Source organism: Pseudomonas yamanorum (genome assembly GCF_013386765.1).
In the GTDB taxonomy this organism is placed as follows: domain Bacteria; phylum Pseudomonadota; class Gammaproteobacteria; order Pseudomonadales; family Pseudomonadaceae; genus Aquipseudomonas; species Aquipseudomonas yamanorum_A.
Genome location: NZ_JACARE010000017.1, coordinates 339,717 through 396,744, shown reverse-complemented (window position 1 = coordinate 396,744; position 57,028 = coordinate 339,717). Strand labels below are relative to the sequence as shown.

The 57,028-nt window shown below is 61.6% G+C and carries 43 protein-coding genes and 3 pseudogenes (1 of these 46 running past the window's edge); 25 read left to right on the top strand and 21 right to left on the bottom strand.

Annotated elements, in window-relative coordinates; all coding sequences use genetic code 11:
• Positions 1 to 412 precede the first annotated feature (412 nt).
• The 13 genes from yaaA to HX875_RS13225 all read left to right on the top strand — a co-directional run bounded on the left by yaaA (position 413) and on the right by HX875_RS13225 (position 18,635).
• Positions 413 to 1,192, top strand: a complete 780-nt coding sequence (gene yaaA / locus HX875_RS13285) for a peroxide stress protein YaaA (protein WP_177043510.1) — start codon at positions 413 to 415, stop codon at positions 1,190 to 1,192.
• 889 nt (positions 1,193 to 2,081) lie between these two features.
• Entirely contained in the window at positions 2,082 to 3,398 is a 1,317-nt protein-coding gene (locus HX875_RS13280; RefSeq protein ID WP_177043509.1) for a nucleotide sugar dehydrogenase, read from the top strand.
• Between the two features lie 83 nt (positions 3,399 to 3,481).
• Positions 3,482 to 4,963: a mannuronan synthase gene (gene alg8 / locus HX875_RS13275; protein WP_177043508.1), complete on the top strand. Its 1,482-nt coding sequence runs from the start codon at positions 3,482 to 3,484 to the stop codon at positions 4,961 to 4,963.
• Between the two features lie 48 nt (positions 4,964 to 5,011).
• The gene (locus HX875_RS13270; RefSeq protein ID WP_177043507.1) at positions 5,012 to 6,181 is read left to right on the top strand and encodes an alginate biosynthesis protein Alg44; all 1,170 of its coding nucleotides are present in this window, start codon (positions 5,012 to 5,014) and stop codon (positions 6,179 to 6,181) included.
• A gap of 95 nt (positions 6,182 to 6,276) precedes the next feature.
• Entirely contained in the window at positions 6,277 to 7,698 is a 1,422-nt protein-coding gene (gene algK, locus HX875_RS13265) for an alginate biosynthesis TPR repeat lipoprotein AlgK (RefSeq protein ID WP_177043525.1), read from the top strand.
• Positions 7,695 to 9,182 (top strand): alginate export family protein, encoded by a 1,488-nt coding sequence (locus tag HX875_RS13260; RefSeq protein WP_177043506.1) that lies wholly within the window; start codon positions 7,695 to 7,697, stop codon positions 9,180 to 9,182. Before algK ends, HX875_RS13260 begins: the two co-directional genes overlap by 4 nt.
• On the top strand, positions 9,182 to 10,774 hold the full coding sequence (gene algG / locus HX875_RS13255; RefSeq protein WP_177043505.1) for a mannuronan 5-epimerase AlgG: 1,593 nt from the start codon (positions 9,182 to 9,184) through the stop codon (positions 10,772 to 10,774). Before HX875_RS13260 ends, algG begins: the two co-directional genes overlap by 1 nt.
• An 11-nt stretch (positions 10,775 to 10,785) precedes the next feature.
• A complete protein-coding gene (locus tag HX875_RS13250; RefSeq protein WP_177043524.1) occupies positions 10,786 to 12,234 on the top strand; it encodes an alginate O-acetyltransferase in 1,449 nt (482 codons plus the stop codon).
• A gap of 8 nt (positions 12,235 to 12,242) precedes the next feature.
• Positions 12,243 to 13,352: a mannuronate-specific alginate lyase gene (locus tag HX875_RS13245; protein WP_177043504.1), complete on the top strand. Its 1,110-nt coding sequence runs from the start codon at positions 12,243 to 12,245 to the stop codon at positions 13,350 to 13,352.
• Positions 13,353 to 13,586: 234 nt separating this feature from the next.
• Positions 13,587 to 15,152 carry an MBOAT family O-acyltransferase gene (locus tag HX875_RS13240; RefSeq protein ID WP_169386267.1) on the top strand — a complete coding sequence of 522 codons (1,566 nt, stop codon included), beginning with the start codon at positions 13,587 to 13,589 and terminating at the stop codon, positions 15,150 to 15,152.
• A gap of 11 nt (positions 15,153 to 15,163) precedes the next feature.
• Positions 15,164 to 16,336: an alginate O-acetyltransferase gene (locus HX875_RS13235; RefSeq protein ID WP_177043503.1), complete on the top strand. Its 1,173-nt coding sequence runs from the start codon at positions 15,164 to 15,166 to the stop codon at positions 16,334 to 16,336.
• A 16-nt stretch (positions 16,337 to 16,352) separates the two neighbouring features.
• Positions 16,353 to 17,000, top strand: a complete 648-nt coding sequence (locus HX875_RS13230) for an alginate O-acetyltransferase AlgF (protein ID WP_177043502.1) — start codon at positions 16,353 to 16,355, stop codon at positions 16,998 to 17,000.
• A gap of 183 nt (positions 17,001 to 17,183) precedes the next feature.
• Entirely contained in the window at positions 17,184 to 18,635 is a 1,452-nt protein-coding gene (locus HX875_RS13225) for a mannose-1-phosphate guanylyltransferase/mannose-6-phosphate isomerase (protein WP_177043501.1), read from the top strand.
• A gap of 82 nt (positions 18,636 to 18,717) precedes the next feature.
• Here the strand turns inward: HX875_RS13225 and HX875_RS13220 are convergent, their stop codons facing one another.
• Positions 18,718 to 22,092 carry a dermonecrotic toxin domain-containing protein gene (locus HX875_RS13220; protein WP_177043500.1) on the bottom strand — a complete coding sequence of 1,125 codons (3,375 nt, stop codon included), beginning with the start codon at positions 22,090 to 22,092 and terminating at the stop codon, positions 18,718 to 18,720.
• A 194-nt stretch (positions 22,093 to 22,286) separates the two neighbouring features.
• Between HX875_RS13220 and HX875_RS13215 the strand changes: the two genes are divergently transcribed.
• Both HX875_RS13215 and HX875_RS13210 read left to right on the top strand, forming a co-directional pair.
• Positions 22,287 to 22,751: a multidrug transporter gene (locus HX875_RS13215; RefSeq protein ID WP_177043523.1), complete on the top strand. Its 465-nt coding sequence runs from the start codon at positions 22,287 to 22,289 to the stop codon at positions 22,749 to 22,751.
• Positions 22,752 to 22,771: 20 nt separating this feature from the next.
• Positions 22,772 to 23,584, top strand: a complete 813-nt coding sequence (locus tag HX875_RS13210; RefSeq protein ID WP_177043499.1) for an SDR family oxidoreductase — start codon at positions 22,772 to 22,774, stop codon at positions 23,582 to 23,584.
• Positions 23,585 to 23,755: 171 nt separating this feature from the next.
• Here HX875_RS13210 and HX875_RS13205 read toward each other — a convergent pair whose 3' ends face one another.
• The gene (locus tag HX875_RS13205; RefSeq protein WP_177043498.1) at positions 23,756 to 24,619 is read right to left on the bottom strand and encodes a LysR family transcriptional regulator; all 864 of its coding nucleotides are present in this window, start codon (positions 24,617 to 24,619) and stop codon (positions 23,756 to 23,758) included.
• Between the two features lie 111 nt (positions 24,620 to 24,730).
• Between HX875_RS13205 and HX875_RS13200 the strand changes: the two genes are divergently transcribed.
• Complete coding sequence (locus tag HX875_RS13200) at positions 24,731 to 25,918, top strand: MFS transporter (RefSeq protein ID WP_177043497.1); 1,188 nt, start codon at positions 24,731 to 24,733, stop codon at positions 25,916 to 25,918.
• Entirely contained in the window at positions 25,918 to 26,316 is a 399-nt protein-coding gene (locus tag HX875_RS13195) for a DUF4440 domain-containing protein (RefSeq protein ID WP_177043522.1), read from the top strand. The genes HX875_RS13200 and HX875_RS13195 overlap by 1 nt, the downstream gene beginning before the upstream one ends.
• A gap of 113 nt (positions 26,317 to 26,429) precedes the next feature.
• Here HX875_RS13195 and HX875_RS13190 read toward each other — a convergent pair whose 3' ends face one another.
• Genes HX875_RS13190 through HX875_RS13175 form a run of 4 tightly spaced genes read right to left on the bottom strand, consistent with a single transcriptional unit; the run spans position 26,430 to position 31,196 of the window.
• Positions 26,430 to 27,290 (bottom strand): efflux RND transporter periplasmic adaptor subunit, encoded by an 861-nt coding sequence (locus HX875_RS13190; RefSeq protein ID WP_177043496.1) that lies wholly within the window; start codon positions 27,288 to 27,290, stop codon positions 26,430 to 26,432.
• Between the two features lie 10 nt (positions 27,291 to 27,300).
• Complete coding sequence (locus tag HX875_RS13185) at positions 27,301 to 27,501, bottom strand: DUF1656 domain-containing protein (protein WP_003216262.1); 201 nt, start codon at positions 27,499 to 27,501, stop codon at positions 27,301 to 27,303.
• Complete coding sequence (locus tag HX875_RS13180) at positions 27,491 to 29,674, bottom strand: FUSC family protein (RefSeq protein WP_177043495.1); 2,184 nt, start codon at positions 29,672 to 29,674, stop codon at positions 27,491 to 27,493. The genes HX875_RS13185 and HX875_RS13180 overlap by 11 nt, the downstream gene beginning before the upstream one ends.
• A gap of 10 nt (positions 29,675 to 29,684) precedes the next feature.
• The gene (locus HX875_RS13175) at positions 29,685 to 31,196 is read right to left on the bottom strand and encodes an efflux transporter outer membrane subunit (protein WP_177043494.1); all 1,512 of its coding nucleotides are present in this window, start codon (positions 31,194 to 31,196) and stop codon (positions 29,685 to 29,687) included.
• A 191-nt stretch (positions 31,197 to 31,387) separates the two neighbouring features.
• Between HX875_RS13175 and HX875_RS13170 the strand changes: the two genes are divergently transcribed.
• Complete coding sequence (locus HX875_RS13170) at positions 31,388 to 32,356, top strand: LysR family transcriptional regulator (RefSeq protein ID WP_003216257.1); 969 nt, start codon at positions 31,388 to 31,390, stop codon at positions 32,354 to 32,356.
• A gap of 13 nt (positions 32,357 to 32,369) precedes the next feature.
• On the opposite strand, the gene HX875_RS13165 is transcribed toward HX875_RS13170, so the two are convergent.
• Genes HX875_RS13165 through HX875_RS13150 form a run of 4 tightly spaced genes read right to left on the bottom strand, consistent with a single transcriptional unit; the run spans position 32,370 to position 38,691 of the window.
• A complete protein-coding gene (locus tag HX875_RS13165; RefSeq protein ID WP_177043493.1) occupies positions 32,370 to 33,734 on the bottom strand; it encodes a heavy metal sensor histidine kinase in 1,365 nt (454 codons plus the stop codon).
• Positions 33,724 to 34,401: a heavy metal response regulator transcription factor gene (locus HX875_RS13160; protein ID WP_003216255.1), complete on the bottom strand. Its 678-nt coding sequence runs from the start codon at positions 34,399 to 34,401 to the stop codon at positions 33,724 to 33,726. Before HX875_RS13160 ends, HX875_RS13165 begins: the two co-directional genes overlap by 11 nt.
• A 31-nt stretch (positions 34,402 to 34,432) precedes the next feature.
• Positions 34,433 to 37,528 (bottom strand): multidrug efflux RND transporter permease subunit, encoded by a 3,096-nt coding sequence (locus HX875_RS13155; RefSeq protein ID WP_177043492.1) that lies wholly within the window; start codon positions 37,526 to 37,528, stop codon positions 34,433 to 34,435.
• Positions 37,525 to 38,691: an efflux RND transporter periplasmic adaptor subunit gene (locus tag HX875_RS13150; RefSeq protein ID WP_177043491.1), complete on the bottom strand. Its 1,167-nt coding sequence runs from the start codon at positions 38,689 to 38,691 to the stop codon at positions 37,525 to 37,527. The genes HX875_RS13155 and HX875_RS13150 overlap by 4 nt, the downstream gene beginning before the upstream one ends.
• A gap of 214 nt (positions 38,692 to 38,905) precedes the next feature.
• On the opposite strand from HX875_RS13150, the gene HX875_RS13145 reads away from it, so the two are divergent.
• The 4 genes and pseudogenes from HX875_RS13145 to HX875_RS33140 form a co-directional block, all read left to right on the top strand.
• Positions 38,906 to 39,148, top strand: a complete 243-nt coding sequence (locus tag HX875_RS13145) for a hypothetical protein (protein WP_177043490.1) — start codon at positions 38,906 to 38,908, stop codon at positions 39,146 to 39,148.
• 168 nt (positions 39,149 to 39,316) lie between these two features.
• A complete protein-coding gene (locus HX875_RS13140; protein WP_177043489.1) occupies positions 39,317 to 40,108 on the top strand; it encodes a transporter substrate-binding domain-containing protein in 792 nt (263 codons plus the stop codon).
• Between the two features lie 107 nt (positions 40,109 to 40,215).
• Positions 40,216 to 40,497: pseudogene (locus HX875_RS33145) on the top strand (PAS domain-containing protein); the annotation flags it as partial.
• Positions 40,498 to 40,794: 297 nt separating this feature from the next.
• A pseudogene (locus HX875_RS33140) lies at positions 40,795 to 41,790 on the top strand (methyl-accepting chemotaxis protein); the annotation flags it as partial.
• Positions 41,791 to 42,028: 238 nt separating this feature from the next.
• Here HX875_RS33140 and HX875_RS13130 read toward each other — a convergent pair.
• The 5 genes and pseudogenes from HX875_RS13130 to HX875_RS13115 form a co-directional block, all read right to left on the bottom strand.
• A complete protein-coding gene (locus HX875_RS13130) occupies positions 42,029 to 42,772 on the bottom strand; it encodes a YkgJ family cysteine cluster protein (protein ID WP_177043487.1) in 744 nt (247 codons plus the stop codon).
• Between the two features lie 107 nt (positions 42,773 to 42,879).
• A complete protein-coding gene (locus HX875_RS13125; RefSeq protein WP_177043486.1) occupies positions 42,880 to 43,362 on the bottom strand; it encodes a GNAT family N-acetyltransferase in 483 nt (160 codons plus the stop codon).
• A gap of 3 nt (positions 43,363 to 43,365) precedes the next feature.
• Entirely contained in the window at positions 43,366 to 44,268 is a 903-nt protein-coding gene (locus HX875_RS13120; RefSeq protein ID WP_177043485.1) for a chemotaxis protein CheV, read from the bottom strand.
• A 51-nt stretch (positions 44,269 to 44,319) separates the two neighbouring features.
• Positions 44,320 to 44,418: pseudogene (locus HX875_RS32745) on the bottom strand (outer membrane lipoprotein carrier protein LolA); the annotation flags it as partial.
• Between the two features lie 24 nt (positions 44,419 to 44,442).
• Positions 44,443 to 45,417, bottom strand: coding sequence for a 2-hydroxyacid dehydrogenase (locus HX875_RS13115; protein ID WP_177043484.1), 975 nt, complete (start codon positions 45,415 to 45,417; stop codon positions 44,443 to 44,445).
• Between the two features lie 349 nt (positions 45,418 to 45,766).
• On the opposite strand from HX875_RS13115, the gene HX875_RS13110 reads away from it, so the two are divergent.
• From HX875_RS13110 to HX875_RS13100, 3 genes are all read left to right on the top strand, one after another.
• Positions 45,767 to 47,089 carry an OprD family porin gene (locus HX875_RS13110; protein ID WP_177043483.1) on the top strand — a complete coding sequence of 441 codons (1,323 nt, stop codon included), beginning with the start codon at positions 45,767 to 45,769 and terminating at the stop codon, positions 47,087 to 47,089.
• Between the two features lie 86 nt (positions 47,090 to 47,175).
• Positions 47,176 to 48,669 (top strand): sensor domain-containing diguanylate cyclase, encoded by a 1,494-nt coding sequence (locus HX875_RS13105; protein WP_177043482.1) that lies wholly within the window; start codon positions 47,176 to 47,178, stop codon positions 48,667 to 48,669.
• 51 nt (positions 48,670 to 48,720) lie between these two features.
• The gene (locus tag HX875_RS13100) at positions 48,721 to 50,223 is read left to right on the top strand and encodes a diguanylate cyclase (protein ID WP_177043481.1); all 1,503 of its coding nucleotides are present in this window, start codon (positions 48,721 to 48,723) and stop codon (positions 50,221 to 50,223) included.
• A gap of 53 nt (positions 50,224 to 50,276) precedes the next feature.
• Here HX875_RS13100 and lpxC read toward each other — a convergent pair whose 3' ends face one another.
• From lpxC to murC, 6 genes are all read right to left on the bottom strand, one after another.
• Positions 50,277 to 51,188, bottom strand: coding sequence for a UDP-3-O-acyl-N-acetylglucosamine deacetylase (lpxC, locus tag HX875_RS13095; protein ID WP_003216227.1), 912 nt, complete (start codon positions 51,186 to 51,188; stop codon positions 50,277 to 50,279).
• A 112-nt stretch (positions 51,189 to 51,300) separates the two neighbouring features.
• A complete protein-coding gene (gene ftsZ, locus HX875_RS13090) occupies positions 51,301 to 52,497 on the bottom strand; it encodes a cell division protein FtsZ (RefSeq protein WP_010170471.1) in 1,197 nt (398 codons plus the stop codon).
• A gap of 65 nt (positions 52,498 to 52,562) precedes the next feature.
• On the bottom strand, positions 52,563 to 53,825 hold the full coding sequence (gene ftsA / locus HX875_RS13085) for a cell division protein FtsA (RefSeq protein WP_003216224.1): 1,263 nt from the start codon (positions 53,823 to 53,825) through the stop codon (positions 52,563 to 52,565).
• A gap of 15 nt (positions 53,826 to 53,840) precedes the next feature.
• On the bottom strand, positions 53,841 to 54,707 hold the full coding sequence (locus HX875_RS13080) for a cell division protein FtsQ/DivIB (protein WP_029615882.1): 867 nt from the start codon (positions 54,705 to 54,707) through the stop codon (positions 53,841 to 53,843).
• A 3-nt stretch (positions 54,708 to 54,710) separates the two neighbouring features.
• Entirely contained in the window at positions 54,711 to 55,667 is a 957-nt protein-coding gene (locus HX875_RS13075) for a D-alanine--D-alanine ligase (RefSeq protein ID WP_003216220.1), read from the bottom strand.
• Positions 55,664 to 57,028 carry the 3' portion of a UDP-N-acetylmuramate--L-alanine ligase gene (murC, locus tag HX875_RS13070; RefSeq protein ID WP_177043480.1) on the bottom strand. 81 nt of this gene lie beyond the right edge of the window, so 1,365 of the gene's 1,446 nt are visible here — the last part of the coding sequence; its start codon lies off the right edge, out of view — the gene reads right to left on this strand; it ends in the stop codon at positions 55,664 to 55,666. The genes HX875_RS13075 and murC overlap by 4 nt, the downstream gene beginning before the upstream one ends.

Below are 57,028 nucleotides of genomic sequence, written 5' to 3'. Positions count from 1 at the left end.
TTCAGGCCGCCGTGCTCTTGCTTTTGCTTTTGATCTTGATCTGCGGGCCCCGTCAACCACGATGGCCGCAAGCAGGCACGGTGGAGCGGGTAAATCGGCAGGGATGCCGATTTAGCCGCGCCGGGCCATGGATGGCCCGTCGCGGCGGCCCGCGGAACTGGGCCTTCGTTCCGGCATGCCGAGCCTAGGCGAGGCACCGAGTGGTGGGGCAAAGACCTTTTGGTTACTTTTGGCTGGGCCGGCATTCCGGGCGTTTGCCAAAAGTGACCCGCTGTAAGAGCGGAACCATAAGTAGCCGTTACCGCAGTAACGGATATGTACACAGCATAAACCCACTCCCCTATCACCATCATAGGTGGAGTCAAACCTCCCTACCCCCTAGAATCCCCCCACGATTAAAGGAGACGACTTCATGCTGACGGTGATTTCCCCCGCCAAAACCCTCGATTTCGAGTCAAAGCCGGTCACCCCGCGCTTCACCCAGCCGCAATACCTCGACCACTCCCAGGAGCTGATCGAACAACTGCGCGAACTGAGCCCGGCGCAGATCAGCGAACTGATGCACGTCTCCGACAAGATCGGCGGCCTCAACGCCGCACGCTTCGGCAGCTGGACCCCAGCCTTCACCCAGGCCAACGCCAAACAAGCCCTGCTGGCCTTCAAGGGCGACGTCTACACCGGCCTCAACGCCGAAACCTTCACCGACGCCGACTTCACCTACGCCCAGGACCACCTGCGCATGCTCTCCGGCCTGTACGGCCTGCTGCGCCCCCTGGACCTGATGATGCCGTATCGCCTGGAGATGGGCACCAAGCTGCCCAACGCCCGTGGCAAGGACCTGTACGCCTTCTGGGGCACCCGCATCAGCGAGTGGCTCAACGAAGCCCTCGCCGAACAAGGCGACGACGTGCTGCTCAACCTCGCGTCCAACGAGTACTTCTCGGCAGTCAAACGCCCGGCGCTGAACGCGCGGATCATCAACACCGAGTTCAAGGACCTGAAAAACGGCCAGTACAAGATCATCAGCTTCTACGCCAAAAAGGCTCGAGGCATGATGAGCCGCTTTGTGATTGAAGAACGCATCAACGACCCGGCCAGGCTCAAGGAGTTTGACGTGCAGGGTTATCGCTTCAATGCAGAGCAGTCGAAGCCGGATAACCTGGTGTTCCTGCGAGATCACGCACCGGAATAACTCAGTCTTTCTGAAAACCGCAAACCCGTGGCCAGAGATTGCTCCCGCCAGGCTGCGCAGCGGCCCCAAAAAAGCCAGGGCCGCTTCGCGCCCCAGCGGGAGCAAGCTCTGGCCACAACAATTCCCCTCGAATAAACCCCTCTTCAGCCCATACAATCGTCATTTATTTGGCGTCAAAAATAATTCTTCAGATTCCATAACATTTATTTCACTCGACATTCGTCAATTTTTTTCGTAGTGGCACCACTTTTTTCAAACAGTAGTGGCACAAAACTATTTAACCCTCGCAACTCCCCGCAACTACTAGCCCAAGTAGCAAGTGCTATCACTATAGTACTAGTGCCATCTTTCCTAATATTTCAAGAAATTTCCGGAAACAGGATGAGCGGCCAGGAACTATGTCCTGAAGCACCGCTCATACCACCGGTAACGATTATCTCTGCAAATGTAAGAGATGACTTACGTGGCGACCAAAGGAAGTAGCAAAGTTGACATACAACTTTGACTCAATGGTCAAATCATCAACTGACTAGTTGAAGGCGGACGAAAAGGCTTCACTATTTTCTCCGACAAGGCCAAGGCTGAGCTCACCTGTATGGGTCAGTGAGACAACCCAAGCCGTTGATACATAAGGGCTAAATCCCTCTTTCAACGCCTTGCGGCACTGGCGCCAGGCCCTTCCCCAGGAAGGCTGGCTGCATTTCAGGGCAAGCCCCAACAATAAGGCCAAGTTGCGCACAACTTGAGTGCATTAGTTAGTCACTCGACTTTTAGTATGCCTGCACTGGATATATCGACGTTTACTCGTCGCACTTTCCAGTGCCTGGGTGACGCTTCAAAACATGAACTCCGGCCATCTAGTGGCACGATTAACAATGAGGTAAATGCGATGCGCATCAGCATATTTGGTTTGGGTTACGTCGGCGCCGTATGTGCCGGTTGCCTGTCTGCACGGGGCCATGAGGTCGTTGGCGTAGACATCTCCAAGGAAAAGATCGACCTGATCAACGCAGGCAAATCGCCCATCGTTGAACCGGGTCTGGGCGAGCTGTTGAGCCAGGGTATTCAGACCGGCCGACTGCGCGGCACCACCAATTTCGCCGAAGCAATCCGTGATACCGATCTGTCGATGATTTGCGTCGGTACGCCGAGCAAGAAGAACGGCGACCTGGAACTCAACTACATCGAATCGGTGTGCCGCGAGATCGGTTTTGTCCTGCGTGACAAGACCACCCGCCACACCATCGTCGTGCGCAGCACCGTGCTGCCAGGCACTGTGGCCAATGTGGTGATCCCGATTCTCGAAGACTGCTCCGGCAAGAAGGCCGGCGTCGACTTCGGCGTCGCGGTGAACCCTGAGTTCCTGCGTGAAAGCACCGCCATCGCCGACTACGACCTGCCGCCGATGACCGTCATCGGTGAATTCGACAAAGCCTCCGGCGATGTCCTGCAGTCGCTGTACGAAGAACTCGACGCCCCGATCATCCGCAAGGACATCGCCGTCGCCGAGATGATCAAGTACACCTGCAACGTCTGGCATGCGACCAAAGTCACCTTCGCCAACGAGATCGGCAACATCGCCAAGGCGGTGGGTGTCGACGGTCGCGAAGTGATGGAAGTGGTCTGCCAGGACAAGACCCTCAACCTGTCCCAGTACTACATGCGCCCAGGCTTCGCCTTCGGCGGCTCGTGCCTGCCCAAAGACGTGCGCGCCCTGACCTACCGCGCCAGCTCCCTGGACGTGGAAGCACCGCTGCTCAACTCGCTGATGCGCAGCAACGAGTCCCAGGTGCAGAACGCCTTTGACATCGTTTCCAGCCACGACAAGCGCAAAGTCGCCTTGCTGGGCCTGAGCTTCAAGGCCGGCACCGATGACCTGCGCGAAAGCCCGCTGGTGGAACTGGCAGAGATGCTGATCGGCAAGGGTTTCGACCTGAGCATCTACGACAGCAACGTCGAATACGCCCGTGTGCACGGCGCCAACAAGGACTACATCGAAGGCAAGATCCCGCACGTCTCGTCCCTGCTCAACTCGGACTTCGACGAAGTGATCAACAACTCCGACGTGATCATCCTGGGCAACCGCGATGAGAAGTTCCGTGCCCTGGCGCATAACGCACCCCACGGCAAGCAAGTGGTCGACCTGGTGGGCTTCATGTCCAAGGCCACCAGCGTGACCGGTCGTACCGAAGGCATTTGCTGGTAACAGCAACGGCAAGTTTCGAGCTGCAAGCGTCCTGACCCCCAGCGCTTGCAGCTTGAAGCCTCCTTCACCTGCGGATGACGCCTATGTCCAAGTTAAAACACGTACTGCTCCAATCTGCCGGCTGGTTGTTGTTCCTCAGCCTGCTGATGGGTCTCGCCCTGCTGTTGCCGGCGAGTACGTTCGACTCCGAGTCGAAGAATTTTATTTTCCTGATTGGCGCCGTCGGTATCTGGCGCTACTCGATGGGTGCTACGCATTTCTTTCGCGGCATGCTGTTTTTGTACGTGGTCTACCCGCACCTGCGGCGCAAAGTGCGCAAGCTGGGCAAGGCGGCAGACCCGTCCCACGTATTCCTGATGGTGACAAGCTTTCGGATCGACGCGCTGACCACGGCCCAGGTCTACAGCTCGGTGATCCGCGAAGCCATCGAATGTGGCTTCCCCACCACGGTGGTGTGCTCCCTGGTGGAAATGTCCGATGAGCTGCTGGTCAAGAGCCTGTGGGCCAGGATGAACCCGCCGGACCACGTCAAGCTGGACTTCGTGCGCATCGCCGGTACCGGCAAGCGTGACGGCCTGGCCTTCGGTTTTCGCGCCATCTCGCGCCACCTGCCGGACGACCGCGCCGTGGTGGCCGTGATCGATGGCGACACCGTGCTTGCCGAAGGCGTCGTGCGCAAGACCGTGCCGTGGTTCCAGCTGTTCGGCAACGTCGGCGGCTTGACCACCAACGAGTTCTGCGAAGTGCGCGGCGGCTACATCATGAGCGAATGGCACAAGCTGCGCTTCGCCCAGCGCCACATCAACATGTGCTCCATGGCCTTGTCCAAGCGCGTGCTGACCATGACCGGCCGCATGTCGGTGTTCCGCGCCAACGTCGTCACCGACCCGGGCTTTATCGCCGACGTTGAAAGCGACTCCCTGCAACACTGGCGCCTGGGCCGCTTCAAGTTTTTGACCGGCGATGACAAGTCCAGCTGGTTCAGCCTGATGCGCCTGGGCTACGACACCTTCTACGTGCCGGATGCCGCGATCCACACAGTGGAACACCCGCCGGAAAAGAGCTTCATCAAGGCCAGCCGCAAACTGATGTTCCGCTGGTACGGCAACAACCTGCGCCAGAACTCACGGGCCCTGGGCCTGGGTATGCGACGTCTGGGCCTGTTCACCAGCATCGTGCTGTTCGACCAGCGCGTGTCGATGTGGACCTCCCTGCTGGGCCTGACCGTGGCGATCATCGCCACCTTCAAATACGGCGGCGCGTTCATCCTCGCGTACCTGCTGTGGATCGGCATCACCCGCCTGATCCTGACCCTGCTGCTGTCGTGCTCCGGTCACCGGATCGGCCCGGCTTACCCGGTGATTCTCTATTACAACCAGATCATGGGCGCGCTGGTGAAGATCTACGTGTTCTTCCGCCTTGATCAACAGTCCTGGACACGCCAGGACACCAAACTGACCCGCGATTTGGCCAGCTTTCAACGTTGGTTCAACACCTGGTCGTCTCGGACCATGACCTTCTCCGCCGGCAGCATTTTCGTTGCCGTGTTGCTGATGATGGTTTGACCCTGCCAAGCCTGAATTAACTAGGAACTACACCTGATGAACAGCCCAATGAATGCTCCAGTAAATGCCAACGTCGTCCATGAATCCGAAGCCCAGCGCCAACATGCCCGGGTAAAAATCCCGGCCAAGCTGCGCTTCTTCGGCGCCGACCATACGCCGATGGAAGTGCGGGTCATCGACCTGTCTGCCGGCGGCCTGGCGTTCAACGCCCCGCAGCAGCCGCTGAAAGTCGGTGACGTGCACAAGGGTCGCCTGCAGTTCGTGATCGATAACCTGGGCCTGGCGATGGACGTGGAGCTGCAGATTCGCTCCTACGACCGCCAGACCGGCCGCACCGGTTGCCAGTTCCAGAACCTCGATGCACAAGACATCTCCACCCTGCGCCACCTGATCACCTCGCACCTGGCCGGCGACATCGTGACCATGGGCGACGTGCTGGCGACCCTGCAACGCGACAACTTCACCAAGGCGCGCAAGGTCAAGGACGGCGGCAGCAACATGAGCTTCGGCGGCCGCCTGCGGGCCGTGACCTTCAGCCTCGGGATCTTCGTGGTGGGCCTGGTCGCATTCGGCTTCGTGGTGAAATCGGTATACGGCATGTACTTCGTCAGCCACGCCACTTCCGCCCTGGTAAGCGTGCCCGGGATGAACGTGACCATGCCGCGCGACGGCACCGTGCAGAGCCTGATCAAAGGTGACGCGGTCGCTGCCAAAGGTGCACCACTGGCGACCTTCAGCACCAGCATGCTCGATGTGCTCAAGGGCCATCTGGACGAAGACCAGCTGCAACCGGCCAAGGTGGAAGAGCTGTTCGGCAAGCAAATGACCGGCACCCTCACCTCCCCGTGCGACTGCGTCGTGGCCCAGCAATTGGTCGCCGACGGTCAGTACGCCAGCAAGGGCGACGTGATCTTCCAACTGGTGCCACGCGGCAGCCAGGCCAACGTTGACGCACGCTTCTCCTATCGCCAGTTTGCCGATGTTCGCCCGGGCACCCGTGTGAACTTCCAGGTGGCGGACGAAGAGCAAGTGCGCACCGGCACCATCGTCAGCAGCACCAGCCTCAACAGCGCTGAAATGTCCTCCGACATCCGCGTGCAGATCAAACCCGACGCCCCGCTGGACAGCACCTACGCCGGTCGCCCGGTTGAAGTAACCAGCGACCGTGGCCCATCCCTGAACTGGCTGATCGACAAAGCCATGGCTCACGGTCTGTAAGCGAGGACATGCCTGTGAACCCTATTCTAAAAACAGCGCTGGCCAATGTGGGAGCCGGGCTTGCCCGCGATGACGGTGGTGAATCCAACCTCGGCATCGCAGGCAAGCCAGCTCCCACCCAAAGCAGGTCCCACTCTGCCTTGGCGTATTGTGCCCTGGCCCTGGCCGTGAGCCTCGCCGGTTGCGCCGGCCTGCCCGACCAACGCCTGGCCAACGAAGCCTTGAAGCGCGGCGACACCGTCACCGCGCAGCAGAACTACCAGCAACTGGCAGACCTGGGCTACAGCGAGGCCCAGGTGGGCCTGGCGGATATCCAGGTCGGTACCCGCGACCCCGAGCAGATCAAGCAGGCCGAAGCCACGTACCGCGCGGCCGCCGACACCTCGCCCCGCGCCCAGGCACGCCTGGGTCGCCTGCTGGTGGCCAAGCCCGGCGCCACCGAAGCCGAGCACCATGAAGCCGAAGGCCTGTTGAAAAAAGCCTTTGCCAATGGCGAAGGCAACACCCTGATTCCGCTGGCGATGCTGTACCTGCAATACCCCCACAGTTTCCCGAACATCAACGCCCAGCAGCAGATCAGCAAATGGCGCGCCTCGGGTTACCCGGAAGCCGGCCTGGCCCAGGTGCTGCTGTATCGCACCCAGGACACCTACGACCAGCATCTGGACGAAGTGGAAAGCATCTGCAAGGCCGCGCTGAACACCACCGATATCTGCTACGTCGAACTGGCCACGGTCTATCAGAAAAAAGCCGAGCCGGAAAAACAGGCCGAACTGCTCAAGCAGATGGAAGCAGGCTACAGCCGTGGCACCGTCACCGCCCAACGGGTCGACAGCGTCGCTCGCGTGCTGGGTGATGCCACCCTGGGCAAGACCGACGAAAAAACCGCCCAGGCCCTGCTGGAAAAAATCGCCCCGGGCTACCCGGCGTCCTGGGTCAGCCTGGCGCAACTGCTTTACGACTTCCCGGAACTGGGCGACGTCGACCAGATGATGAAGTACCTGGACAACGGCCGCGCCGCCGACCAGCCCCGCGCCGAACTGCTGCTGGGCAAGCTCTACTACGAAGGCAAGTGGGTCCCGGCTGACGCCAAGGCCGCCGAAGAACACTTCCAGAAAGCCGTCGGCCGCGAAGTCGCCGCCGATTACTACCTCGGCCAGATCTACCGCCGAGGCTACCTGGGCAAGGTCTATTCGCAAAAGGCCCTGGACCATTTGCTGACCGCTGCACGCAACGGCCAGAACAGCGCCGACTTTGCGATCGCCCAACTGTTTTCCCAAGGCAAGGGCACCAAGCCCGACCCGCTTAACGCCTATGTCTTCAGCCAGCTGGCCAAGGCCCAGGACACGCCGGAAGCCAACGACCTGGCGACCCAGCTCGAAGCCCCGCTGACCCCGGAGCAACGCGCCGAAGGCCAACGCCTGGTGCAACAGGAACTGGCCGTGCGCGGCACCCTGGCCCAAAGCACGCTGCAATTGCACGCCCTGCAAGAAGAAGACGGCGAGGAATCCCTATGAAGCTCAATCCATTCGTCAAGGCCGGCATCGGCCTGACCTTCGCCCTGCTGTGGTCGTGCCCGACCCTGGCCGCGCTGACCGAAGCCAAGAACTTCGGCCTGGAAGTGAAAGTCACCGGCCAGTCCGAAGATGACCGCGACCTGGGCACCCAGAAAGGCGGCGACGTCAACGGCATCGGCCTCGACCTGCGCCCGTGGATCTACGGCGAAAGCGGCAACTGGAGCGCCTACGCCATGGGCCAGGCGGTGACGTCCAGCGACATCATCGAGACCGACACCCTGCAACAGTCCTCCGATGACGCCACCCAACAGACCAGCAATGACGACCGCAAGAGCAAGAAGAACTACCTGGCGATGCGCGAGTTCTGGGTCGCCTACGGCGGCTTCACGCCCTACCCCGGCGAGATCCTCAAGCTGGGTCGCCAACGCCTGCGCAATGACGACGGCCAATGGCGCGACACCAATATCGAAGCGCTGAACTGGACCTTCGACACCACCTTGCTCAAGGCCAATGTCGGCGTCGCCGAGCGTTTCAGCGAATACCGCACCGACCTCAAGGAACTGTCGCCCAAGGACAAGGACCGTCAGCACCTGTACGCCGACGCCGCCTATCAGTGGACGCCAGGCCAGTGGATCGGCCTGCGCGCGCACCACACCCATGACGACGGCAAGCTCGACTACCCGCAACCAGGCGTGGCCACCGACTCGCTGGACAAACGCGAGAACGGCGACCTGACCTGGCTCGGCATCGAAGCCAACAGCGACGCCTATAACTGGCGCAACACCAACACCGTCAACTACTGGGCCAGCGTCACCGGCATGCAGGGCGACCGCGACACGGTCAACGCCTTGAACGCCGACGGCACCCGGCCGACCAACGCCAAGCGCAGCGATGACGTGAATGGCTGGGCCACCGACCTGGGTGTGCGCCTGCGCCTCGACCCACAGTGGCAAGTGGGCGCCGCCTACTCCCGCGCCAGCGCCGAATACGAGCAGAACGGCCTGCAAAGCAACCGTTCGAACTGGACCGGTACCCAGTCCCGCGTCCACCGTTTCGGCGAAGCGTTCCGTGGCGAAATGAACAACATGCAGTCCATGAGCCTGTTCGGTTCCTGGCAGCTGCGTGAGGACTATGACGCCAGCCTCGTGTACCACAAGTTCTGGCGCGTCGACGGCAACAAGCCGGTGGGCAGCAACGGCATCGATGCCGTGCAGAACAACACCGATGACGTGACCGGCGCGATCCTGTCCAGCACTTCCCTGCCGCTTGAAGACGGCAAGAAGGACCTGGGCCAGGAGATGGACCTGGTGGTCACCAAGTACTTCAAGAAAGGCCTGCTGCCGGCCGGGCTCAGCCAGTCGATCGACGAACCGTCGGCCCTGGTGCGCTTCCGTGCCGGTGTGTTCAAGCCGGGCGACGCCTACGGCAGCCAGGTCGACTCGTACATGCATCGCGCCTTTGTCGACGTGATCTGGAAGTTCTGATGGGAGCCTGCGCAATGAACCCTCAAGCCCTCAAAGGCTCGGTCAGCCTGCTGGTCGCAGCCATGCTGCTGGCCAGCACTTCGGCCTTCGCCGATGTCGCGCAGCAGGTCAAGGCGCCGACCATCGCCAAAGAGCTGCAACAGGCCAAGACCTACACCATCTCCAGCCCGCCGACCGCGCCGCTGGAGATGGCCAAGCCGGCGCTGCCGGATGTGTCCGGCTACACCGCAGCGAATATCGCGAAGAAAATCGTGCGTACGAAACCCGGCAAGATCAGCATCCGCCGGATGATGCAGGAAGACGCCCTGAAGGACTTCATCGGCGGCGACAACAAGATGGCCGAATGGGTGGTGCGCCAGCACGGCATTCCCCAGGCGATCTTCGTCGACGACGGCTACATGAACCTCAAGGATCTGCTGAAGAAAGTGCCCAAGCAGTACTTCAGCGAAACCTCGCCGGGGGTGTTCCTGGCCAAGTTGCCGATCGTGGTGGGCCGTAAAGGCATCCTCGAAATCGACAAGCAGACCCAGGAGTTGCGCCTGTCCCAGGAAGCCGGTTCGTTCCTGATCAACGACGGCCAGCTGTTTGTGCGCGACACCAGAATCACCGGCTGGCGCGAGAAGACCAACGGCCCGGCGACCTTCCAGTCGCCCAAGGAATTCCGCCCGTTCCTGCTGGCCTGGGGCGGTACCGAGACCTACATCGCCAACAGCAAGATGGCCAGCTTCGGCTACGCCAACAGTAAGTCTTACGGCGTGAGTATTTCCCAGTACACGCCGAACATGGCCAAGGTGCTCAAGCGCCCCGAGCCGACGGGCTGGATCGTCGACTCCGAATTCTCGGACATGTGGTACGGCTTCTACTGCTACGAAACCACCGGCTTTGTGCTCAAGGGCAATACCTACAAAGACAACATCGTCTACGGCATTGACCCCCACGACCGTTCCCACGGTTTGATCATCACCGACAACACCGTCTACGGCACGAAGAAGAAGCACGGCATCATCATTTCCCGGGAAGTGAACGACAGCTTCATCTTCAACAACCGCAGCTTCGACAACAAGCTCTCGGGCCTGGTGATCGACCGTAACAGCGTCAACAACCTGATCGCCGACAACGAGATCTACCGCAACCACACCGACGGCATCACCCTCTACGAGAGCGGCGATAACCTGCTGTGGGGCAACAAGGTGATCAGCAACCGTCGCCACGGCATCCGCGTGCGTAACAGCGTGAACATTCGCCTGTACGAGAACGTGGCCATGGCCAACGGGCTGACCGGCGTGTACGGCCACATCAAGGATCTGACCGACACCGACCGCGACATCGCCCTCGACCCGTTCGACACCAAGGTCTCGCTGATCGTGGTCGGCGGTGAGCTGGCCGCCAACGGCAGCGGGCCGCTGTCCATCGACTCTCCATTGAGTGTCGAGCTGTACCGCGTGTCGATGCTTGCGCCGACCAAATCCAGTGGCATCAGCTTCTCGGGCGTCCTCGGCGATCGCCAGGAAGAGATTCTCGACTTGCTGGTACGCCAGAAGAAAGCCGTGCTGATCGACCCTGTCGAACGCCAGACCGAAATGCAGGACTGAGGATGACCTTTATGCACCCACACATGATCAAACTGCTCAGCCTTTCGGGTTTGACCCTCGGCCTGCTCGCGGCCAGCCAGGGCGTGCGCGCCGACGAAGTCCAGGCGCCGAAATTCAGCGCCGAACCGTGCTGCAGCCTGTGCCCGGCCGCCCACGACGCGAAGAACTACACCACGCGCTACCAGCAGAACTTCACCACCCTGGTGCAAGCCCAGGGCGACTGGCTGTTCCGGACCCAGGAAGACCTGCGCACCGAATTCGACACCAGCCCCGCCGGCTACAAACGCATGCAGCAGTTGCACGATGCGTTCAAGAGCAAGGGCGTGGAACTGGTGGTGGTGTACCAGCCAACCCGTGGCCTGGTGAACCGCAACAAGCTCAACCCCGAAGAGAAAGCCAAGTTCGATTTCGACAAGGCCCTGGGCAATTACAAGACCATGCTCGGCCGCTTCGCCAAGATGGGCTACGTGGTGCCGGACCTGTCGCCTTTGACCAACGAGCAACTGCCCGACGAGTTGCCGGCCCACGATTTCTACTTCCGCGGCGACCAACACTGGACGCCGTACGGCGCCCAGCGCACCGCCAAAATCGTCGGCGCCAAAGTGCGCGCGATGCCGGAATTCGCCGGTATCCCGCAGCGTGAATTCGAGACCAAACGGTCCGGGCGCATGGGCAAGACCGGCACCCTGCACAACATGGCCGGGCAACTGTGCGGCACCAGCTACGCGATCCAGTACATGGACCAGTTCACCACCGAGCCCAAGGGTGAAGCGGGCGACGGCGACCTGTTCGGTGATTCCGGCAACCCGCAGATCACCCTCGTGGGCACCAGCCACAGCGGCAAGAACTACAACTTCGCCGGCTTCCTGGAACAGGAAATCGGTGCCGACATCCTCAACGTCGCCTTCCCCGGCGGTGGCCTGGAAGGTTCGATGATCCAGTACCTGGGCAGCGAAGAATTCCAGAAAACCCCGCCGAAGATTCTGATCTGGGAGTTCTCGCCGCTGTACCGCCTCGACCAGGAAACCATCTACCGCCAGATGATGGCGCTGCTGGACAACGGCTGCGAAGGCAAGACCGCGCAGATGAGTGCCAGCGCCACGTTGAAACCCGGCAAGAACGAATTGCTGGTTAACAGTTCGAACAAAGACCTGCGCAACTCCAGCCATCAGGTCGACATCCGCTTCGCCGACCCTTCGGTGAAAACCCTGCAAGCCACCCTCTGGTACATGAACGGGCGCCACGAGGACATCAAGATCGAGAAACCCGAAACATCCGATACAGACGGGCGTTTCGCCTTCGAACTGCGCACCGACGAAGACTGGGCCACGCAAAACCTGCTGGCCGTGGAAGTGCAGGGCCCCGAAGCGGGCCAGGCCGCGCAGAAGGTAGAAGCGAAAATTTGCACACGCAACGTATTCCCTGCCGGTGGTCAACAGACTGCTTCAACGGGGCAATGAGGTTACTTATGCAGAAGTTATTGATTCCAACGCTGCTGGGCCTGGCGATGTTTGCCGGTTCAGTCAACGCCGCCGCGCCACTGCGTCCACCCCAGGGTTATTTCGCCCCGGTGGAAGCGTTCAAGACCGGCGACTTCAAGAATGACTGCGACGCCATGCCGGCGCCGTACACCGGCTCGCTGCAATTTCGCAGCAAGTACGAAGGTTCGGACAAAGCCCGCTCGACCCTTAATGTGCAGTCCGAAAAAGCCTTTCGCGACAGCACCGCCGACATCACCAAGCTGGAAAAAGACACCAGCAAGCGCGTGATGCAGTTCATGCGCGACGGCCGCCCGGAGCAGCTGGAATGCACGCTGAACTGGCTCACCAGTTGGGCCAAGGCGGATGCGTTGATGTCCAAGGACTTCAACCACACCGGCAAGTCCATGCGCAAATGGGCCCTGGGCAGCATGGCTTCGGCCTATGTGCGCCTGAAGTTCTCCGACTCCCACCCGCTGGCCAACCACCAGCAGGAGTCGCAGTTGATCGAAGCCTGGTTCAGCAAGATGGCCGACCAGGTGGTAAGCGACTGGGACAACCTGCCGCTGGATAAAACCAACAACCACTCCTACTGGGCTGCCTGGTCGGTGATGGCGACGTCCATCGCCACCAACCGCCGCGACCTGTTTGACTGGGCCGTGAAGGAATACAAGGTCGGCGCCAATCAGGTGGATGCCCAAGGCTTCCTGCCCAACGAATTGAAGCGCCAGCAACGGGCCTTGTCGTACCACAACTACGCGCTGCCGCCGCTGGCGATGATCGCCAGTTTCGCCCTGGTCAACGGTGTTGACCTGCGCCAGGAAAACAACGGCGCGTTGAAACGCCTGGGTGACAACGTGCTGGCCGGGGTGAAAGACCCGGAAATCTTCGAGAAGAAGAACGGCAAGGAACAGGACATGAAGGACCTCAAGGAAGACATGAAATTTGCCTGGCTTGAGCCCTTCTGCACCCTCTACACCTGCGCGCCGGATGTGATCGAGCGCAAGCACGGGATGCAGCCGTTCAAGACGTTCCGCCTCGGGGGTGACCTGACCAAGGTCTACGACCCGACGCACGAAAAAGGCAACAAAGGCAGCTGATACAAAGCTCCCACACCTGGACTCGGTCCAAATGTGGGAGCTGGCTTTATGTGGGAGCTGGCTTGCCTGCGATGCAGACACCTCGGTAATTCAGACAAACCGAGTTGATCCCATCGCGGGCAAGCCCGGCTCCCACATGAGCCGACACACTGAACGCGTACACCCTCCCAGATTCGTGGGGGGTTTGGGGGGGCCGTTGGCCCTTGACTGTTGGTTAAACATGGAGAGATCGGGATGGTTTTCTCGTCCAATGTGTTCCTGTTTCTGTTCTTGCCGATCTTCCTCGGCTTGTACTACTTGAGCGGGCAACGCTATCGCAATCTGCTGCTGCTGATTGCCAGCTATGTGTTCTACGCCTGGTGGCGAGTGGACTTCCTGGCGCTGTTCGCCGCCGTGACACTGTGGAACTACTGGATCGGCCTCAAGGTCGGTGCGGCAGGCGTGCGCACCAAGCCGGCCCAGCGCTGGCTGCTGTTGGGCGTGGCGGTCGACCTGTGCATTCTCGGCTACTTCAAGTACGCCAACTTCGGCGTCGACAGCATCAACCTGATGATGAAGTCGGCGGGCTTGGAGCCCTTCATCCTCACCCACGTGCTGTTGCCGATCGGGATCTCGTTCTACATCTTCGAGTCCATCAGCTACATCATCGACGTGTATCGCGGCGACACGCCGGCCACCCGCAACCTGATCGACTTTGCGGCGTTCGTGGCGATCTTCCCGCACCTGATTGCCGGCCCCGTGTTGCGCTTTCGCGACCTGGCCGACCAGTTCAACAACCGCACCCACACCCTGGATAAATTCTCCGAGGGCTGCACGCGATTCATGCAGGGTTTCATCAAGAAGGTTTTCATCGCCGACACCCTGGCGGTGGTCGCCGACCATTGCTTCGCCCTGCAAAACCCGACAACGGGAGACGCCTGGCTCGGCGCGCTGGCCTACACCGCGCAGCTGTACTTCGACTTCTCCGGCTACAGCGACATGGCGATCGGTCTGGGCTTGATGATGGGTTTCCGCTTCATGGAAAACTTCAAGCAGCCGTACATCAGCCAGTCGATCACCGAGTTCTGGCGGCGCTGGCACATCAGCCTGTCCACCTGGCTGCGTGACTACCTGTACATCACCCTGGGCGGCAACCGTAAAGGCACGCTGACCACCTACCGCAACCTGTTCCTGACCATGCTCCTGGGTGGCCTGTGGCACGGGGCGAACATCACCTACATCGTGTGGGGCGCCTGGCACGGCATGTGGCTGGCGATTGAAAAAGCCATCGGCCTCAACACCGCACCGCGCAGTTTCAACGTCGTGCGCTGGGCCTTCACCTTCCTGCTGGTGGTGATGGGCTGGGTGATCTTCCGCTCGGAAAACCTGCACGTGGCCGGTCGCATGTACGGCGCGATGTTCAGCTTCGGCGAATGGTCGCTGTCGGAACTCAACCGCGCCAGCCTCACCGGCCTGCAAGTGGCAACCCTGGTGGTGGCGTACGCAACCCTGGCGTTCTTCGGTCTGCGGGACTTCTACAGCAACCGCCCACCGGAAAAAACCAAGCCTGCAGTCAATACCCAGGCCGATGGCCCGGCCACTGCCCAACCGGGCTTGATCAAGGCGGTACCCGGCGACAACCCGGGCAGCATCCATGAGCCCGGCTACACCGTGGGCACCGAGGCCACCGTGCAACCGGCCTACTGGAGCGCCACCTGGCCACGCTACGCCATGCGCGCTGCAGTGCTGCTGCTGTTCGTGGCATCGATTCTCAAACTTTCGGCGCAGAGCTTCTCGCCGTTCCTTTACTTCCAGTTCTGAGGGAGCCGACCATGACCCGTTCATTACGCGTCCTCTACATCGCCTTGTTCCTCGCCGTGCTGCTGGCGTTGGGCGCCTGGTCGATGCGCAGTTTCCTGGGCTTCAGCACCAACGCCGACGCCACCGTGCTCAACGGTCGCTGGACCAAGGCCGTCGAGACCCATTACGACGACCAGTTCCCGATCAAGCGCCTGGGCACCAACCTCTGGGCAGCGCTGGACTACAAGCTGTTCAATGAAGGCCGCCCCGGCGTGGTGATTGGCCGCGACCACTGGTTGTACAGCGACGAGGAATTCAACCCCATCGTCAACGAAGACCAGAACCTGCAGGGCAACTACGCCCTGGTGGAAGGCGTGCGCCAGAAGCTCAAGGCCCAGGGCATCCAACTGGTGATGGCGATCGTGCCGGCCAAGGTGCGCCTGTACCCGGAACACCTGGGTGAAGTGCAACCGGCCAGCATCCACGCCGGTCTCTACCAGGACTTCCATGCCCGCATGGCCGCCGACAAGATCGTCGCCCCCGACCTGATGGGCCCGCTGCAACAGGCCAAGCTGCACGGCCAGCAGGTGTTCCTGCGCACCGACACCCACTGGACCCCGGACGGCGCTGAAGTGGCGGCCAAAGAGCTGGCCAGGACGATTGCGAATAAAACGCCCCTGAGCGGCGAGCCTCAACGCTTTGTCACCGAAGCCGAGAAGACCGAACCGCACAAGGGCGACCTGCGCCTGTTCCTGCCCCTGGACCCACTGTTCGAAAACCTGATGCCGCCCAAGGAGCCGCTGCAAAAACGCGTGACTCACCTGGCTGAGACCAAGGGCGACGACGCGCTGTTCAGCGACAGCGAAACCCCGGTGGCCCTGGTGGGCACCAGCTACAGCGCCAACCCGAACTGGAACTTTGTCGGCGCGCTGAAGCAAGCCCTGGGCAGCGACGTCATCAACTACTCCGAAGACGGCCACGGCCCGATCCTGCCGATGCTCAGCTACCTGAAAAGCGACGACTTCAAGAACAGCCCGCCACAGGTGCTGATCTGGGAGTTTCCTGAACGTTATCTGCCCGTGAACAACGAAATCGGCGACGCCGACCCGCAGTGGGTTGCGCAGCTCAAACAAGCCGGTATGCGCCAACAGAACATGGCTATCAATACACCAAAATCCGAGACGCCCGACCGGGCGCAAAACTGAAAGAGAGGTAACTCACATGACTTTCACTACTAACCTCGCAAAAACTTTTGCTCTCGTCGCCGGCATGAGCGTTGTTTCGATGTCTGCCTTCGCCGGTGGCGATGCCGCCCTCTACGGCCCCGTCGCGCCAAAAGGCTCGAGCTTTGTGCGGGTGTACAACGCCAGCAACCAGGAAGTCAGCGCCACCGTCGGCAGCACCAACTTAAGCGAAGTTGCACCGCTGGCCAGCAGTGACTTCAGCTTCATGCCAGGCGGTGACTACAGCGCCAAGGTCGGCAGCCAGACCCTGCCGGTCAAGCTCGCCGCCGACCACTACTACACCCTGGTCAGCAGTGGCAGCGGCCAGCCGCAACTGATCGAAGAACCGCCGTTCAAGAACAAGCAGAAATCCCTGGTGCGCGTGCAGAACCTCAGTGACAAGTCGCTGACCCTGAAAACCGCCGACGGCAAGACCGACGTGGTCCAGGCCGTAGCCGCCAAAGGCCGTGGCGAGCGCGAGATCAACCCGGTGAAGGTCAGCCTGGCCTTGTATGAAGGCGACAAGAAAGTCGGCGACGTAAAACCAGTGGCCCTGGAGCGTGGCGAGGCCGCGGTGCTGTACGTCACCGGCACCGGCGCCAACCTGTCGCCAGTGTGGGTGAAACGCCCCGTGTCGACTCGCTAATGATTTATCTGAGTTGACACGCTCCTTGTGGGAGCTGGCTTGCCTGCGATGGCGGTCTTGAAGGTGCCATCGCAGGCAAGCCAGCTCCCACATTGTCAGCATTTCAACTCAGGCCCGGACAAAAACAAGAGTGAAACGACAAACCTTCGTAGCTCTGACCCATATCGATTCAAGGAGAAACACATGATCCCAGTAATCCTTTCCGGTGGTAGCGGCTCACGTCTTTGGCCGCTTTCCCGCAAACAGTTTCCCAAGCAGTTCCTGGCCTTAACCTCCGAGCACACCTTATTCCAGCAAACCCTGGAGCGCCTGGTATTCGAAGGCATGGATGCGCCCATCGTGGTCTGCAACAAGGACCACCGCTTTATCGTCAACGAGCAACTCGCCGCCCGCAAACTGGACACCCAGCGCATCCTGATGGAACCGTTCGGCCGCAACACCGCGCCGGCTGTGGCCCTGACCGCGATGATGCTGGTCAACGAAGGCCGTGATGAGCTGATGCTGGTACTGCCCGCCGACCACGTGCTGGACGACCAGAAAGCCCTGCAACGCGCCCTGGCCCTGGCCACCGTGGCCGCCGAGCGCGGCGAGATGGTGCTGTTCGGCGTACCGGCCACCCGTCCGGAAACCGGCTATGGCTATATCAAGTCGACCAACGATTCACTGCTGCCCGAAGGCGTCAGCCGCGTGCAGCAGTTCGTGGAAAAACCGGATGAAAAACGCGCCGCCGAGTTCGTCAAAAGCGGGGGTTATTTCTGGAACAGCGGCATGTTCCTGTTCCGCGCCAGCCGCTTCCTCGAGGAGCTGAAAAAGCACGACCCGGACATCTACGACACGTGCATGCTGACCCTGGAACGCAGCAACCACACCGCCGACACCATCGACATCGACGAGTCCACCTTCGCCTGCTGCCCGGACAATTCCATCGACTATGCCGTGATGGAAAAAACCCAGCTGGCCTGCGTGGTGCCATTGACCGCCGGCTGGAGCGACGTGGGTTGCTGGGCATCGCTGTGGGACGTGAATGAAAAAGACGCCAACGGCAACGTCAGCAAGGGCGACGTGGTGATCCAGGACAGCAAGAACTGCATGATCCACGGCAACGGCAAACTGGTGTCGGTGATCGGCCTGGAAAACATCGTGGTGGTGGAAACCAAGGACGCGATGATGATTGCCCACAAGGACAAGGTCCAGGGCGTCAAGCAGATGGTCAATACCCTCAACGAACAGGGCCGCAGCGAAACTCAGAACCACTGCGAGGTCTACCGTCCGTGGGGCTCGTATGACTCGGTGGACATGGGCGGCCGCTTCCAGGTCAAGCACATCTCGGTCAAGCCGGGCGCGTGCCTGTCGTTGCAGATGCACCACCACCGCGCCGAACACTGGATCGTGGTCAGCGGCACCGCCGAAGTCACCTGTGACGAGAACGTGTTCCTGCTCACCGAAAACCAGTCCACCTACATCCCGATCGCCTCGGTGCACCGCTTGCGCAACCCGGGCAAGATTCCCTTGGAGATTATCGAGGTGCAGTCCGGCAGCTACCTGGGTGAAGACGATATCGAGCGCTTTGAAGATATCTACGGTCGGTCTACGCCGATCGAGCGCGGCGTGTCGGTGAAAACCATCGCGCAGTAACACCGCGGAAAAACAAGCGCCCGTCACTGACTGCGTCCCCTATCCGCAGTCAGTGACGGGCTGCTTGCATACCGCCCTGACCTCAGCCGAACGGGCCCTTTTTAATGATTCGATTAACTGCGTTGCCATTGCCGTCCCGGTACTTCAAGGGAATGGCGAACTTTGTATCCACGTAAAAAATGTGCGGATTTTCAGTTGGCATTACCGTCAGGCCCGATGTATTGATCTCGTAGTATTGCGTCATTTTATCCTGGGTATTACCGCCGGGACGCCGACCAAAGATCGTCCGGGATATCTCAGCCTGGTTCGTATCTTCAGGCCTCAGGTCCGTAAAGTAATGCCGGCCCTGGCCACGGGGTAACGGTTGCCCTTTCAGATCTTTAGAGGACGACTGCAAATGCCAGTCGGCATTGATGGAAGCCGACGCGTTGTTCCCCGTGTAGTGGTAATACACGTTCTCGCCTTTGACGGGAGCCTCCAGCTCGGCTTTTTCACCTGGAAAGGCTTCGGGCGTTCTAGGTCTTTTTGAGGCATTGGAAGAGCCTGCCTGTATATCGAGAGTCGCTGGGCGCTTGACCCCTTGACTGCTTTCCCCTTTGGCGCCACCCAGCATCCTGTTCAACCGCCATTGCCCCTCACCTGCCGACTGCAGGAACGCCACGGTATTTTTGGTTTGCGGGTCAATGACTCGAACGTATCCGCTTTCGGTTTTGTAAACCGGGCTGATTTCATACGGCTTGCTGACGCCGGTACCGTCGGTGTAACGCACATAGAACTGCTCCCCGACTTGATAAGTACCATCGCCCCTCATCGTACGGCCGTCGAGCAAGCTCTCAGGTACGGAATAGGCACTGATGTCTGGCAACGTGCGTGCTACGGCGCTCCCCTGGCCCGTAAGCTCCAAGTGCGTCAGGGGCACAACCCTGGCTGGCAGCGACGGTTTCAGGACCGGGTGCCTAATCGGGCTGGCTATGTTGCCAGTCTTCGCCCCGCCGCCGTAACGGCTATAGATCATGGCAAGTCGGTTGGGTTTGTCGAGTACCCTTACGATGGATTGGCCAGGCGCCCTGATGACCCTCAGCCCGGATCTGGTGAGCCTGACGGCAGTCGAAATGCCCTTTCCAATCACCGGCAAGAGGTCCATGAACTGGGTGGCGATCTCGATACCGAACATCGTCTTGTTGTAGGCCGACTCCTTGGCCACCTCGGCGGAGCTGACAGAACCGAGATCCGCCTTATCGAGCAGTATCTCCGTCAGCTGTTTGTACAGTGCGTCCTGAAAGTCACCCTGAATAGGTTTGAGGTACGCATTGCTTGTCAGCTCGTTCGCCTTGCCCACACGCTTGAGGTTTTTGATGACGTCCCCGTCCCGGTAATCCTGGATCACAGCCGCCAGGCTGTCCGGATTGAGAGGCGACGTCTTGCTGCGGGCATAGGCTTTCCATTCCGGCTGCTCGAAAAGCGCCTCCAGGGCAGCCTGGTTGGCAACGTGTCGAAAGGACATGCCGTCAGGCGCATCAGGGGTATACAACACCAGCGGCCCGGCCTCGCCATTGCCAATGGCGATGACACCCTGGAGCGCCTGGCCATGGTGACTGACGGTGTTGGCAACGATGTTTTTTCCATCCACCTGGGGCCGGGTGGCCGGGTCCGGAAAATCGAGCACGGTCTGGACCCACTCGGATGCCGGGGATCCCTGTGGATAAGCCTGCGGGTTCAACTCCCCCAGAAACGCCTGCTTGTTCATCACATCGGACAGATTGGCTTTCCACGCGGAACGCAGTTTCCCCGGTTCTCCGGTCTGAGCGTCGGGCGCCATTCGCGTCTTGAGAAACTGGATGTAGTTGCCGCCCACGTCCAGCTCATTGACCAACGCCTTGAGCTCTGCAGTTCCCAAGACCACGGGATTTCCGTCTGCCCCCAGTACCGGCTTGCCCGAGGCGTCGGTCAAGGGTGCGGCGAATGCCACGGAAGAATACTGGTGACTGTCTGCGGCAGGCCAGGCAGTGGGGTTTTTCAAGGCCAACTCAGTCAGGGAACTTTGGTGGCTGCTGACATTGCGTGGAACGTAGGCGCCGGGCCGACCGGTATGCACTTTGAATTGCGTGGCGGTGGTCACCACGATCTTGTCCGGGTCAAAATTCGCCGTCGGGTATTTTTTCTGCAGCGCGGCGTTCAGTTGCTGATTGGCAAAACGCTGCAGCGAGGGAATTTCTTCCAGTAACGGCACCAGGTTCTGGAGGGATTGGTGCTCGTTCGTGTCCAGGTATTGATATTGCCCCGCGTCCATGGGGGACAGGTTTTTCAACCATGACGGCTGTTGTTTATCTTCGAGCTTTTCACCCCGGGCAAGCATGGCATTGCTGCTGTCCATTTGAGACGACCAATTGGCGGCATTGTTCATGGCCTGGGCGATTTGGGGGCCATCCATGTTGCTGGTGTCTGAGTGAGTCAAGGCGTTCAGTTCGGCTTTTTGCCGCTCCAAAAGCTGAGGAACTGCTTCTGCTATCACATCTCCTGAAGTGGGCGCGAAACTGAGCGTCAGGTCATCCCCGCGCAAAGGCTTGCGCAGGTTTTCCACCGATAGCGGCAAACTTTCAGACAGGAGCTTTGCGGGGATACCTCCCTGGTCAATGCGCTGTGCCAGCGCCGCTTGCAGTTGGGCCGGGGTCGCAAACTCCTCAAACCCTTCGCCGGGGGTGTAAAGCACCACAGGGCCGTTACCTTCGTCAGCCTTGATGTTTTTGTCACCGTTGGGCCAGTGAGGTTGTGTCTTCCAGGAACCATCTGTGGAGGTAATCATGAAGGCTCCGGCCAGCCGCGCGCCGTTTGGCGTGTTGTCATCCAACGTGATCGGGTAAACGCCAGGCCGCGCACCGTCGGGGAAAGCGCTTTCCCGGGCGGCCAACGTGGGATAGCGGAACGCCTTGTCGATCAGGGCCTTGCTCGCCGGGCTCAGGGTACCGTCCTCCAGGCGCAGAGCCGCCTGGGTGGAAAGCATTTCCCGGTGCAGGTTGATCAATTGATCTTGAGGTGGGCTCGGATCTTTTTCGTTGGGGCGGGGAGACGTCCAGAACCGAGTGACGGCGTTGGCAAACAGCTCCCCGATTTCTCCCACGGCGCCAGGCGTCCTGGCAACGTACTCTTGATACTCCTGCACAAATTGTTCGTAGCTGGGCTGCTGGCTGATCAACCGGTTTATTTTAATGTTGAGTGCATCGTGCTGGCCGAGGAAGCCCTGCTGAGCAGAAGCAGGCTTGCCAAAAACATACTCGGCGACCGTGGCCGGATGAATGCTCCGCACGACGGGTATGGCTGGCGTACCAATGGCAGGGAGGCCAGAAAATGGCGCCGGTGCTCCAGGGCCTGGCGCCTCGCTCCCAGAGGATGGCTGGTTGGATGAATCAGATGGAGGGGGAAGATCAGGATGATAGTGGGTATGACGCTTAACGATCATTGAATGGACCCTGTCATTAAGGGAGTCAGTCCGTTGCCCTTTTAAAAGTGATATCGCTCCGATGATGAATCAATCAGTGGGGTAAGAGAGTCCGCGGGTTCCTGTGGGAAAAATGCAATACGTTACGGTAGGTGAATAGGCTTGGCCCTCGAGCTCAGCTACGATGAACGCTCATGGCAAGCGAGGGTTTTATCGTGTTCATCGGTGTTCTGCTGGTCATTACCTGGCTAATCCTTCTGCTGCGCTACCCGGCCCGGGCCTTGCCGGTTTCGCTCGCGGCCGCCGTCGGCCTGGGCCTGGTAGCGATGTGGGTGGTGTGGCTGGACAACCGCGAGGCCCAGCAATTGGCACGCCTGGAGCTACGTACCGTGTACGCCCCTAAAGAGTGCCCGGCGGACCGCCCGCTCAAACTCACCTTGAACAACGGCAACAACGTGCCGCTGACCGAACTGCGCTGGCGCATCGCGGCCTATGCGCCGGGCGATACGGTCAACCTGGCGGACAACGTGTACGCTGCCCCGCGCTATCGCGGCCCCGGTGAACTGCAGGCCGGCGCCACCTGGGAAGACTGCCTGCCGGTGCCGCCGCTGCGCCCCGGCTACCGCCCGCAAACCCTGGAATTTCGCGCCGAGCATTTGCAAGGCAGCTTTTCCGACTAACCCTGACAAAGGATTGATCCATGCCCAACGTACTCATTACCGGGTGTTCCAGTGGCATTGGCCGTGCCCTGGCGGATGCCTTCAAACACGCGGGCTTTGACGTGTGGGCCAGTGCCCGGCGCACCGAGGATGTTGCAACACTCAGCGCCGCCGGCTTTAACGCCGTGCAACTGGACGTCAACGACGGCGCTGCACTGGCGCACTTGGCCGGGCAGATCGGCGCGCTGGACGTACTGATCAACAACGCCGGCTACGGCGCCATGGGCCCGTTGCTCGACGGCGGCACCCAGGCGATGCAGCAGCAGTTCCAGACCAATGTGTTTTCAGTGGTCGGGGTGACGCAGGCGCTGTTCCCGGCCCTGCGCCAGCGCAAAGGGTTGGTGGTGAATATCGGCAGTGTCTCGGGAGTGCTGGTCACGCCGTTTGCCGGTGCGTACTGTGCTTCAAAAGCGGCGGTGCATGCCTTGAGCGATGCGTTGCGCATGGAGCTGGCACCGTTTGGCGTGCGCGTGATGGAAGTGCAACCGGGGGCCATCGATACCAGCTTTGCGAAAAACGCCGGTACCCAGGCCGAGTTGTTGATCAATGAGCAATCGCCCTGGTGGCCACTGCGCGAAAGCATCCGCGCCCGGGCCAAGGCCTCTCAGGATCGGCCTACGCCCGCCAGCAAGTTCGCCGCCGATGTGCTCAAGGCCGTACAACAGAGCACACCGCCGCGCCTGTTGCGCTCGGGTAATGGCTGCCAGGCACTGCCGTGGATGGCGGCGTTGTTGCCCAAGGGGTTGCTGGAGACCATCCTGAAAAAACGCTTTGGCCTAAGCGGAACCTTGTAATAACAGCACCGCTAACGTGTGGCGAGGGAGCTTGCTCCCGTTGGGCTGCGCAGCAGCCCCAAAACCATCCACCCACGCTCTCCTGAAAGAATGCGCTGACCTTTTCAGGGGCGCTTCGCACCCCAGCGGGAGCAAGCTCCCTCGCCACAAGGTTTGCGACTCCTCGACGGATCAGCCTTTCATGAAATCAATGAAGGCCCGTACCTTCAGCGGCAGGTGCCGGGTGTCCGGGTACAGCGCATACACCCCCTGCGGCGCAAACCGATAGCCCGGCAGCAGCCGCACCAAACGCCCTGCATCGAGGTCGTCCTGCACCAGCCATTGGGGCAGGATCGCCACGCCATGCCCGCGCACGGCGAACGCCTGCAGGATCGCGGCGCTGTCGGCAACCAGTGAGGCCTTGCCAGGCCCCGGGCGATACAGGTGCTCCAGGCCCGCCGGGTCGACCACCGCCAATTCCGTCAACCGTCCATGCCCGAGCTTGGGCAGTTGCTCCAGTTCATCCAGAGTGGTGACCCCGGCGAAACCCGGCGCGGCCACGGCAAAAATCTCATAGCTCGACAGCTGCACCGCCCGATGATTGGAATCGAGCATGCGCCCCAGCCGGATAGCCACATCGAACCGCTCGGAGATCAGATCGGCATGACTGGAGGAGGTGGATAACTGAACGTTCAATTCCGGGTGCAGGCCGCGAAAGGTTTCCAGCGCCGGCACCACCACGGCCAATCCGTACTCGACAGTGGTGGTGATCCGCAGCGTGCCCTTGAGCTGGCTGTGTTCCGAACGGGCTTCCTCCACCGCCAGCCGCGCCTCTTCCAGCATCCGCGTGCAGCGCAGGTAAAAGCGCTCACCGGCATCGGTCAGCGCCAGTTGGCGCGTACTGCGGGTCAGCAGGGTGACACCCAGCTCGGCCTCCAGGCGCTTGAGGTTGAAGCTCACCACGGCCCGCGTCTGCCCCAGGAAATCAGCGGCTGCGGTCAACGACCCGGCCTCGACCACGGCCTTGAAGGTGTCGAATCGATCCAGGCTGACCATCGTCCACGCCCTCCATTGTCAAAATATTTTTGACAAGCTAACAGTCAAACCGCTGTTTCCCAAGTGCCCGCACGCGCCTACCCTGCCGCCATCCAACGCAGGAACCGCGCCATGACCTACCGCTCGAAAGTCACCTGGATCTTTCTACTGGGCTTCGCCCTGGACCTGGTGAACATGTTTGTCGCCACCATCGCCTACCCGGACATCGCCCGGGAATTGCAGGCCTCGGTCACCCAACTGGCGTGGATCGGCAACGCCTATATGCTCGGCCTGACCGTGGTGATTCCCCTGAGCGTGTGGCTGGCGGCACTGCTGGGTGAGCGGCGCTTGATTGCCGTCAGCCTGTTGTTGTTCGGCCTCGCCTCGGTGCTGGTGAGCCAGGCCGCATCGATTGAAGCGCTGATCGGCTGGCGCCTGCTGCAAGGCCTGGGCGGCGGCTTGTTGATCCCGGTGGGCCAGGCCCTGGCCTATCGGCATTTTCCGCCGGCACAACGCAGCCAACTGACGGCCAAGGTGATGTTCGTGGCACTGCTGATTCCAGCACTGTCGCCAGCACTGGGCGGTTTGGTGGTGGACAGCGTGTCGTGGCGCTGGATCTTTTTCGCCAACCTGCCGCTGGCACTGATCACCCTGATGCTCACCGTGCGCTGGCTGGAGGCAGACACACCCTCTTCCACCCGCCCGCCCGTGGACCTCGGCGCGGTGCTGGGGCAGATTCGTCGTCCGCTGCTGCGGGTGGCGATGCTGGTGTACCTGTTCATCCCGGGTGTCTTTATCGGCACCAGCCTGGTGGCGATTCTTTACCTGCACGGCCTGGGATTTACCGCCAGCCACATCGGCGCGCTGATGCTGCCTTGGGCGCTGGCCTCGGGGGTGGCCATTGCCCTGAGCAAAAAACTGTTCAATCGTTGCGGGCCCCGGCCGTTGCTGCTGGCGGGCATGGTGCTGCAATCCATCGGCATCCTGTTGCTGATCGAACCCCACCCGCCTGTCGTGGTGCTCGCCTACACCCTGATGGGCCTGGGCGGCAGCCTGTGCAGCAGCACCGCGCAAACCCTGGCCTTTCTCGATATTCCGGCCGAACGCATGGGCCACGCCAGCGCCTTGTGGAACATCAATCGGCAGCTGAGTTTTTGCCTCGGGGCAGCGTTGCTCAGTGCCGTGCTGGCCGCGCTGGACTCCTTCACCGCGACCTTTGCGATTGCCGCAGCGTTGACCCTGTTTCCCCTGATTGCAGTACTGTGCCTGGATGCGTCCAAGGTAAGCACACTGCTTCACCCTGCCAGCGAGCCCACATGATGATTGATTACCGCGACTTTTTTGATGAAGTGATCCAGGCCCACGTCGAGATCGAACAATGGTTTGCCGGGACCGCACCCGAGGGCACACTGGAGACTTTGCTTGCGCGCTTTTCCCCGGACTTTTCCATGATCACCCCGGCGGGCAAGCAGCTGGATTTTGCGCTGCTCAACCAGCTGTTCAGCCAGGCCGGTGGCAAGCGGCCCGGGTTCAGGATCAGCCTCAGCGAATTTGCCGGGATTGACCGACACGCCCGTGGTGCGACGTTAAGTTATCGCGAGCAGCAGGTGGACGGCAGCGGCGCACAAACCGATCGGCGTTCGACCGTGGTGTTTGAAAAGCAGGCCAGCGGCGCCCTGCTGTGGCGCCACCTGCACGAGACGTTTTTACAAACCTGATTTCACCAACGATGAAGATCAACGGTAGGAGCTGGCTTGCCTGCGATAGCGGAGTATCAGCCAATACTTCTCTGACTGATGCACCGCCATCGCAGGCAAGCCAGCTCCCACAATTAGTTCTGTGTTTGGTTGACGATCACGGTGCAGGTGATACCCGCCGCCAACAGCACACCCTCCGGCACTTCATCGATGTGAATCCGCACCGGCACCCGCTGGGCCAGGCGCACCCAGTTGAACGTCGGGTTCACATCGGCGATCAGCTCGCGGCTCTCCGGGTTGTCGCGGTCGTAGATCCCGCGCGAGATGCTTTCCACGTGGCCCTTGAGGGTTTCGCCGCTCATCAGTTGCATGTCGGCTGTATCACCGACTTTGACGTGGGGCAGCTTGGTCTCCTCAAAGAAGCCGTACACCCAGAACGAGTTCATATCCACCACCGCCATCTTGGCCTCGCCGATGCGCGCGTAGTCGCCTCGGTGCACGTTGAGGTTGGTGACGTAGCCGTCCACCGCCGCCAGCACCTGGGTGCGTTTGAGGTTCAGCTCGGCCGCTTCCAGTTGCGCCAGCGCATGTTGGTAATCCGCCAGGGCCGAGTCGGCGATGTTGCTGGCGTCGTCACGGTTTTCCTTGGAGATCACCAGGGCATCGAGGTCGGCGCGGCGGTGGGCGTTGACCTTGCGCATTTCCCAGGTGGCCTTGCGGGACGCCACCAGCGATTGCGCCTGCTTGACGGCTATCTGGTAGTGCTCGGGGTCGATCTGCATCAGCAGGTCACCCTTCTTCACCAGTTGGTTGTCACGCACCGGGACATTGACCACCTCGCCGGTGACGTCAGCGGCGACGTTGATGATGTCGGCGCGCACCCGGCCATCGCGGGTCCAGGGAGTTTCCATGTAATGCACCCACAACGTGCGGCCAATCCAGATCGCCAGGGCCAGTACCAGCAAGGTCGCGAGCAGGCTGAAAAACTTTTTCATCGGGGCATTCTCAACGGTAGACGGTCAACGCCAGGGCGCCGAACAAGCAAGCGAACAGGCTCAGGCGCAGCAACGCCGGGTGCCAGAAAAAACGGTACAGGTCGAAGCCGGCCAGGAACCGGTCCAGGGCCCAGGCCAACCCCGCCGCGATCAGAAACATCAGGGTCATGGTGGGCATGTACACGCCGTGGAAGGCGATTTCACGAGGCATGAGCGGGTCCTTCAGGCTTGAGGGCAGCCAGGGGTGATTGCGGGTCCAGCAATGAGGTGCGGATAAAGTGCAGGTAGCTTTTCACCCGGCGCAGGGCCGAGGTGTCGAAGTGCGGGGCGAAGGGTTCGTCGGTGGCCTGCACCCGGCTGATGGCATGGTCCACGGCGACCAGGCTGCGTTCCAGATTGCTGGCGCTGGGTTGCAGGAACAGCCGCACCAATGAGCGGCCCATCACCCGGATCGCCTGGCGCCACGGCTGGGATTCGGCATACGCCGGGTGCACCGGCAGGATTGCCTGCTCCTTGCGCAACTCGATGATCGCGTGGCCGACTTCCAGCACCACGAACATCCAGCGCAGCAGATTGCGTTGCACCTGCGGCTGCCCGGCGGCGAAGCCGTAGGCCTGGTGCAGCAGGTCGCGGGTGCGGCTTTCGAAACCCGACGCCAGGCCCTTGAGCTTGCCGCTGATGGCGAACACTACTTGCTCGCGCAAATCCTGCTCCAGCCGTCGCCACAACCAGCGGCTGTTGGGCGGCAGGATGATTGCCCCCGCCGCCGCACACACCAGCATGCCGATGACCATCGCGATGTAGTCGTTGATGAAGGTGTAGGGGTTGTAGATCGTGAGGTTGTCCGGCACCGAGCCGGTGCTGAAGAAGATCAGCAACCCGACGCCGACTCCCGCGTATTGTGGGCGCGAGGCCAGGAACGAGCCGAAGATGATCACCGGCGCGAGCATCACGCACAGCAGCGGGAACCCATCGATCCAGGGGAACACGAAGAACATCTCGACAAAGCCCACCAGCGCCCCGATCAAGGTGCCGCAGGCCATTTGAAACGCCATGCGCTTGGGGTTCGGCGTGGCGGCGGACAAGCCCACCGTCGCGGCGGCAATCAGGGTCATGGTGGCGCCGCTGGGCCAGGCGGTGGCCACCCAGTAACTGCCGAGCACGATCAGGATAAATGACGCACGAATCCCCGAGGCGGCGCAGGCCAGCCAGTTGGTTTTCGGGGTGTAGGGCTCGTCCCAGTGTTCGCGCTCGTGGCTGTGGTCGGCCAGGGACGCATGGGTTTGCGCGTAGCTGTGCAACTCGTCGACGAAGCGGTACAGCAGCTCGTAGGCGGTGTGAAAATCCAGCTGCTCGGCGTCACTGGGCGCGCTTTCCTGAAAGCTCGCCCGCAGGCTGCGCACCTTGGCGGGCAGGCCTTCCTTGTAGGCGGTGAGTTGGCTGACCAGGCGCGCCGCGTCGGGGCTGGTGAGCGCCCGGCCTGAGAAGCCGTCGAGCAATTCCGCGAGGTCTTGCAGGCCTGGCTTGATAGCGGCCACCACGTGATCGGCCTCTTGGCTGCGCAGGCGTTCCAGCAGTTGGTGCAAGGCATTGAAGCGGGTAGTGATGCCCATGAACTCGCTGTTCAACCGCGTCAGCCGGCCATTGCGCCGACGCATGTGCGGGTCTTCGAACACGGTGATGCTGCGCAGCCCTTCCAGGCCCACGGCTTCGGCGATAAAACGCACGTTGCTGCGTTCAAACCCTTCGCGCTCGCTGCGACCGCGCAGGCCGTCGGTGACAAATAACGCGAACACACCGAAGCGTTGGTACAGGGCGTTGCGCATCGCAGCGCTGGCGGTTTGCGGCAGGATCGCGGCACTGACCAGCGTGGAGCAGACAATCCCCAACGAGATTTCCAGGACCCGCCACACCGCCGCCATAAAGGCGCCATCCGGATGGGCCAGGGCCGGCAAGCCAACCATCGCCGCGGTGTAGCCGGCCAGCACAAACCCGTAGGCGCGAAAGTTGCGGTTCCGGGTCGCGCCAGCAGTGCAGATGCCGACCCAGATCGCCAGCGAACCGAGGAACAGTTCTGTGTTCTGCGCGAACAACGCGATCAGAAACACCATCACCGCCGAGCCCGCCAGGGTGCCGAGGAAGCGGTAGAAACTCTTGGCGAATACCTGCCCGCTTTGCGGCTGCATCACAATAAATACGGTGATCATCGCGGTGCGCGGCTGCGGCAACTCCAGGCGCATGGCCAGCCACAGCGTCAGGAAGGCCGCGATCAGTACCTTGAAGATATACACCCAGGTCACGCCATCACTGCGTGCCCAGTCGAAAAAACCACGGCGCCACTCAAGGGCGTGCAACCAGCGCAGCGGTGCAGGCAAGGGAGTCATTGCGTCCTACTCAGTGATCAAACACGGCGAGGGCCGCCGGGGTCTTGCTCGGGAGAGTCTTGCTGTCTTGCGGCACATCGCTGCCGGCGCCGAGGCCACCGCCCAACGCGGTCACCAGTTCGGCGTGGGCACTCAGGCGCGCGGCCTGGACCTGTTGCTGCACCTGCTGCTGGCGGAACAACAGGCTCTGGGCGTTCAGCACGTTGAGGTAGTCGGTGAGGCCGCGCTGGTAGGCGATCATCGCGATGTCATAGGTTTTCTGCGCCGAGGCTACGGATTCGGCGGCGAACGCCTGCTGCTTGTCCATCGACTCGCGGCGGATCAACTGGTCGCTGATGCCCTTGAGCGCATTGACCAGGGTCTGGTTGTAGTGCGCGACGGCGATGTCGTAGCCGGCGCTGGCTTCACCCAACTGTGAGCGCAGTCGGCCACCGTCGAAGATCGGCAGGCTGATGGCCGGGCCGGCGGTGTAGTTGAGCTTTTTGCCCGTGAGGAAACTGAGCATCCCGCCGCCGGTGGCGACGTAGCCGAGGCTGCCCACCAGGTCGACGTTGGGGTAGAAACCGGCGTGGGCCACATCAATGCCACGGGCCTGGGCCGCCACCTGCCAGCGGCTGGCAACCACGTCCGGGCGCTGGCCGAGCAGTTCGGCGGGCAAGCTCGACGGCAATTTCAGGGGTGCCGCGAGGGACAAGGTCGGCCGCTGCAATTGCGCGCCCGCCCCCGGCCCCTTGCCCGCCAGCGCAGCCAACTGGTTGCGGCTCAGGGCGATGGCTTCATCCAGGGCGTCCAGTTGCCGGTGGGTTTCCGGCAACGGCGTCTCGGCCTGGCTGACTTCGAAGTGGGTGCCGATCCCGCCATTCAGGCGCTTTTGCGCAAGGTCGAGGATCTGTTGCTGCTGGGCCAGGGTCGCGGCCACGATGTCGCGCTGGGCGAAGTGCAACGACAACTGGATATAGGCGCGCACCACGTTGCTCTGCAATTCAAGCTGTGCCTGGCGGGCTTCGGCGGCGCTCATGTGGGCCATGTCCACGGCACGCTCGGTGGCATTGCTTTCGCGGCCCCAGAGGTCGAGGGCGTAGCTCAAGCCCAGGGACGCGTTGTTGTCCCAGGTGGTGGAATTGTCCAGCGCGCCCGGGCCATAGAATTGGTCGCTGGGCCAGTTGTGCCGCTTGAGCGTGGCGTCGCCATTGACCTGCAACGACTCGGCCGACTCGGCGATGCCGGCCATGGCCCGGGCTTCCCGCACGCGAGCGGCGGCCATGGCCATGCTCGGGCTGCCTTGCACGGCGAGGTCGATCCAGTGGTTGAGTTGCGGGTCGTCGTAGGCTTGCCACCATTGCGCGGTGGGCCAGTGAGCGTCCTGGGCAGCGGTTTTGATCGCTTCGTCGGTGGCCAATGTGTTGGCGGCGAGTGCCTGCCCTTTGGGGGCAATTCCTCCGGTTCCGATGCAGCCGCTGATTGCTAACGATAAGGCCCAAACACTGAGAGTCTTCAGCTCTCTGCTGATGCGACGCGGCACTGCTGCGAATTCCTGAGAGGGTGTTGCGGGGAAGGTGGCGCAATTCTAAGGGGCGGGCCGGATGGCGATAAGGTGGGATTCTTGTGAATCTTTATTACCGTTCAGGCGATAATCCGTTCGTAGGTTCATTATTCGCTCTGCAAAAAAAAGAAACTTCGTGTCACAATTTGCCATCTCCCAGAGAGCACCCCATGGACACTTTGCAAAACATGCGCGCCTTCAGTTGTGTGGCCGAAGCCGGCAGCTTCACCGCCGCCGCCGTGCAACTGGACACCACCACTGCCAACGTCTCGCGCGCGGTCTCCAACCTTGAGGCCCATCTGCAAACCCGTTTGCTCAACCGCACCACCCGCCGCATCGCCCTGACCGAGGCCGGCAAGCGCTATTTGCTGCGTTGCGAGCAGATCCTGGCCTACGTCGAAGAAGCCGAGGCCGAAGCCAGCGACGCCCACGCCCGCCCCGCCGGCCAGCTGAAAGTGCACACCATGACCGGCATCGGCCAGCACTTTGTGATCGATGCGATTGCCCGCTACCGCCGCACCCACCCGGACGTGACCTTTGACCTGACCATGGCCAACCGCGTGCCAGACTTGCTGGACGAGGGCTACGACGTGTCCATCGTGCTCGCCAGCGAGCTGCCGGATTCGGGGTTTGTCTCGCAACGCCTGGGGATAACTTACAGCATCGCCTGTGCCTCGCCGGCTTACGTCAAGGCCAACGGCTGCGCGCAACGGCCCAGCGACCTGCTCAACCACGCGTGCCTGCGCCTGGTCAGCCCGGTGATCCAGCTGGATAAATGGTCGTTCAACGGGCCCGAAGGTCAGGAAAGTGTGGCGATCAACAGCTCACCGTTCCTGGTGAACTCGGCGGATGCGATGAAAACCGCGATCACCAGCGGCATGGGTGTTGGCCTGTTGCCGGTGTATGCGGCGATTGAAGGGCTGCGCAACGGCACGCTGGTGCGGGTGATGCCCAACTATCGCTCCCAGGAACTCAACCTGTACGCCATCTACCCGTCGCGCCAGTACCTGGATGCAAAGATCAAGACGTGGGTGGAATACCTGCGCAGCTCCTTGCCGGAGATCATGGCCGCGCATCAGGCGGAACTGGCAGCTTATGAGCTAAGTGGCAGTTTGGGCGGGGTACGCCTGAGTAACTGAGGGTGGTCAGCCGCTACACCGGCAGCGTAATGCCAAAGGTGTTGCCGCCGGCCTCGCTGCGCACAAACACATCCCCGCCGTGCATCAGCGCGATCGCCTTGACGATCGCCAGCCCCAATCCGTGATTCGCCCCGCTATTGCTGCGGGACGCGTCCACCCGATAGAACCGTTCGAACAACCGAGGCAGATGCTCGCTGGCAATCTCATCGCCCGGGTTGGTCACCCCGATCGCCACGTGATCCTCCAGCACTTCGATCTTCACCTCGATCACCTGCCCCGGGGCCGTGTGCTGCACCGCATTGCTCAACAGGTTGATCAGCGCCCGGCGCAGATGCGCCTTCTCGATCTGCACCTGGGCATCGCCGCTCACCCGCACCTGCACCTGGGCGTCTTCGAGGATGAAGTCCAGGTAATCCAGGGTGGTTGCCACTTCATCCGCCAGTGAACTGGTGATCAGCTTGGTGGCCTTGCTGCCCTGGTCGGCGCTGGCCAGAAACAGCATGTCGTTGATGATCGAACGCAGCCGCTCCAGCTCTTCGAGGTTCGATTGCAGCACCTCGAAATAATGCTCGGCCGAACGCCCGCGGGTCAGCGCCACCTGGGTCTGGCCAATCAGGTTGGTCAACGGCGAGCGCAGCTCATGGGCCACGTCGGCGTTGAACGACTCCAGGCGCGAGTACGCTTGCTCCACCCGGTCGAGGGTCGAGTTGAAGGAATTGACGAACTGCTTCAGCTCCGGCGGCAACGGTGACAATTGCAGGCGCCCGGAGAGTTTCGGCGGTGCGAGTTTTTGCGCTTCATCCGACAGTTTGATCAGCGGCTTGAGGCCAATACGCGCCACCCAGAACCCCAGCAGCGAGGCCAATACCACGCCGACAAATGCCAGGCCGATCAGCGCCACCAGCAGTTGATGCTGGGTGGCGCGGAAATTCTCGGTGTCGACGGCGATCATGAAGCGCAGCGGCGGGCGCTGGTCCTTGGCCGGGAACTGGCTGACCAGCACTTTGAACGGATGATGATGGCCTGGCAGGTGCAAATCACGCTTGCCGGTCGGGCCTTCGGCGAAGGCACGAATCTGCGCGTCCGGGTTGCCATATTCGTAGGTGGGGTCGCTACTCACCACCCAGAAACGGATGCGCTTGTCTTCCTCACCCAACAGCTTGAGCTTGGCGGTGATCTTGGCCCAATGGTCCGGCGTACCAAAGCGATTCACCGAGGACTCCAGCACGCTGTAACGCGCATCCAGCTCGGCACCGGGCAGCAAGCCCAGGCCTTTGTCCACCTGCTGGTACAGCGCGCCGCCGATCAACAGGAAGATCAGCAGCGCCACCAGGGTGAACATGCCGCTCAGGCGCAGGGCGATCGAGTTAGCCGACACTGCGGTTCTCCAGCACGTAACCCATGCCGCGAATGGTGTGCAGCAGTTTCTGTTCGAACGGCCCGTCGAGCTTGGCCCGCAGGCGTTTGATCGCCACTTCCACCACGTTGGCGTCGCTGTCGAAATTGATGTCCCAGACCATTTCCGCAATCGAGGTCTTGGACAGGATTTCACCCTGGCGCCGGGCCAAAACGCTGAGCAGCGAGAACTCCTTGGCGGTCAGGTCCAGGCGAACCCCGTTGCGACTGGCCTTGCGGCTGATCAGGTCGATCCACAGGTCGGCGATGGTCACCTGCACCGGCTCGTGCCCGCCGCTGCGGCGGGTCAGGGCCTGCAGGCGTGCCACCAGTTCGAGGAACGAGAACGGCTTGCCGAGGTAATCGTCCGCCCCTTCGCGCAGGCCGCGGATGCGGTCTTCCACGCGCTCGCGGGCGGTGAGCATGATCACCGGCGTCTGCTTGCGCGCTCGCAGCGCGCGCAATACGCCAAAGCCATCCAGGCCGGGCAGCATCACGTCGAGCACGATCACCGCGTAATCGTTCTCCAGGGCCAGGTGCAAACCTTCGACGCCTTCACGGGCGACGTCGACGGTGTAGCCCTGCTCCGTCAGCCCGCGGTGCAGGTAGTCGGCGGTTTTTTCTTCGTCTTCAATAATCAGTACACGCATGAGCCTTTTGTTCCAGGACGGGGCCTCAGCCTCAGTGTGTGGTTGCCAGCTGGGGAGCTGGTTTGGGTCTGTGGAAAAACTTCTCGAGGTACAAGTATATGACCGGCGTGGTGAACAGCGTCAGCGCCTGGCTCACCAGCAACCCGCCCACCACCGCGATACCCAGCGGCTGGCGCATTTCCGCACCCGGCCCGGAGCCCAGCATCAGCGGCACCGCACCCAGCAGCGCGGCCAGGGTAGTCATGATGATCGGCCGGAACCGCGTGACACACGCCTCATAAATCGCCTCCTCGGGCGGCAGCCCGCGCACGCGCTGGGCGTCCAGGGCGAAGTCGATCATCAGGATACCGTTCTTCTTCACGATACCGATCAGCAGCACCAGGCCGATCAGGGCCATGATCGAAAAGTCCTGGCCCATCAATGACAACATGATCAGCGCCCCCAACCCCGCCGACGGCAAGGTGGAGATGATCGTCAGCGGGTGCACGAAGCTCTCGTACAGCACGCCCAGGATAATGTAGACCGCTACCAGTGCCGCGAGGATCAGCCAGGGCTGGCTGGCCAACGAACTCTGGAATGCCTGGGCCGCGCCCTGGAAGTTGCCGATGATGGTGGTCGGCATGCCGATTTCATTCTTGGCCTGGTTGAGCATGATCACCGCATCCCCCAACGCGACGCCCGGCGCCAGGTTGAACGACAGGTTGGCCGCCGGGAACATGCCGTCATGGCTGATGGACAACGGCCCGACCGTAGGCGGGTCGACCTTGGCCAGGGCCGACAGCGGCACCATCTCGTTGGTCAGCGGCGAGCGCAGGTAGAAGTAGTTCAGGCTTTCGGCCTTGCCGCGTTGCTGGGTGTCCAGTTCCAGCACCACCTGGTACTGGTTGATCTCGGTCTGGAATTCGTTGATCTGGCGCTGGCCGAAGGCGTCGTACAGCGCCTGGTCCACATCGGTGGCGGTGAGGCCAAACCGCGCGGCGGCCTGACGGTCGATGCTGATGTGGGTGATGCTGCCACCCAGCTGCAAGTCGTTGGACAGGTCGCGGAACGCCGGGTTGGCCCGCAGTTTTTCGGTGAGGCGCTGGGTCCAGGTATTCAGCGTGGGGCCGTCATTGCTCTTGAGCACGTACTGGTACTGGGCGCGGCTGGGGCCGGAGCTTAAGTTGATGTCCTGGCCGGCACGCAGGTACAGGACGATGCCCGGCACTTTCGCCAGTTTCGGCCGGATGCGGTCGATAAACTGGCTGGCCGACACGTCGCGATCCCCGCGATCTTTCAAGGCGATCCAGAACCGGCCGTTGGCGATGGTCTGGTTGCTGCCGGTCACGCCCACCGAATGGGAAAACGCTTCCACCGCCGGGTCGTCCTTGACGATCTCGGCGAGGGCCTTGTGCTTGGCGACCATGTCCGGGAACGACACGTCGGCCGCCGCTTCACTGGTGCCAAGGACGAAGCCGGTGTCTTGTACGGGGAAAAAGCCCTTGGGGATAAACACGTAGCCGACCACGGCCAGGGCCAGGGTCACCATGAAGATCGCAGCCATGGTGCGTTGGTGGGCCAGGGCGCGGCGCAGATTGCGCGCATAACCGGCCAGCAGGCGTTCACTGAAGCCGGGCTTGTCGTGGGCGTGATGGGTCGGGGCGCGCATGAACAACGCGGCCAGGGTCGGCGCCAGGGTCAGCGAGACCACCACCGAAATCAGGATGGTCGAGGTGGCCGTCAGCGCAAACTCCTTGAACAACCGCCCCACCACACCGCCCATGAACAGCAGCGGGATAAATGCCGCCACCAGCGAGAAGCTGATGGACACCACGGTAAAGCCGATTTCTCCTGCGCCCTTGATCGCGGCCTCGCGTTTGTCGAGGCCCGCCTCCAGGTGGCGGTGAATGTTCTCCACCACCACGATGGCATCGTCCACCACAAACCCCACGGCGATCACGATCGCCACCAGGGTCAGGTTGTTCAAGCTGAAACCCATCAGGTACATCAAGGCAAAACTGGCTACCAACGACACGCCGAGCACGCTGGACACAATCAACGTGGCGGACAACTGGCGCAGGAACAACGCCATCACCGCCACCACCAGCAGGATCGCGATCAGCAGGGTCACTTCCACTTCATGCAGGGACGCGCGGATGGTCTTGGTGCGGTCGGTCAACACGCTGACCTGCACCGAGGCCGGCAGCATGGCTTGCAGGCGTGGCAGCTCGGATTGAATGCGGTCCACGGTCTCGACGATGTTCGCACCGGGCTGGCGGGAGATCACCAGGTTGACCCCGGGCGTGTCGCCGGACCAGGCCTGCACGTAGGCGTTTTCCGAACCGTTGATAACTTTGGCGATGTCGCGCAGTTGCACCGGTGCCCCGTTCTTGTAGGACACGATCAACTGGGCGTAGTCATCAGGATGAAACAGCTGGTCGTTGGTCGACAGGGTCGACACGCTGTTCTCGCCGTAGATCGCACCCTTGGCCAGGTTGAGGCTCGATTGCTGGATCGCCAGGCGCACGTCCGCCAGGGTCAGGCCGATGGCCGCGAGCTTGTCGGGCGATGCCTGCACCCGGATGGCCGGGCGTTGCTGGCCGGTGATGTTGATCTGGCCGACGCCGTCGATCTGGCTGATCTGACGGGCCAGCAGGGTTTCCACGTAGTCGCTCAGCTCGGTGCTGGGCATGCTGTCGGAGCTGACGCTGAGGATCAGTACCGGGCTGTCCGCCGGGTTGACCTTCTTCCAGGTCGGCAGGCTGGGCATGTCACTGGGCAGCTTGCCGGACGCGGTGTTGATCGCCGCCTGCACCTCTTGCGCGGCGGTGTCGATGCTCTTGTTGAGGGTGAACTGCAGGGTCAGGAGGCTGGAGCCCAAGGCACTGCTGGAGGTCATCTGGGTCATGCCGGGGATGGCGCTGAATTGCACCTCCAGCGGGGTGGCCACGGATGAAGCCATGGTGTCCGGGCTGGCGCCGGGCAACGTGGCGCTGACCTGGATCGTCGGAAATTCCGCTTCCGGCAGTGGGGCGATGGCCAGACGCGGGAAGGCAATCATCCCGAGCAACACCAGGGCGAAGGTCAACAGCAAGGTGGCGACCGGGTGGTCGACGCACCAGGCCGACGGCGAACGACTGCCACTCATGGCTGCACCTTGGCATCAACGGTCTGGATCACCTGCGGCGGTTCCTTGAGCACATCCACCTGAGCGCCGGCCTTGAGCCGCGACTGGCCGTCGCTAACCAGTACATCACCGGCCTGCACGCCTTCGAGGATGTTCACGTCGCTGTCCTGATACACCACCTGCACCGGCACGATGTCGACCTTGTCACCGTTGACCCGGTACACAAAGTGCGAGTCCAGGCCGCGCTGCACCACGGTGACCGGCACCACCAGCGCGTTCTTGTGCAGGGCGGTCTGGATGCGGATCGTCACCAGTTGCCCCGGCCAGAGTTTTTGCGCGCCGTTGCTGAACTCGGCCTTGGCGCGGATGGTGCCGGTGGTGCTGCGGATCTGGTTGTCGATCAGGCTGAGGCGGCCTTCACCGAGCAGGTCGCCGGTCTGGCCGTCGGTGTCGGCGCCCATGTAGGCGTTGACGTCGGCGGGCAGTTGCGCGGCGATCAGGCCTTGCAGGGTCGGCAGCATTTGTTGCGGCAGGGAGAATTCCACGGCAATCGGGTCGATCTGGGTCACGGAGAACAAGCCCTGGGTGTCGCTCATGCGCAGGAAGTTGCCTTCATCCACGGTGCGAATCCCGACACGGCCGGTCACCGGCGAACGAATCTGGGTGTACGAAAGCTGCACCTGGGCCGAGTCGATGGCGGCCTGGTTGCCTTGGGCCGTGGCCTTGAGCTGGTTGACCAGGGCTTGCTGCTGGTCATAAGTCTGCTTGGACACGCCGTCGTCGATGCTCAGTTCCTTGTAGCGCTTGAGGTTGACCAGCGCGACCTGCAGTTGCGCCTGGCTTTCCCCCAGTTGCGCCTTGGCCTGGTCCAGGCTGGCGCGGATCGAGCGGTCGTCAATGGTCGCGAGCAGGTCGCCGGCCTTCACCAGTTGACCTTCCTTGACCAGCAATTTGGTGAGAATGCCGTCGATCTGCGGGCGAATCACCACACTGTGCAACGACAGCACCGAGCCGATGCCGCTGACAAAACGCGGGATGTCCTGCTCCTTGACGCTGATCACCCGCACCGGGATCGCCGTGGGCGCGGTCAGTTTGGTCTTGGCCGGGCGGGTCACCACCCAGGCGACAACGGCCAGTACCACGAGGACGCCCACGATCAAGGCAGGTTTTCGTTGAATGTGCATGGGGTGAGGCGCCAGGGCAAAGGATCGGAAGAATGAAGGTTCTTTATAGCCCGCCAACCGGGTCAGCAAAGTGACTGCTAACTGACAGCGCCGTCAGTAAAGTCCGACCATTCGTACGAGCAGTGGTTAAAGATCCGAGGCGCGCAGGTATACTGCGCAGCGGTGTGGCCTGCAAGTCGGGCCCGCGTCATTTTCAGTACTCCCCGGAGCCACCATGAATTCCCCGACACAACCCGCTGTTGAAGCGGTCGACATCGACCCACAGGCCAACCCTGACAGCGTCGAAGGCGAAACCAAGGCCGAGATCCCGGCATTCAAGTTTCCGTTCAAGCCGGGCGAACTGGCCGGAGCGAAAAACGCCGGCCAGCCGTGGTACAAAAACGGCGCCAAGAACGGCCACACCAAGAGCCCGGGCATGGCGCCTCCCGGCACCCGTCGTTCGATGGGCAAGCGCTGAGCGGTAATAATTCCCTCGCAATGGCGAGCCGTGCCTACAACATTTACTGAAGTTTCGCCTTGTAGGCCTGCGTCCAATTCTTGAAAGCTTGCACGACCCTACCTTGCCCCGGTTCTTTCTCACGGGGCTGGGCGTGGTGACGCTGGTTTTCCGGAAAAGGACGTTCCCGTGGTTCCTATACGTACCTGTATTGCGCTGTGCTTGTCGCTGATAGGCGGTGTGTTCTCCATCGACGCGGCCGGCGATCAACCACGGCGTGAAATTCGCTTCGCCGTCGCTGCGCAATTCCCCCCCTTCCAAAGCCGCAATCAGCACGGCCAGCTTGTCGGACTCAACATCGAATTGGGCAACGCCCTGTGCATACAGCTCAATGTGCGGTGTATCTGGGTCGACCAAGTGCTGGTGGAAGACTTTCCCGCCCTTGAAGCCCGGCAATTCGACGCGATCATGGGCATGGCCCCTACGTCCAGACGGCGCCAGCAGGTGAACTTCACCGCTGACCTGTATCCGATCAACACGCGCCTGGTGGCCCACAGAACATCCGGTTTGAAGCCCACTGCACGGTCGCTGAAGGGCAAGCGCGTGGGAGTATTGGTGGGCAGCAACCGCGAAGCCTTTGCCCTGTCGAAGTGGGCGCCGAAGGGCGTAATCATCAAGGGGTTCTGGCGCAATGACGAACTGGTCCACAGCCTGCTGGCACGTGACATCGATGCCACATTGCAAGGCATGGTGGAAATCCGCGAGGCGCTGCTCGACACCGCCGAGGGCCAGGACTTCGACTTCCTCGGCCCCGCCGTCTCCGCCGAACTGCTGGGCAGCGGCGTGGCGATTGCGCTGCGCAAGCCCGACATCAGCTTGCGCAATGAACTCAACGATGCCCTTGAACAGCTGATGCAGAATGGCGAATACCAGCGCATCGTCCGCCCCTACCGTCTTGACGCACTGCCCGCCAGGCCGTAATGGCCAATTAATTGCTCAGAACGTGAGCTGGATCAGTATTTGCCCAACCGGTGCGCTTAGAGTCGACGCCCTGCCGACTCCACCAACAATCACGAGCGCGCGTTTCCATGAAGATCAATCTGCCGGTCACCGGTCGAAATGTGGACTTTGCCCCCGACGCCAACATCCTCTCGACCACCGACCTGACCAGCGCAATTACCTACGCCAACCAGGACTTCATCGACATCAGCGGCTACACCCGTGAGGAGTTGCTGGGCGCGCCCCATAACCTGCTGCGCCACCCGGACATGCCACCGGCTGCGTTTACCCACATGTGGCAGGTGTTGAGGAGCGGCCGCTCGTGGATGGGCATGGTGAAGAATCGCTGCAGGAACGGTGATCATTACTGGGTGAGTGCCTATGCCACGCCGGTCACCCGGGACGGCGTGACGGTGGAGTATCAGTCGGTACGCACCAAGCCCGATGCGCGGCGGGTGCAACGGGCTGAACGCGCCTATACCCGCCTGCGCGACGGCACCCGCCGGGTGCTGCCCGTGGTGGGTGTGACGTTCAAATTGTCGGCCTGGGTGCTGGGAGCCTGCGCCGCCACCTGGGCATTGGGCTTTGGCCTGGCAACTTATCCGGTGATCTGGCAACTGCTGGCGGTCACGGCGGGATGCGCCGCAGGAGTGGCGGGTGTACACGGTTTATTGCGGCCCTTGGCACAGTTGAGCCAACGATCCCGGTTGATTGCCGACAACCCGCTGAGCCAGGCGATCTACACCGGACGCGAGGATGAGTTCGGGCGCATCGAGTTTGCCATGCAGATGCTGGAAGCCCAGGTGGGCGCAGTGGTGGGCCGTATTGGCGACGCCTCGCAACGCTTGTCCGGGCATGCCGCCGCCTTGGTGCAGCAACTGGACAGCAGCCACACCAGCAGCCTCGGCCAACAGACCCAGACGGATCAGGTCGCGGCCGCGATCAATCAAATGGCCGCCAGCGTGGCGCAAGTCGCCGAACACGCGTTGCAGGCCTCGAAAGCCGCCGACCAGGCCGGCAACGAGACCCGGGAAGGCCACCAACGGGTGGATGAAAGCCGCGACGCGGTGCTGCGCTTGTCCCAGGAACTGGCGCGGGCCACCGAAGTGATCCATCAACTGGAGAGCCACAGTGGCGACATCTCCGGGGTGCTGGAGGTGATCCGCGCGATTGCCGAACAGACCAACCTGCTGGCGCTCAATGCCGCCATCGAAGCCGCACGGGCCGGGGAACAGGGACGCGGGTTTGCCGTGGTGGCCGACGAAGTGCGCGGGCTGGCCCAGCGTACCCAGCAATCGACCAATGAGATCCAGCGCATGATCAGCACCCTGCAAGGCGGCGCCCGGGATGCGGTGCAAGCGATGGCGCAAAGCAGCCAGCATGTAGAGGCCAGTGTCGACCAGGCCCAGCGCGCCGCTGCCGCGCTGGACGGGATCAGCCAGCGGGTGACCCGGATTACCGCCATGAGCCAGCAGATTGCGGCGGCGGTGGAAGAGCAGAGCGCGGTGAGCGAAGACATCAACCGCAACATCATTGGCATTCGCAATGCCGGGGAAGTGACGGTGAGTGCAGGTCAGCAGAGCCAGCTCAGTTCAGGGGATGTAGCGGGGCTGGCGGATGACTTGCGGCGGTTGGCGGAGGAGTTCTGGGGCAAGCGGCGCTAGGCGCGGCATGAGCTGTTTTTGTGGTGAGGGAGCTTGCTGTGGTGAAGGAGCTTGCTGTGGCCAAGGAGCTTGCTGTGGCCAGGGGGCTTGCTGTGGCGAGGGAGCTTGCTCCCGCTGGAGTGCGTAGCGCTCCCAAGATTTTGGGGCCGCTGCGCAGCCCAGCGGGAGCAAGCTCCCTCGCCACAGCAAGCTCCCTGGCCACAGCAAGCTCCTTCACCACAACGCACATCGTTCCAACTCAAGCCGCGCGCAACGAGATAAACGCATAGTTGGCCGGCACCTCGGTAGCAATCCGGGCACCGGCATCCAGCAGCTGCTCGGCGATATCCATCCCGGACACATGGAACACCCACTCATTGGCCTGCACGGTCTCTTGCATGGCCAACTCGATCGCCTGGGCAAACAGCCCCATGTCCGGCAGGTACGCGGTAAAACCGTCGCCCTTGAGCGCCGTGGTATGAATGCCCAGTAACCCACACACCGCTTCCTTGGCCTGAATATCGTCGCGGTCGGCCTGGCGTGAACGGCTGATCAACTCGGCCAGTTCCTTGTCCATCAACTCGCCGCCGACGATCAGTGCCGGCCCCTGCTCCCAGGATTCCGGCGGGCAGTCCTTGGCGCCCGGGTTCAACGGGATATGCGGGTTGATCTCCATCGGGTAGATACGGCACACCAGCGGCCGCCTCTCATAGATGCGGCAGCGGTTGTCTTCGTCAAGATTCCGGCAGCGCCCGGCGTTATAGGCAGCAAAGGTGATTGCCACATACGCCTCGGTATTGCCGCTGGGCACGATGGCGGAACGGCGCTGTGCGTGCTCGCGCTGCAACTCGGGCAGCCCCAGGCCACTGCCCAGGAAACCTTCCACCAGCACGATGACATTACCGCCGTCAGCCGCCCAGCTGCGGGCTTCTTCAAGGGTCAGGGGGACGTGGTGGTCGGTGCAGCACTTGCCGCAACCAACGCAGGAAAAGTGGGTATTCATGGAGGATCTGTCACCAGGCAAGGTCAGAAGGCACTCATGAACGGTGGCGGGTTTTTGCCTCTGCTCACCGTTCGCCTTCGTACGAAGCAAGTTATGCGCCAGCGCCCTCAGTCCTCGGGGACAAGATCGCGCAGCACAAACACCATGCCCGCACGTTCATACAGGTGCCGGGCCCGCAGGTTGGACTCCAGCACCTTGAGGTCGACGAACGCCTCGCCGCGCTGTTTGAACACCTGGAAGGTGTGCAGCAGCAAGGCCCGGCCCAGCCCCATGCCTTGGGCGCACGGGTGAATGGCCAGGTTCTTGATGTAGGCGCTGGTCCAGCATTGCGACACCCCGAGGATGCCGCTGGCATTGCTGGCCACCAGGCACAACTTGGGGTCGAACTCGGCGTCGGTGACAAACTGCTGGCGCCAGTGCTCAAGGGAGCCGACACGTCCGCCGCCCTGTTCCTGGGCCAGGCTCAATACCGCGTGGATCGCCGGGGCCAGGGCCTCGTGGTAATGATCCAGCTGAATATCCGCCGGCCATTGCGGGGCGGGCAAACTGCCGGTGAGGTCCCGGCGTAGCAACTGGAAGTATTCACCCACCGGTCAGATGCCCTGTTGCGCCACAGTCTGGGCGGCGATCACCAGGCACTTGGTCAACTCCGGGGAGGAAAATTTGGTCAACACCGCATTGGCCCCGGCCAGGCGGGCTTTTTCGCTGTTCATCGCACTGTCCAGGGAGGTGTGCAGCAGCACGTAGAGGTCCTGGAAGTCCGGGGTTTCCCGCAGGGTACGGGTAAAGGCGTAACCGTCCATTTCGGACATCTCGATGTCTGAGACCACCACGTTGATCTGCTCGACAGTGCCTTGCAGCTCCAGCAACCGGTCGATCGCTTCCTTGGCGCTGCGGGCGGTGTGGCAGGTGAGGCCGAGGTTGCGCAGGGTGTGCACCGATTGCTGCAGGGCGACCTGGCTGTCGTCCACCACCAGGATTCGGGCGTTGCCCAGCACTTCGGCTTCTTCCATGGTCAGGTCGGTGGGCGCCGCTTCGATTTGCGCCGGGGCGATGCCGTGGATGACTTTTTCGATGTCCAGTACCTGCACCAGGGCGCCTTCCACCTGGGTCACGCCGGTGATAAACGAACGGGTGCCGCCAGAGCCAAACGGTGGCGGACGAATGTCGGTGGTCAGGCAGTGCACGATCTTGCTCACCGCTTGCACATGCAGGCCCTGCTTGGAGCGGCTTACATCGGTGACAATCAGGCAGCCGCCGTCCGGGTCTTGCAGGGGCATTTCCCCCAGCGCGCGGCTCAGGTCGATCACCGACAAGGCAGTGCCGCGCAAGGTGGCGATGCCTTTGACGTGGGGGTGCGACTCCGGCAGCTTGGTCAGCGGCGGGCAGGGAATGATTTCACTGACTTTCAGCAGGTTGATCGCCATCAGCTTGCCGCTGCGCAAGGTAAAGAGCAGAAGCGAGAGTGAGTCTGCGCGGGCTTTGGTGGTGGACATAAAAACCTTCTGTGGATCAGGGATAACGATCTATAGACCGTTATCGACTTGCACGCTGAAAACTGTAGGAGCGAGCTTGCTCGCGAAAAACCTGAGGGCACTGCGTTGATCCAGGCCGCCCGCGTTATCGTTGACGCTCTTCGCGAGCAAGCTCGCTCCTACAAAAAGCAGTGATCAGCCCTTCCACACCTGCGGGTTCACCAGATCCTGCGGACGCTGGCCCAACAAGGCACTGCGCAGGTTTTCCAGGGCGCGATTGGCCATGGCTTCGCGGGTTTCATTCGTGGCCGAGCCGATGTGCGGCAGGGTCACGGCGTTGCTCAACTGGAAAAGGGGCGACTCGGACAACGGCTCCTGCTCGTACACATCCAGGCCGGCGCCACGGATGGTCTGGTTCTGCAAGGCTTCGATCAGCGCCGGCTCATCCACCACCGGGCCACGGGAAATGTTCACCAGGATCGCACTGGATTTCATCAGGCCCAGTTCACGATGACTGATCAGGTGCCGGGTTTTCTCGCTCAACGGCACCACCAGGCAGACGAAGTCGGCTTCGGCCAGCAACTGGTCGAGGCTGCGGAACTGCGCGCCCAGCTCCTGTTCCAGCTCGGTCTTGCGGCTGTTGCCGCTGTAGAGAATCGGCATATTGAAACCCAGGCGACCACGGCGGGCGACGGCCGCGCCGATGTTGCCCATGCCGACAATGCCCAGGGTCTTGCCGTGTACGTCGCAGCCAAACAACGGCGCGCCGACACTGGCTTTCCACTGGCCGGCCTTGGTCCAGGCGTCCAGCTCGGCAACGCGGCGGGCGCTGCTCATCAGCAGGGCGAAGGCCAGGTCGGCGGTGCTTTCGGTGAGCACGTCGGGGGTGTTGGTGAGCATGATCCCGCGTTCATTGAAGTACGCCAGGTCGTAGTTGTCGTAGCCCACCGACACACTGGAGACCACTTCCAGCTTGCTCGCGCCTTCCAGTTGCGCACGGCCCAGTTTGCGGCCAACGCCGATCAGGCCGTGGGCATGGGGCAAAGCTTCGTTGAACTGGGCGTTGATGTCCCCAAGCTTCGGGTTGGGGGCGATCACATCGAAATCCTGTTGCAGGCGTTCGATCATTTCCGGGGTGACGCGGCTGAAGGCGAGGACAGTCTTTTTCATGGAAGGCGGGCTCATCGACTACGTGGGAATGGCAAGCACGCTAACATTCTTGCGTGGGCTTGTCAGGACGCGCCACACCCGCGAGCCCAGACTGTTGCGATTTGGGCAACAGTCATTATCTTGTTACACTCTGTATCGCACCGCTCACCTGCGCTAATTTGTCGCATCGATGAGCGCAGCGGTTAAGACCGACCCGCTCTCCCCCGATTTCCCTCGACTTATTTCCAGGGCTCTACACTGGGAATCCGTCTTAAAGCCGCTGAGTTCAGCGGCTTTTTTTTGCGCTGAAAAAAGGCCAGGAACCCCAACAACACTGGCCGGTTTCGATTGACCCAAAGGAGCTCCACCGGTGAAAACCTCGCTGACGTTCACCCCGTTATTCCTCGCGATTGCTGCAACGATCGTTCCCCTTGCCCACGCGGCAGACACCCCGGCCACCGACGGTTTCGTCGAAGGTGCAAGCTTCAAGATCAACACCCGCAACTACTACATGAACCGCGACCGTCGCGACATTCACACCGATGACAGCAAGGAATGGGGCCAGGGCATCATCGGGATCTTCGAATCCGGCTACACCCCGGGTACCGTCGGATTCGGCCTGGACGCCAACGCCATGCTCGGCCTCAAGCTCGACGGCGGCGGCGGCACCGACGGTTCCAGCATCCTGCCGGTGGGCTCCGGCAACGGCAAAGCCCCCGCCTCGTTCTCCACCGCCGGCGCCACCTTGAAAATGCGCGCCTTCGACACCGAGCTGAAAGCCGGCGACCTGTTCCTCAATAACCCGGTGATCGCCGGCGGCATGACCCGCATGCTGCCCCAGACCTTCCGCGGCGTGAGCCTGACCAACCACAGCCTGGATGGCTGGATGTTCGAAGGCGGCCAGGCCAGCTTCACCAAGCTCTACAACCAGAGCGGCCACCGGCGCATCGGCACCAGCTACGGCGCATTGCCCAATGGCGAAGACAGCCGGCACCTGGACTGGGCCGGCGTGTCCTTCAGCGGCGTGCCGGGGCTGACCAGCAACCTGTACGCGTCCGAACTCAAGGACATCTGGAACCAGTACTACTACGACCTGGACTACACCTGGCAGTTGAACGAACTGGTCAGCCTCAACCCGGGCCTGCACTACTATCACACCCAGGAAACCGGCAAGGCCCTGCTGGGCAACATCGACAACAACACCTACAGCCTGCATTTCACCGTGGGCGTGGGCCATCACAGCGTCACCGCCGCTTACCAGCGGGTCAACGGCAACACCCCGTTCGACTACATCAGCCAGGGCGATAGCATCTACCTGGATAACTCCCAGCAATACTCCGACTTCAACGGCCCCAACGAACGCTCGTGGAAGCTCAAGTACGCCTACGACTTTGTCGGGCTGGGCCTGCCGGGCCTGACCTCGGCCGTGTCGTACATCAGCGGCAAGACCGACCTGACCACGGTCGACCCGGACAGCCGCGGCTATTCCTCCTGGTACAGCGCCGACGGCAAGAACGCCAAGCACTGGGAGCGCGACATCGACCTCAAGTACGTGGTGCAAGGTGGCAAGGCCAAGGATTTGGCCGTGCGCCTGCAATGGGCGACCAATCGCGGCGGTAATGGCTACGCGGCCGTGGATCGGGACGTGGATGAATACCGGGTGATCGTCGACTACCCGATTGACGTTTTTTAACCTTCGGGCTTTCTTTTAGCGGCGGCGACTTTTTTTTCACAACATGGAACTAAACTGCCAGCATCTTGAGTGCCGAAGCCAGTCCCATGAGTCAACGCCGCACCTTCACCCAGCCTGCACGCCCGGAGCTTTTGCTGATTCTGGGCAGTGGGCTCACCGTCATCCTGATCGTAATCATCGTTGCCATACTGCTGATTCGCGAACACGCCAGCGCACTGCTGACGGCCCAGCGCTCCACCACCAACATCACCCAGTTGATCAACGCCGATGTGTTGCGCAACGTCGAACTCTACGACCTGGCCCTGAACGGCCTGATCACCGCAACCACCCGCCATGATCTGCCCCAAGTGTCGGCCGAAATCCTGCATATGGTGCAGTTCGACCAGTCCACGGCCGCCCCTTTCAAAGGCGAAGTCCTGCTGCTGGACAAGAACGGCGCCGTCACCGCCGACTCCTCCACCCTGGCGCCCACGCCGCGCAATTTCGCCAATCGCGACTATTTCCAGGTGCACCAGCAGAACCCCGACGCGGGATTGTTCATCAGCCGCCCCTTCAAGATTCGATGCGACTGCGATCAGGTCTGGCGTATTGCGTTCAGCCGCCGGATACCCGGGCCCAACGGCGAGTTTGCCGGAGTGGCGGTGGCGACCATGCGCCTGGCGTACTTCGACCAGTTGTTCAACCGCCTCACCATCGGCAGCGGCAGCACCATCAACCTGCTGAACAACGACGGCATTCTGTTGGCCCAGCAGCCCCTGCTCGAAAAAGACATGATCAACAAGGACCTGAGCACGCGACCGAACTTCAAAAGAATGCTGCGTGAAGGCAGTGGCAGTTTCAGCGGCGTCTCCTCCACCACCGGCACGCAACGCCTTTACACGTTCACCAATGTCGGCGCGCTGCCGCTGATTGTGGTGGTGGCGCTGTCCAGCGATGACGTGTTCGCCGCCTGGAAGCGCGCCGCCCTGCTGATCAGCGGCGCCACCGGCGTGCTGTGTGCAGGCCTGCTGTGGCTGACCTGGATGCTGCGCCTGGAACTGCGCCGTCGTTATCGCGCCGAAAAGGTCTTGTCGGAACTGGCAGCCACCGACGCCCTCACCGGCCTGGCCAACCGTCGCACCCTCGACCAGCGCCTGCGCCTGGAATGGGAGCGTGCGCAACGCTCCGGCGAGCCGCTGGCCTTGCTGATGATCGACGTCGACCACTTCAAGGCCTTCAACGACCGCCATGGCCACCAGGGCGGTGACGAAGCCTTGCGCCACGTGGCCCAGGTCATCGGCAGCAACATTCGCCGCCCTGCCGACCTGGCCGCGCGTTACGGCGGCGAAGAGTTCGCGGTGGTCCTGCCGGACACCGACGGCGACGGCGCCAATACCATCGCCGAACACATCCGCAGCGCGGTGGAGCACTTGCCGCCTGCGGACGGAGACGCACTGTCGGTCACCGTCAGCATCGGCCTCAGTACCTGGGACAAACGCAGCCGTGGCTCGCTGGAAGCGCTGTTGCTGAGTGCCGACCGGGCGCTGTATGAAGCCAAGCACTCCGGGCGCAACCGCATCGTTCACAGTCAGGCCACATGAGCCGTTATCAGCAACTACGCTAAGGGCATCCTCGAAGCAGAAGTACGCCCGATGAGCCCAAGCACCACCCGCCCGCCCCGCCCTACCCACCGCCCGGAGCGTCTGCTGATTATCGGCAGTTGCGTCACGGTGCTGCTGATCCTGCTGGTGGTCGCGGGGTTGCTGATTCGCGAACACACCAACACGTTGCAGACTGCCCAGCGTACGGCCAATAACATCACGCAACTGATCGATGCCGACGTGCTGCGTAACGTCGAGCTGTACGACTTATCGATCAAAGGCCTGATCGCAGCCACCGAACGCACGGATCTGGCCGGTGTATCGGCCAGCATTCGTCACCTGGTGCTGTTCGACCGCTCGGAAGCCGCGCCGTACAAGGGCGATATCCTGCTGCTGGACAAGAACGGCGAGGTGATTGCCGACTCTTCGCTGCTGACGCCCATCGCCGCCAATTTTGCCGACCGTGACTACTTTCAGGCCCACAGGAAGAACCCCGACCTGGGCCTGTTCATCAGCCGGCCCTTCGTCGCGCGCTGCGTGTGTGACGACCAATGGCGCATCGCGTTCAGCCGCCGGGTTTCCGGGCCCGACGGGCGATTCCTGGGAGTTGCCGTGGCCTCCATGCGCCTGTCGTATTTCCAGCAACTGTTTCGAAGCCTGAATATCGGCAACGACAGCACCATCAACCTGATCAACCAGCAAGGCATCCTGCTGGCTCAACAGCCGTTGCTGGAACGGGACATGATCGACAAGGACCTCAGCCAGCGCCCGAACGTGGCGCGCATACTCCACGAGCGTGACGGCAGCTTTCGTGGCGACTCCAGCGTGGATAAGGAGAACCGCCTCTACACGTTCTCGACCGTGGGGGATTTGCCACTGATTGTCGTGGTTGCCCTGTCCACCAACGACATATTCGCCCCCTGGAAGCGTGCGGCACTGGTGATCAGCGGTGCCACCGGGATTTTGTGCATCGGCCTGCTGTGGCTGACCTGGATGCTCTGCATGGAGCTGCGCCGGCGCCACCGTGCCGAGCAGGTGCTGTCAGAACTGGCAGCCACCGATGCCCTGACAGGCCTGGCCAACCGTCGCACCCTGGACCATCGCCTGCGCCTGGAATGGGACCGCGCCCAGCGTTCAGGCGAACCATTGACCGTGCTGATGATTGATGTGGACCACTTCAAGGCCTTCAATGACCGGCATGGCCATCAAGGTGGTGACGAGGCATTGCGCACGGTGGCGCAGGTGGTCGAGGGCAATATCCGCCGCCCGGCCGACCTTGCGGCCCGTTATGGCGGTGAAGAGTTTGCAGTGGTGCTGCCGCACACCGACAGCCAGGGTGCGTTGTTGATTGCCGAACATATCCGCAGCAGCGTCGAGCACCTGCCACGGGTGGGAGGGGATACGGTGCCGATTACCGTCAGCATTGGCCTCAGTACCTGGACCAGGCGCAGCCGTACCACCCTGGAAGAATTGCTGCTCAGCGCCGATCAGGCGTTGTACGAAGCCAAGCACACCGGGCGCAACCGCATCATTGATGCAAAAACCCTGGCATAAAAAAAGGCCACCCGAAGGCAGCCTTTAAAAACAAAAGGAAAGAGAGTTGTTACTTACACCGCCGCGACGGGACGCATGTAAGAGATCGGTGCGGTGCTGGCATCTTCGAAGGTCACGACTTCCCAGGCATCTGTCTGTGCAATCAGCTTGCGCAGCAGTTGGTTGTTCAGTGCGTGGCCCGACTTGAAGCCTTTGAACTCGCCTATCAGGCTATTGCCCAGCAGGTAGAGGTCACCGATTGCATCGAGGATCTTGTGCTTCACGAATTCGTCTTCATAGCGAAGGCCGTCTTCGTTCAGTACACCATCCGCGTCGACCACAATGGCGTTTTCAACGCTGCCGCCGAGTGCGAGGTTGTGCTTGCGCAGGTACTCGATGTCACTCATGAAACCAAAGGTACGGGCGCGGCTGACTTCTTTTACGAACGAAGTGCTGGAAAAATCCACGCTTGCACTTTGTGTGCGGTCACGGAATACCGGGTGATCGAAATCGATCTCAAAGCTCACTTTAAAGCCTTCGAACGGGACGAAGGTGGCGCGCTTGTCGCCGTCTTCTACTGTCACTTCCCGCAGAATGCGAATGAACTTCTTGGCTGCGTCCTGTTCTTCCAGGCCGGCAGATTGAATCAAGAATACGAAGGGTCCGGCGCTGCCATCCATGATTGGGACTTCGGACGCGGAGAGCTCGACGTAGGCGTTATCGATGCCCAGACCGGCCATGGCCGAGAGCAAGTGCTCCACCGTGTCCACTTTGACGTCACCGTTGACCAACGTGGTCGACATCGTGGTTTCGCCAACATTTTCCGCGCGAGCAGGAATCTGCACCACAGGGTCCAGGTCGGCACGAACAAACACGATGCCGGTGTCGACAGGTGCGGGCTTGAGGGTCAGGTATACCTTCTCCCCGGAGTGCAGACCTACACCTGTGGCACGGATAATATTCTTCAGGGTGCGTTGTTTAATCATGGCTTGGACCGCTTCAGCGCAAATTGCGAACTGGTATCAACAAAGGCTGGCGATAATAGCAGACCAGACCTTTGCTGAACACCAATCACCTTCATAGCCCTGATACATTCCATTAATCGGCCTGACGACGCAGGAAAGCCGGGATGTCCAGGTAGTCCAGGTCATCTTGCGGATTCGGGCTACGGGACGCAGCAGCACCGGCCTGAGCCTGGTTGCGCATCACGGTCGGACGATCCAGGTCACGATAGTTCACAGACGGCAGTTCCTGGCGCGCAGGCGCTGGAGCGGCAGCTTGCTGGCTGGCGTGGCTGGTATGGACGGTATTGTCGATGACCTTCACAGGCTTCTCGATTTTTGCACCCAGGCCGGTCGCAACAACGGTCACGTGCAGTTCGTCGCGCATGTCCGGATCGATAACAGTACCGACCTTGACCATGGCGTGCTCGGAAGCGAAGGCTTCGATGATGCTACCCACGTCGGAGTACTCACCCAGGGACAGGTCAGGACCGGCGGTGATGTTCACCAGGATGCCGCGTGCGCCTTGCAGGTTCACGTCTTCGAGCAACGGGTTGCGGATGGCCGCTTCAGTGGCTTCACGTGCACGGTTCGGACCGCTGGCGCAGCCAGTGCCCATCATCGCCATGCCCATTTCGCTCATCACGGTACGTACGTCGGCAAAGTCGACGTTGATCATGCCCGGACGCTTGATGATGTCGGAGATACCGCGAACGGCACCGGCCAGTACATCGTCAGCCTTGGCGAAAGCCGACAAGAGGCTTGCGTCCTTGCCGAGGATGGTCAGCAGCTTCTCGTTGGGAATGGTGATCAACGAGTCGACGCTTTCGGACAGCAGACGGATGCCTTCATCGGCGATCTGCATGCGTTTGCGACCTTCGAACGGGAACGGACGGGTCACGACGGCAACCGTCAGGATCCCCATTTCCTTGGCCACTTCGGCAATGATCGGCGCAGCACCGGTACCGGTACCACCGCCCATGCCTGTGGTGATGAACACCATGTTGGTGCCTTGCAGCACTTCAGCAATGCGCTCGCGGTCTTCCAGGGCGGCTTGACGGCCGACTTCCGGATTCGCGCCGGCACCCAGGCCCTTGGTCACGGCTGTGCCCAATTGCAGGATGGTGCGTGCACCGATGCTTTTGAGGGCCTGGGCGTCAGTGTTGGCGCAGATGAATTCAACGCCTTCAATGTTGCTTTTGACCATGTGGTTGACAGCGTTGCCGCCGCCACCGCCGACGCCGATCACTTTGATGACCGGGCTTGCGGGGATGTTGTCTACGAGTTCGAACATTTTCCCTCTCCTTTCATTTCTCTAGTTTTTTCGCCTACTGCTTGAAACGGTGTTGCGGTAAATCTTTAGAAATTGCCTTTCACCCAAGCCTGCAACCGCTCGAACAACGGCGCTTTCGCTTCGTCGTCGCTTCTGTAGCTGTCACGGTTGCTCGGGCCCGACAGGGAAATGCCGTCGGTCTGCTTTTGCAGCCCGTACAACAGCAAGCCCACACCGGTGGAATAAATCGGGTTGCGCACCACGTCGCCAAGGCCTTTCACACCATGGGGCACGCCCAGGCGGACCGGCATGTGGAAGATTTCCTCGGCCAGTTCGACCGCGCCTTCCATCTTCGAGGTGCCACCGGTCAGCACGATGCCGGCCGGGATCAAATCTTCGTAGCCGCTGCGGCGCAGTTCAGCCTGGATCAGGGTGAACAGTTCGTCGTAGCGCGGCTCGACCACCTCGGCCAATGCCTGGCGCGACAGTTCGCGCGGTGGACGGTCGCCCACGCTCGGCACCTTGATGGTTTCACCGGCACCGGCCAGCTTGGCCAGGGCGCAGGCGTAACGGATCTTGATTTCTTCGGCGTACTGGGTCGGTGTGCGCAACGCCATCGCGATGTCGTTGGTCACCTGGTCACCGGCAATCGGGATCACGGCGGTGTGACGGATCGCACCCTCGGTAAAGATCGCGATGTCGGTGGTGCCGCCGCCGATGTCCACCAGGCACACGCCCAGTTCTTTTTCGTCGTCGGTCAGTACCGAGTAGGCCGAAGCCAACTGCTCGAGAATGATGTCGTCGATTTCCAGGCCGCAGCGGCGCACGCATTTTTCAATGTTCTGTGCAGCATTGACGGCGCAGGTCACCACGTGAACCTTGGCTTCCAGACGTACGCCCGACATGCCCAAAGGCTCGCGAACGCCTTCCTGGTTATCGATCACGTAGTCCTGCGGCAAGGTGTGCAGCACGCGCTGGTCAGCCGGGATCGCCACGGCTTGCGCTGCGTCGAGTACCCGCTCCAGGTCAGCCGAGCTGACTTCACGGTCGCGAATCGCCACGATGCCGTGGGAATTCAGGCTGCGGATGTGGTTGCCGGCAACGCCGACGAATGCCGAGTGAATCCGGCAACCGGCCATCAGCTGCGCTTCTTCGATGGCGCGCTGGATCGATTGCACGGTGGATTCAATATTCACCACCACGCCCTTCTTCAGGCCCCGGGACGGATGCGTGCCGATTCCGACGATTTCCAGCGTGCCGTCGTCCGCGACCTCGCCTACCAGCGCCACCACCTTGGAGGTGCCGATATCCAGACCGACGATCATTTTGCCGCTTTGCACGTTTGCCATGGGTCCTGCCTCTTCTTAATTCTTCGCGACAGCAGGTTGCGCTGCCGTGGGCGCCGCAGGGGCCCGCCAGCCGACGGCAAGGCCGTTGGCGTAACGCAGGTCGATGCTCGCAATGTTCGTAATCTGTTCTTTCAAGGTCTTTTCATAGATGGCGATAAAACGGCGCATCTTCTCTACCAGGTTGCCGCGTCCCAGCAACAACTCGATACCCGGGCCGGAACTGCCTGCACCCGTGGTCAAAAACCAGCTGCCCCGCTCACGCAATTCCAGTCGCGCAATCGAGAAACCCAACGGCCGCAGCATCTGGCTCAACGCCTGGTACTGCTGCATCACTTGCTGCTGCGCCCGCTGCGGCCCGAACAGCTGCGGCAGGTGCTCGTAATTCGCCACTTCGCGCGGCGCAAACGCCTGGCCCTGGTTGTTCAATAACTGCCCATCTCCCCAACGGGCCACGGGCAGTTGTTCTTCCAGGCGGATCGTCACTTGATCCGGCCACACGCGACGTACTTCGGCGTGGGCAATCCATGGCATCTGTTCCAGTTCGGAACGCATGCCGGCCAGGTCGATGGTGAAGAAGCTCGACGCCACAAACGGGGCGATTCGCTGCTGCACGGCCTGCTGGCTGATGTAGCTCAAGTCGCCCTGCACGCTGATCTTGGTGATCGGCCGGTCGGCATACGGCAACAGACGCTGGGCGCCTTCGTACGTACCAAAACCCAACGCCACCAGAATCACCGGCCAGAACAGCGCCTTGAGAAAACCAAAGTTGGCTTTCGGCATGCGCGCCGACATCGGCTCTTTAGCCACCATTCGGCTGGCACCACGCGGCACCGGCTTGCGGCCGGGAGCGGGTTGCTGATGACGAAGCGATGCGCCGTTCATGGTTTAGCCTCGTGGCTCAATGCTTGCGGCCAGGATCGCCAGCACCAACTGCTGGAAGTCCAGACCGGCGGCACGAGCGGCCATGGGTACCAGGCTGTGGTCGGTCATGCCCGGTGCGGTGTTGACTTCAAGGAACCAGAAATTCCCTTGGTCATCCTGCATCACGTCTGCCCGTGCCCAACCGGCAATACCCAGCGCCTCACAGGCTTTCGCCGTGAGGTCCATCAATTCCTGTTCCTTGGCTGCGTCGAGGCCGCACGGGATCCGGTACTGGGTATCGGAAGCCACGTACTTGGCGTCGTAGTCGTAAAAGGTGTGGGGCGTGCCCAATGCGATAGGCGGCAATACCTGGCCACGCAGAGTAGCGATGGTGAACTCGGGACCTTGAATCCACTGTTCCACCAACACTTGCGAATCGTAGGTACTGGCCGCTTTCCATGCGTCAATCAATTCGGCGGCTGAGTTCACTTTAGCCATGCCGATACTGGAGCCTTCATGGGCTGGTTTGACGATCAAAGGCAGGCCCAGTTCCTTGGCTGCAGAAATACAATCGTCTTCGCTGCACAGCACGCTGTGACGCGGGGTCGGAATACCCAGGCTGTGCCACACCTGTTTGGTGCGCAACTTGTCCATGGCCAGCGCCGAAGCCAGGATGCCGCTGCCGGTGTACGGAATGCCCAGGCACTCCAGCAGGCCCTGCATGCTGCCGTCTTCACCGCCACGGCCGTGAAGGATGATGAACGCGCGATCGATTTTCTCGGCCTGCAGGCGCGACAGGAAGTCATCGCCTACATCGATGCCGAACGCATTCACACCGGCGCTCTGCAGCGCTTCCAGTACGGCATTGCCGGACTTCAGCGACACTTCACGCTCGGCGCTCTTGCCACCGAACAGCACCGCAACGCGGCCGAAGTCGGCAGGTTGAATCGTCGAGAACAGGGAGCCGTAGTCAGTGGTCATTTAGACTTCCCCTGCGTAGCGGCAAAGAGCGGGCTTGCCAGCAATTTAGGCGCGAGACCACCGATATCACCGGCACCCTGGCACAGCAGGATGTCGCCGGCACGCAGCAGCGGCTTGACGATCGGCGCCAGGTCCACACCACGCTCGATGTAGATCGGGTCCAGTTGGCCGCGCTGGCGGATGCTGTTGCACAGCTTGCGGCTGTCGGCGCCGGGGATCGGTTCTTCACCGGCCGGGTAGACTTCCATCAGCAGCAACACGTTGGCGTCCGCCAGTACATTGACGAAATCGTCGTACAGATCGCGGGTACGGCTGTAGCGGTGCGGCTGATACACCATCACCAGGCGACGCTCCGGCCAGCCACCGCGTACGGCCTTGATCACCGCCGCGACCTCGGTCGGATGGTGGCCGTAGTCGTCCACCAGCATCACGTTGCCGCCGTCCACCGGCAGTTCGCCGTAGACCTGGAAGCGACGCCCCACACCGGCAAAACCCGACAGGCCTTCAACGATGGCTTCATCGCTGACGCCTTCGTCGGAGGCGATGCAGATGGTCGCCAGGGAGTTGAGTACGTTGTGGTTGCCCGGCATGTTCACCGAGACATCCAGCGGCTCGCGGTCAGGGCGCAGCACGGTGAAGAAGGTCTGCATGCCCTGCTGGCGCACATTGATTGCGCGCACGTCGCAGTCTTCGCTGAAGCCGTAGGTCACGGTCGGACGTTTGACCAGCGGCAGGATCTCACGCACCACCGGATCGTCCAGGCACACCACGGCCAAACCGTAGAACGGCAGGTTGTGCAGGAATTCGACGAAGGTTTTCTTCAGTTTGTTGAAGTCACCGTCGTAGGTCGCCATGTGGTCGGCGTCGATGTTGGTCACCACGGCCACCAGTGGCTGCAGGTGCAGGAAGCTGGCGTCGCTCTCATCGGCTTCGGCGATCAGGTAACGGCTGGTACCCAGCTGTGCATTGGTGCCGGCTGCATTCAGGCGGCCACCGATGACGAACGTCGGGTCCAGGCCACCGGCGGCGAACACCGAGGCGATCAGGCTGGTGGTGGTGGTCTTGCCGTGGGTACCGGCGACGGCGATGCCGTGGCGGTAGCGCATCAGCTCGGCGAGCATTTCGGCACGCGGCACCACGGGAATGCGGCGCTCAAGGGCAGTGGCCACTTCCGGGTTGGAGGTGTTCACGGCACTGGAAACCACCAACACGTCGGCTTCGGCAGCGTTCTCGGCACGGTGGCCGATAAAGATTTTCGCGCCAAACGATTCCAGGCGCTCGGTGACCGGCGACATTTTCAGGTCGGAGCCAGACACCTGGTAACCCAGGTTCAACAACACTTCGGCGATCCCGCACATGCC

Excerpts from the sequence above, each read along its gene's own strand:
- yaaA (WP_177043510.1), top strand. The coding sequence starts at position 413 with ATGCTGACGGTGATTTCCCCCGCCAAAACCCTCGATTTCGAGTCAAAG.
- HX875_RS13280 (WP_177043509.1), top strand. The coding sequence starts at position 2,082 with ATGCGCATCAGCATATTTGGTTTGGGTTACGTCGGCGCCGTATGTGCC.
- alg8 (WP_177043508.1), top strand. The coding sequence starts at position 3,482 with ATGTCCAAGTTAAAACACGTACTGCTCCAATCTGCCGGCTGGTTGTTG.
- HX875_RS13270 (WP_177043507.1), top strand. The coding sequence starts at position 5,012 with ATGAATGCTCCAGTAAATGCCAACGTCGTCCATGAATCCGAAGCCCAG.
- HX875_RS13260 (WP_177043506.1), top strand. The coding sequence starts at position 7,695 with ATGAAGCTCAATCCATTCGTCAAGGCCGGCATCGGCCTGACCTTCGCC.
- algG (WP_177043505.1), top strand. The coding sequence starts at position 9,182 with ATGGGAGCCTGCGCAATGAACCCTCAAGCCCTCAAAGGCTCGGTCAGC.
- HX875_RS13250 (WP_177043524.1), top strand. The coding sequence starts at position 10,786 with ATGCACCCACACATGATCAAACTGCTCAGCCTTTCGGGTTTGACCCTC.
- HX875_RS13245 (WP_177043504.1), top strand. The coding sequence starts at position 12,243 with ATGCAGAAGTTATTGATTCCAACGCTGCTGGGCCTGGCGATGTTTGCC.
- HX875_RS13240 (WP_169386267.1), top strand. The coding sequence starts at position 13,587 with ATGGTTTTCTCGTCCAATGTGTTCCTGTTTCTGTTCTTGCCGATCTTC.
- HX875_RS13235 (WP_177043503.1), top strand. The coding sequence starts at position 15,164 with ATGACCCGTTCATTACGCGTCCTCTACATCGCCTTGTTCCTCGCCGTG.
- HX875_RS13230 (WP_177043502.1), top strand. The coding sequence starts at position 16,353 with ATGACTTTCACTACTAACCTCGCAAAAACTTTTGCTCTCGTCGCCGGC.
- HX875_RS13225 (WP_177043501.1), top strand. The coding sequence starts at position 17,184 with ATGATCCCAGTAATCCTTTCCGGTGGTAGCGGCTCACGTCTTTGGCCG.
- HX875_RS13220 (WP_177043500.1), bottom strand. The coding sequence starts at position 22,092 with ATGATCGTTAAGCGTCATACCCACTATCATCCTGATCTTCCCCCTCCA.
- HX875_RS13210 (WP_177043499.1), top strand. The coding sequence starts at position 22,772 with ATGCCCAACGTACTCATTACCGGGTGTTCCAGTGGCATTGGCCGTGCC.
- HX875_RS13205 (WP_177043498.1), bottom strand. The coding sequence starts at position 24,619 with ATGGTCAGCCTGGATCGATTCGACACCTTCAAGGCCGTGGTCGAGGCC.
- HX875_RS13200 (WP_177043497.1), top strand. The coding sequence starts at position 24,731 with ATGACCTACCGCTCGAAAGTCACCTGGATCTTTCTACTGGGCTTCGCC.
- HX875_RS13195 (WP_177043522.1), top strand. The coding sequence starts at position 25,918 with ATGATTGATTACCGCGACTTTTTTGATGAAGTGATCCAGGCCCACGTC.
- HX875_RS13190 (WP_177043496.1), bottom strand. The coding sequence starts at position 27,290 with ATGAAAAAGTTTTTCAGCCTGCTCGCGACCTTGCTGGTACTGGCCCTG.
- HX875_RS13185 (WP_003216262.1), bottom strand. The coding sequence starts at position 27,501 with ATGCCTCGTGAAATCGCCTTCCACGGCGTGTACATGCCCACCATGACC.
- HX875_RS13180 (WP_177043495.1), bottom strand. The coding sequence starts at position 29,674 with ATGACTCCCTTGCCTGCACCGCTGCGCTGGTTGCACGCCCTTGAGTGG.
- HX875_RS13170 (WP_003216257.1), top strand. The coding sequence starts at position 31,388 with ATGGACACTTTGCAAAACATGCGCGCCTTCAGTTGTGTGGCCGAAGCC.
- HX875_RS13160 (WP_003216255.1), bottom strand. The coding sequence starts at position 34,401 with ATGCGTGTACTGATTATTGAAGACGAAGAAAAAACCGCCGACTACCTG.
- HX875_RS13155 (WP_177043492.1), bottom strand. The coding sequence starts at position 37,528 with ATGAGTGGCAGTCGTTCGCCGTCGGCCTGGTGCGTCGACCACCCGGTC.
- HX875_RS13150 (WP_177043491.1), bottom strand. The coding sequence starts at position 38,691 with ATGCACATTCAACGAAAACCTGCCTTGATCGTGGGCGTCCTCGTGGTA.
- HX875_RS13145 (WP_177043490.1), top strand. The coding sequence starts at position 38,906 with ATGAATTCCCCGACACAACCCGCTGTTGAAGCGGTCGACATCGACCCA.
- HX875_RS13130 (WP_177043487.1), bottom strand. The coding sequence starts at position 42,772 with ATGAATACCCACTTTTCCTGCGTTGGTTGCGGCAAGTGCTGCACCGAC.
- HX875_RS13120 (WP_177043485.1), bottom strand. The coding sequence starts at position 44,268 with ATGTCCACCACCAAAGCCCGCGCAGACTCACTCTCGCTTCTGCTCTTT.
- HX875_RS13115 (WP_177043484.1), bottom strand. The coding sequence starts at position 45,417 with ATGAAAAAGACTGTCCTCGCCTTCAGCCGCGTCACCCCGGAAATGATC.
- HX875_RS13105 (WP_177043482.1), top strand. The coding sequence starts at position 47,176 with ATGAGTCAACGCCGCACCTTCACCCAGCCTGCACGCCCGGAGCTTTTG.
- HX875_RS13100 (WP_177043481.1), top strand. The coding sequence starts at position 48,721 with ATGAGCCCAAGCACCACCCGCCCGCCCCGCCCTACCCACCGCCCGGAG.
- lpxC (WP_003216227.1), bottom strand. The coding sequence starts at position 51,188 with ATGATTAAACAACGCACCCTGAAGAATATTATCCGTGCCACAGGTGTA.
- ftsZ (WP_010170471.1), bottom strand. The coding sequence starts at position 52,497 with ATGTTCGAACTCGTAGACAACATCCCCGCAAGCCCGGTCATCAAAGTG.
- ftsA (WP_003216224.1), bottom strand. The coding sequence starts at position 53,825 with ATGGCAAACGTGCAAAGCGGCAAAATGATCGTCGGTCTGGATATCGGC.
- HX875_RS13080 (WP_029615882.1), bottom strand. The coding sequence starts at position 54,707 with ATGAACGGCGCATCGCTTCGTCATCAGCAACCCGCTCCCGGCCGCAAG.
- HX875_RS13075 (WP_003216220.1), bottom strand. The coding sequence starts at position 55,667 with ATGACCACTGACTACGGCTCCCTGTTCTCGACGATTCAACCTGCCGAC.